Origin of the sequence: Aneurinibacillus terranovensis DSM 18919 (assembly GCF_000430625.1) — a bacterium.
Classification (GTDB): Bacteria; Bacillota; Bacilli; order Aneurinibacillales; family Aneurinibacillaceae; genus Aneurinibacillus_B; species Aneurinibacillus_B terranovensis.
Genome location: NZ_AUMJ01000053.1, coordinates 1 through 40,527, shown reverse-complemented (window position 1 = coordinate 40,527; position 40,527 = coordinate 1). Strand labels below are relative to the sequence as shown.

Genomic DNA, 40,527 nt, shown 5'->3' with positions numbered 1-40,527 from the left:
CAGTAGAGCGGACTACCCAAGAATCTCGTGGCTTTAGCCATGAGAGGTTCAATAAAGGAGTCTTTCAACGATGGTGGATTCTCAAATTTACCGCCTCTGTATGGAGTATACCGTGCTTACGGAACAGGACATTGATTGTCTAATCAAAAACAGCGAAATGATCCAGACAATCGCGGATCTTTCCCAGGCCAACGTATTTATCGATTGTCCGGTGAATGACGGAATCGGGGACACCGCTATCGTTGTTGCGGAAGCCATTCCCGCGACCACTCGTTCCCTTTACGAGAAGAGCTATGTGGGGAAGAAAATATTTGCGCCTTACGAACCGGCCGTTTTTCGCGCCTACCGGACAGGCAGACCGGCTATGATGAATCGTGCCGTTACCCAGGAAGGACAGCATGTGAAGCAAAATGTGCTGCCTATTAAAAACAGCGGCGGAGAGTCAATTGGGATGTTGATTTTGGAGCAGGATATTTCTCTTCAGGTGAAAAACGAGAATGAACTGGCTATCTTATCGGAAACAACGGAAGAATTCAGCCGTACATTCTGGGACTTAATTGCGAAGGAACAGGCCATTCCGGATGTGATTGAAGAGGCGCTTGTCCTGCTGCGGGAAGATGGAACCATTCTGTATGCCAATAATTTTGCAATCGGGATGATTGAGGCGTACAGCGGGCTTACCCGGGAAAACTACATCAACAAAAGAGTCAACGAAGTGATTCCATTCGTCATATCCAGCGATTACTCCCACAATAGTGTCATGCAGCGGGAGGTTCATTTTAAGGATATGGTTTATATCCTGCGCGGCATTTGTTTGCAGCAGAATCACGAAGCGCGGCGCATTCTGTTGTATATTCGGGATATCACGGATTTGCGTGAAAAAGAGCGCCAGTTGATGGTAAAATCGGCGGTGATTCAGGAAATTCACCACCGTGTCAAAAACAATTTGCAGACGGTGTCAAGCTTATTGCGGCTCCAGCTAAGACGCGGGGTACCGGACGAAGCAAAATCACTGTACCAGGAAAGCCTGAACCGGATTAACAGTATCGCCACGATTCATGAAGTCCTTTCTTACAGCGGGATTGAGAAGGTCAACATGAACCAGGTGATTGAAAAAATTGCAAAAATGTTGATTTATAATATGCAGGGTGAAGATTGCCGGGTCGATATTGAAGTTGACATTGAGGATATTGAGCTTTCCTCTAAACAGGCAGTTTCGCTCGCTCTGATTCTCACTGAATTGATTCAGAACAGCATCAAACACGGCTTCACCGGGCGGACAGAAGGGAGCATCGTCGTCATGTTTCATATGGATGAACAGAACAGGCTTTATTTATCTGTACAGGATGACGGCGTTGGTCTTCAGGAGCGGCCGAATACGGATCAGCTGGGTCTGGAAATCGTACGAAACCTAACCCATTACGATCTTTCCGGAAGATTTGAGATTGGTCAAAACGATGGAGGGGGCACAAAATCAAAGGTTACTTTTCCCCTTGCCCAGGAGTGATGAGGATGAGTAAAGGCCGCATTATGGTGGTTGATGATGAGTCAATTTTACGGATGGATGTGAAAGAAATGCTGGTGGAAGCCGGCTACGACGTGGTGGCTGAGGCTAACAACGGTGACATGGCCATCGAACAGGCGGCGATTCATCGGCCTGATTTAATCGTGATGGATGTAAAAATGCCGAAAATGAACGGCATAAAGGCAAGCCGCATTATCCAAAAAACGTATGGAATACCGGTGCTGTTGTTGACAGCATACAGCGAACAAGAACTTGTTCAGGAAGCGCGGGAAGCGCAGAACATTGGATACCTTGTCAAACCGATAACGGAAAGGGACCTTATTCCCTCTGTGGAAATCGCCCTCGGGCAGGCAATGCGAATCAACTGTTTGCTGGACAGCATAAAAAAGCTGGAACACCAGCTTGAGATACGAAAAAAGATAGAAAAGGCCAAGGGAGTTTTGATGGCTGAGTACCATCTGGGCGAGGAAGAAGCCTACAGAAAGCTGAGAACATACTGCATGAACAACCGGATTTCCATGGATGAGGCGGCGGATCATGTGATTGCCCACCGCAGTTTGAAACTGGATTCGTTAACGTCGTAAATGACGCAAAAAAGAATAAAGAGGGCAAAGGCGCCTGTGCGATTCGTATAATGCAACGATCGCATACGGCGCCTTTTTGGCTTGGTGCTAGCCAAATTTTCCTTAACGTAAGGGGGGGTTGAAATGAAACCGCTGCGCCGTGAACAGGAAGAATTGATCAGTGCGGGTATCGATATCGGAACGAGTACAACCAAGCTGATTATCAGCCGCCTTTCACTCGCGAATACAGCAGGGCTAAGCCATGTGCCGCGGATTGAGATTATCGATAAACAGGTTTTATATAAAAGCCCGATTTACCGCACGCCCCTTGAATCGGACAGTCGGATTGACATGGGGGCCGTGCTGGAGCTGGTAGAACAGGAATACCGGAGGGCGGGTATTCATCCCCGGGATATCGCTACCGGCGCGGTAATTATTACAGGTGAAACTGCAACAAAGCAGAACGCCGAGGAAATGGTTCACCAATTGTCCGAACGAGCCGGGGAATTTCTCGTGGCCACGGCGGGCCCGGATCTGGAAGGAATTATCGCGGCGAAAGGTTCCGGCGCCTATGAGTATTCGAGGCAAACCGGCAGAACAGTCGCCAATATTGATATCGGTGGTGGAACCGCGAACATCGCTGTCTATCGGTCCGGTCATTTACTCGGTACGTGCACCCTCCATATCGGCGGAAGGCTGATTGAATTTCACGCGGGTCAGGTCGCCCACGGTGAAAAGGTCGTGAAACGAATCTCTTCTCCAGTGCGGGATTTGCTGCACAGATTAGGGCTGCGGCTGATCGAGGGAGAGCCTGCTCCCCGGGGAGTGGTTGAAGAGATTGTGCAGGCCATGGTCCGCACCCTCTCCCATATCCTCGACGGGAGGGTCGAGCCGGGGGATGAAATCCTCCTGCTCGGGCATCCGCCGGACTGGACGGCCCCTGTGGAGGCAATTATGTTCTCAGGCGGCGTGAGCGAATGTCTGTACGGATTGGAACAAAACGGCAGGGAGTCTCTGCTAAACGACAGCTATGCAGATATTGGGCTCATACTTGCCAGAGTGCTTGCAGAGTCGGCCGAACTTACCAGGTGGGAATGGATCAAGCCGCTGGAAACGGTCAGGGCAACCGTGCTTGGCGCAGGTATGCAGACAACGGAAATTAGCGGGGCAACGATTCACGTGGATCGTTCCTGCCTGCCGATTAAAAACCTGCCGGTGTATCACGTGGACATGAACGGGAGCCTGGCCGACGGCAGGCAAAAGATACATACTGCTATCGAAAAAGCGATCCGGATTTACGATCCGGCGGGAGAAGGGCGTAGCTTTGCACTCTATCTAACCGGGCTTCCTGTCCTCAGGTTCCGCGAGGTGCGGGAACTGGCAGACTGGCTGCTTTCATCCTATCGTCAGCCGCGGAATCATAAGGAGCCTATCGTAATTATCGTTTCGAGTGATATGGCCAAAGTGTTGGGGCAAACGCTGCAGTCGATGAATCCCGGACACCGCATCCTCTGTATTGACCAGGTTCAGGTGGAACAGGGTGATTATGTGGATATCGGCCATATGCTGCAGACGGAAGTTGTTCCCGTTGTTGTCAAAACGCTTACTTTTCATTCTTCAGAAAGGATGGCCCTGCAATGAACCTTAAAACGAAACTGCTGGATAAAGTCTATCAGTTTACTGATATAAAAGAAGTATTTGCTAAAGCAAATGAAGAGAAGTCCGGCGACCGTTTGGCAGGGATCGCAGCCGGGACGGTGCAGGAACGGATTGCTGCCAAGCGGGTACTGGCTGATTTGACCCTGGGGGACATACGAGCCCACCCGCTTTTGCCTCCGGAAGAAGACGAAGTGTCACGGATTATCGAGGAACAGGTCAACGAAGCGATTTTTAAAGAAATGGCGAATTGGACGGTTGCCGAGTTAAGAGAGAAGATTCTCGATGATAAAACAACGGGAGAACAGATGAAGCGAATTAGCAGAGGTTTAACGAGTGAAATGATTGCCGCCGTGGCAAAACTGATGTCCAATCTGGATTTGATACACTGTGCAAGCAAAATTGAGATTATTTCCATGTGCAATACGGCGATCGGCCAGCAGGGATCCCTCGCTTCCCGGCTTCAACCTAACCATCCTACGGATAGTGTAGAAGGAATGCTCGCTTCCTTACAGGAAGGTCTCGCTTATGGAATCGGTGATGCCGTGATCGGGATTAATCCGGTCGACGATTCCGTTGAAAGTGTCAAGCGCCTGCTGCACGCCACGCATGATTTTATCGAGAAATGGGAAGTGCCTACCCAGAATTGCGTGCTGGCGCATGTCACAACCCAGATGAAAGCCATTGCCCAGGGGGCTCCCGCCGATATGATTTTCCAGAGTATTGCCGGTACGGAAGCGGCCAACCGATCGTTTGGCATCACGGCGGCTATGCTGGATGAAGCGAGAGATATGATTCGTGCGCTCGGAACGAGCAGCGGGCCGCAGCGGCTTTATTTTGAAACAGGACAGGGTTCGGAGCTGTCCGCCGAAGCGCATCACGGCATTGACCAGATGACCCTGGAATCGCGGAACTACGGGTTCGCACGCCGTTATGATCCGTATATCCTCAATACGGTTGTCGGATTTATCGGGCCGGAATATTTGTACGATAGCAAACAGGTGATCCGGGCGGGACTGGAAGACCACTTTATGGGGAAAATGCACGGAATTTCGATGGGGGTTGACATCTGCTACACGAACCATATCCGGGCAGACCAAAACGACATGGAAAACCTCGGGGTTCTGCTCACGGCAGCGGGAGTGAACTTTATCATTGCCGCTCCGATGGGGGACGATTGTATGCTGAATTACCAATCGATGAGCTATCATGATGTGGCAACACTGCGGCAGACGATGAACCGCCGGCCGGCTCCCCGCTTTCAGGAGTGGTTAGAGAAGATGGGTATTATGGAGGCGGGAAAATTAAGCGCGCGTGCCGGGGATCCTACCATTTTTGTACGTTAAGGAGGTGCAAACATGAACGAGCAATTGGTTGAGACGATAACGAAACTTGTTCTGGAGAAAATCAAAAACAGCCGGGAGGAAGGCGGCCAAGCGGCGGATACTTCGCCTTCTCCCGAAGAAGAGTCCCCGTTACATCGGTATGGATCGGTGAAAGTGTGGAATCATATCCAGCCCGCTTCCGACTCGTTTGCTGTTAACCGGAACCGTTCTCCTGCCTTATCCGAACCTGTCGTATCCGAACATGCCGTATCGGGTGGAAAGCCGGCGGTGCCGTCGCATGCGAGTAAATCCGAGGCGATCCAGCCGCAGAGCGGCATTGTTAAGCCCCGTCATCAGGAATTGCTGCTGGAGATGATGAGCAAGACTCCGGCACGTATCGGGGTAGGGCGCGCGGGTCTTCGCCCACGGACGGAAACGTGGCTGCGCTTCCGGTATGACCATGCGGCTGCCGTTGATGCGGTATACGGCGAGGCGAACCCGAAAGTACTGGAAACTCATCAATTATTCAGCGTGCAAACCATGGTCAGGGATAAAGAGGAATATATCCTCCGGCCAGACCTGGGGAGAAGGCTCACGGAAGACGCTAAAAAAAAGATTCGCGAACGATGTGCGGCGGCGCCAAAAGTTCAGATTGTCGTCTCGGACGGTTTGAGTTCCCAGGCAATCGACCGGAATTTCGAGGATGCTTTTCTTTCCCTGCAGCAATCCCTGCGTCAGCTTGGCATCCAGCAGGGGACTCCGTTTTTTGTGGAAAAAGGCCGCGTCGCTGTGATGGATGAAATCGGGGAACTGCTCCAGCCGGAAGTCATTGTGCTATTTATCGGTGAACGCCCTGGACTGGTCAGCGCCGAATCACTCAGCGCTTATTTATGCTATAAACCACACAAAGGTACGCTGGAATCCGACCGTATGGTGATTTCAAATATTCACGCAGGCGGAATTCCGCCGGTAGAAGCAGGGGCTTACCTTGGCAATGTCGTGCAAAAAATTCTTAAATACAAAGCGAGCGGGGTGGCGCTTGTTCAGAAGGAAGGATAGGGAGGGCTGCAGACGTGAAACTGGCTCCGGTAAAAGCAAAGGTCCTTGCCGTTCGCGTCATCCCGAATGTGGATGAAGCACTGGCACGCGAGTTTAATTTGCGGCCTGGACAGCGAAGTTTGGGCATGGTTACAACCACCATTGATGATGTGGGATATACAGCTCTTGATGAAGCAACGAAAAGAGCGGAAGTGGAAGTGGTTTATGCGCGTTCCTTCTATGCGGGTGCTGCCCACGCATCCGGCCCGCTTTCCGGTGAGTTTATCGGCATAATCGTCGGGCCGAATCCGGATGAAATCGCGAGCGGCATCGAGGCGGTGGAGAATACGATTCGCTATGATGCGCATTTTGAAGCGCTCAATGAAGACGGAAGCCACGCACTGTATGCCCATGTGATCGCGAGAACGGGCAGCTATCTTTCCAAAACGGCCGGGATTCAGGAGGGTGAACCTCTGGCTTATTTAATCGCCCCGCCTCTGGAAGCGATGTACGGGATGGACGCTGCACTGAAGGCGGCTGATGTAAGACTCGTTTCTTTTTTCGGCCCCCCTTCCCAAACAAACTACGGGGGAGGCTTACTGACGGGAACACAGTCGGCCTGCCAGGCGGCAGCGGATGCTTTTCGCGACAGCATCATCGATATTGCCAGACATCCCATCTCATATTAGGAAACGAAACAATCAACGACACTGACAGGTGACAGGGAAAGGAAGTGATTGCCATGCAGCCGATTGATCAGGATTTACAGACTCTGCAGGATATGCGAAATGCGGTTCGGCGGGCAAAAGAAGCCCAGCAGGCATTTCAGGATTTTTCTCAGCAGCAAGTGGACCGGGTTGTGAAAGCGATGGCTGAGGCTGCGTATGAAAAATCATACGAATTGGCCCGGCTGGCGGTGGAAGAAACAGGGCTGGGCGTTGTTGAACATAAAGTGGTCAAAAATCAGATTGGCTCACGCGGTGTGTTTGAATCCATTGCGACCACTAAAACGGTTGGTGTCATCAGGGAAATTCCGGACAGGAAAATAATCGAGGTCGCTGCGCCGTTCGGGGTGATTGCCGGAATTGTGCCTGTTACCAACCCGACTTCGACCGCTATTTTTAAAAGTTTAATTGCTGTTAAGGCGCGCAATGCGATTGTGTTCAGCCCCCATCCTTCGGCTGCTCGCTGTACGGTCGAAGCCGCAAAAATTTGCCTGGAGGCAGCGGTTGAGGCCGGGGCGCCGGGAGGACTTATCGGCTGGATGGACCGCCCGACCATGGAGGCAACGGAAGGGTTAATGAAGCACCGGGATGTTAATCTGATTCTGGCAACCGGGGGCAGTGGCCTTGTGCGGGCGGCGTACAGTTCGGGAAAACCTGCCTATGGTGTGGGCCCGGGCAACGTACCTGTATTTATTGAAAAAACGGCCGATGTGCCCTCCGCCGTTCGAAAAATTATTGAAAGTAAGACGTTTGACAACGGGACGATTTGCGCTTCCGAACAGGCGATCATCGTCGATCGGAATATTCGGGAAATGGTTATCCGTGAATGTAAAAATAACGGTGCTTATTTCTTGCATGAAGAAGAAAAACGGAAAATGGAGCGTTTGATTTCTCCGGTTCCCGGAAAACTGAACCCGAAAATTGTCGGGAAAAGTGCGGTGGTACTCGCGCAGATGGCCGGCGTTTCAGTGCCGCCGGATACGCGGTTGCTTATCGCGGAAGAATCCAAAATCGGCAAGGATGTTCCATTTTCACTTGAGAAGTTATCCCCTATTTTTGCTTTTTATACGGTTAACGGGGTAGAGGAAGCGCTGGGCACCTGTGAAAGGCTGCTGGAACTTGGTGGAAGAGGACATACGCTGGCGCTGCATACGAGAGATGATGAGATTGCCCGCACATTTGCCCTTCGCATGCCGGTATCGCGGCTCGTCGTCAATACGCCTTCATCGCTTGGAGCGGTAGGTGGAACGACTGGTTTGCAGGCGTCCATGACGCTTGGCTGCGGTACGTTCGGCGGCAACATTACGTCCGATAATATTACCGTCCACCATCTCATGAACATTAAGCGTCTTGCTTTTGAAACAAAAACGGTGGAGATTCCGAAATCGGGGCAGTTATTCTCCGCTCCCCAGGCTGGCCACGCATACGCACAACCGGCGGAACAACCGACGCAGGAGGAACAGATTCAAACGGTGATTGACAGGGTGCTGGCACAGGTGGGAGCGACGCCGGCGGTTGACAGGGAAACGGTGGCCTCCCTGGTCAGTGAAGTTATAGCACGATTATAGAATTTATTTACTATAAGGAGGAAGGTAAAATGGCAAGAGAACTTACAGCTTTAGGAATGATTGAAACAAAAGGTCTGGTAGCGTCTGTTGAGGCGGCTGATGCCATGGTGAAGGCAGCCAATGTTCATTTGATTGGTAAAGTCCACGTTGGCGGCGGGATTGTAACCGTCCTCGTCCGCGGGGATGTAGGCGCGGTGAAAGCTGCTACGGATGCGGGAGCAGCCGCCGCGCAGCGCGTCGGAGAATTATTGTCCGTCCACGTCATTCCACGCCCGCATAATGAACTGGAGAGCATCTTACCGCAGCTAGACGCGGAATAACTAACATGCACGTTGATTTAGACGAAGCGAATGCGGCGCTCCTGTCAAGCGGAGAGATGGGAACGCCGCAAAAAATAACGGGTAACCGGAGCTAAAAGGGGTGATAGCCATTGAACGCGAGGCGATTGAAATCATTGTAAGAGAAGTTCTCTCCCGTGTCCTGGAAAAATCGTCGGAGGGTGTAAAGCCGGTTTTGCTGCTTCTTGGCGGCCGGAACACCACGAAAGAGGACCTTGATAGGGCCTGTACGCAATTACAGGCTAAATGGAGAGTTATCGAGGGTTCGGCTTTCGAACAAGACTCCCTCCCGCTCCTGAATGGAACCGACCATGTTCTTTTTTTAGACGCAGGTCAGGATTTGATGATTCGCGGGGCTCTCGGGTTAACCGATACCGGGGAGAGCCAGGTTCTGGCGGATGCGCTCCTGCGCGGTATTTCTGTAACGATGGTTCCCTGCTGTTTCCTGCAGTGGCTCTGTGGAAAGCCGGAAGCCAGCTTATTTGAAAAAGGGAGCCGCTACCGGAATCATATATACAAGCACAAAGAGCAGCTCGTTTCCTTCGGGGTTCATTTTGTTGAAGACATAGGTGACTTGCTTAATATAGAAAGGGAAGAGAAGCAGGAAAAGGCAGCAGAATCGCAGCTGACGGCGGAGAAAACCGTTCGTTTTGCAGAGAGGCTGCTCACCCAGCGCGATGTACAATTGGCCGAGGCTGTGGGAATTATCGTTTCCCATACCACGATTATTACGCCGCTGGCGCGTGATACGGCGAGGGAACGAGGGATAACCATACATGTCGAAGAATCGTGAGGCGGTGAGAAGATGCGCATTGGAACAGTAATCGGGAACATATGGGCGACCCGTAAAGAAGATGGTCTCATTGGTCTGAAATTCTTATTTATTCAACTGGAGGATACAAACGGGACGCCTGTTGATGTTCCTGTTATTGCAGCCGATCGTATTGGTGCCGGTATCGGAGACCGTGTCATGATTACACAGGGGAGCGCCGCCAGATTTGTCGTTGACAATAAAGATGTGCCGATCGATGCCGTGGTGATTGGTATTGTGGATTCTATCGATGTAGAAAGCGGGTGATCGCAATGGCAAAAGCATTAGGGATGATCGAAACAAGAGGCTTGATTGGCTCCATTGAAGCGGCAGATGCGATGGTTAAATCGGCCGATGTCCGGCTTGTCGGCCAGGAAAAAATCGATGCGGCTCTCGTTACAGTCATGATAGAGGGAGATGTAGGAGCCGTACAGGCGGCTCTGGAAGCGGGAAAAGAGGCGGCAAAGCGGGTCGGTGAACTTGTCGCCTTTCATTTGATTCCGCGCCCCGACGACGAGGTGCGCGGCATTTTAAAAAAGGACGGTAAGTCAACAGACAGCGCAAAGCAGCGTCCTCCTGCCGATTCTTCCAATTCTACTGTTTCTTCCAATTCTACCGTTTCTTCTAATTCCGCTGCTTCTCTTGCAAAATCGGGCGGTGCACAGGTTGAAGTTCAACCGCACAATCAAGCGCCTGGCGGGGCGCTGGCGGGAGAACAACAGGATACACAGGATACGCAGGATTCACAGGATGTGATAGCGACAGATAGCGCTCAGGAATCTGACTCTCCAGCTCCAGGTGCCGACGCGGGACCGTTGAATTTGGACGGAGGGGAGGCAGGGCGTGGACGGAGGAAAAACAATAGAGGCTCTCAATAAGGAATGGAGGCAGAAAATGCGATGAGGCTGTCCTGCGTGATGAGAAAGAAATATTACCAATTTTCTTCTCTTGCTGAGGTTCTGGCCAAGGCAAGCGAAGAAAAAACCGGGGATAAACTGGCTAAAATCGCTGCCGATTCTTCGCTTGAACGGATGGCTGCCAAGGTTGTGCTGAGCGAAATCCGGCTGGCGGATATCTACGAGAATCCGGTTATTCCTTATGAGGATGATGAGGTAACCCGGGTCATCTATGATGACGTAAATCTCTCTATTTATAAGGAAATAAAAGATTGGCCTGTTGGCGAGCTCAGAAATTACATTCTTTTACACGAAACCGGCTCGCACGAACTCTCACGCCTTGCAAGGGGATTAACAAGCGAAATGATTTCAGCGGTGGCCAAACTAATGTCTACCATCGATCTGGTCATGGCTTCCCAAAAAATGAGATACAAGGCACACTGCAATACATGGATTGGGGAGCCGGGCCGGCTGGCGTTCCGCTGCCAGCCTAACCACCCGACCGATGACCCCGAAGGCATTTTGTTTTCGATTAAAGAAGGGCTTTCCTATGGATCGGGGGACGCTGTGATCGGCATTAACCCCAATATCGATACCGTTGAATCAGTTTCCCGGCTTCTGCACATGAGTGATGAATTTATCAGACGATGGGAAATTCCCACGCAAAATTGTGTGCTTGCCCATATCACCACCCAGATGGAAGCGCTGGATAAGGGAGCGCCTATCGCTCTCATGTTTCAAAGTCTGGCGGGGACACAGAAAGGGAATGAAGCCTTCGGTGTTTCTAAACAATTGCTGGATCAGGGGTTGGAAATGATGAAGCGGTATGGAACGTCAGCCGGGCCGAATGTAATGTATTTTGAAACCGGGCAAGGTTCTGAGGTGTCGCTAAACGCCCACAGAGGGGTCGATATGCAGACGCTCGAAGCGCGTACCTACGGCTTCGCGAGACACTGGAAACCGTTTATGGTAAACAATGTCTCCGGGTTTATCGGGCCGGAAACCCTCTTCGACGGCCGCCAGATGATTCGGGCGGATCTGGAAGATCTCTTTATGGGAAAAATGCACCAGCTGCCGATGGGCATCGCGCCAACGTATACGAATCATATGCATGCGGATCAGAATGACCAGGAGATTGCCGGTATTCTCACCGCCCTGGCGGGAGCCAATTTCTATATGGGCGTTCCGGGCGGCGATGATGTCATGCTGAACTATCAGGATACGAGTTACCACGATGATGCCAGCCTGCGAGAAATGCTGGGATATCGACCGCTTCGGGAATTTGAGAAATGGCTTGAGAAAATGGGGATCATGGAAAACGGCAGATTGACGGAGCGCGCAGGGGATCTCTCTATTTTTGCGTAGATAAGAGGAAGGATAATTTTCTTATCTATGCAAGTGCAACGAGGCAGATCGCCTGCCGCCCGCGGCCTGGCGTTAGCCAGGTCTTCTTGAACGAGGGTAGGAGGTGAATTGTTTGGAAACACATAAAGGAAACGGGTTGGAAACGGATAAATTGGAAGCCATTGTATCGGATGTTTTGCAGGAATTTGCGAAAAAGCTGCATCCGTGCAGACAACAGAATGAAACGGTTAAACAGGACATCGGCGGTTCTCCTGTCCTTTTTCCGGAAGGGAAGGAATTTGGCGTCGGGCATCCGAACAATCGGGAAGCGATTGAGCGGGCCCGGCAGATCACACCCGCCCGCATTGGGATTGGCCGTGCCGGTACGAGGATGAGGACGACCAGCTACCTGCAGTTTCGCATCGATCATGCGGCTGCCCAGGATGCCGTTCTACAAGACGTAAGCCCGGAATTTTTAACGGAATTACAGCTGCCGGTGCTGGAAACGAGAACGGATGACCTGCAGGCTTACCTGATGGATCCTGATCTGGGAAGACGGCTGAAACCGGAGTCGGCCGAGTGGCTGGATAAACATGCAGAAAAGGGCAAGAACGTGCAGGTTATTGTATGTGACGGGTTGAGTTCGTCGGCCGTGGAGGCTAACATAAACGATTTACTTCCGTCACTAATGCAGGGGCTGAAGCTAAAAAACATCAGCACAGGCAGACCTGTCTTTATCAGGCGGGCACGCGTGTGGGTTCAGGACCATGTGGCCGCCATTGTTGACTGCGACGTCGTTGTCTCTTTGATTGGGGAGCGGCCCGGATTGGCTACCGCGGAAAGCATCAGCGCCTATATGATTTACCGGCCAGGAGAGCATACGGTCGAGGCCGATCGGACGGTCATTTCCAATATTCACAGAGGCGGACTGTCGCCGGTCGAAGCAGGGGCGCATCTTGCCGACATTATAGCTGAGATGCTCAAGCGGAAGGCAAGCGGTGTGGCATTTGCCAAGCAGAGGGGAACGTAGGTTGTAAAGTTACAAGGGTGTAGAATTGAAGAGTGTGGAATTGAAGGATGTAGGTTTGAAGGATATAGGTTTGAAGGATGGCAGGTTTATAAGTGAAGTAGAGCTGCCGAATATATTTACTGAATATTTATATATTTTTGTTAAATGTCTACCTTTTCGTTGTTTTATTACATGTCAAGAAAGAAGCTTGCTGAGGGGGATTGGTGATGGTATTAGGTATCTGTTTAATTATTGTCACGCTGCTGGTTATGGTCGGCCTTTTTATGAAAGCCAATCAGGGTATTAAGCTCGCCCGCACAAAAGAAAATTCCGGCGATGATTTAAATGCGTTCGGTTATAAGCAGGAATTACTGCGGGATATGGGCGGTTTCTCCAATTTTGCAATCTCTTTTTCGATTATTTCTATTTTAACCGGAGCTGTTACACTCTATGGCTTTGGCTTTAATCAGGGAGGGCCGGCGGTCATGGGGATCGGCTGGCCGTTTGTTACGCTTTTTGTCCTCTTTCTTGCAGCGGCTCTCGCTGAGTTAACGTCGGCTATTCCAACCTCTGGCGCCATCTATCACTGGGCGTCTATTCTTGGCGGGCCCGGATGGGGATGGTTTTCTGCATGGCTTAATATGGTCGGCCAGGTAGCTACCGTCGCCGGAATTGACTTCGGGTGTGCCGGCTTTGCGTCTTCCTTACTTTTTGACCACCCGACCAAGGGTCAGACGCTGCTGGTGTACGCGGTGATTTTAGCCAGCCATGCGTTACTGAACCATGTAGGGATCCGAATTGTTGCCAAGCTGAATGATGTATCCGCCATCTATCATATGGTTGGGGTTGGTATCATTATCGGGTCGCTTGTTTACTTTGGACCTTCCAAAGATGTGAGCTATTTATTTGATATGAGTTTCTCCACCGTAGCCAACAGTTCCACACCGTACTGGTTTGCCTTCCTGGTCGGGCTGCTGCAGGCGCAGTGGACCATTACGGGTTATGATGCGTCCGCGCATACGAGTGAAGAAACAGTAGACGCTAAAATCCGGGCGCCATGGGGCGTTTACTTGTCTGTTGCCCTTTCCGGTATTTTTGGATTTATGATGCTCGCCTTAGTAACGTTATCCATTAAAGACCCGGCAGCTGTGGCTGCTGGCGGCGGGAACGCCTTTATTGTGGTCATTGAACAGGCAATGGGCGGCGTGTTTGGCCGGGCTACACTTTGGATGGTAACGATTGCAATGTGGTTTTGTGGACTGTCTTCTATCACATCCGCGTCAAGAATGATCTATGCCTTTGCCCGCGATAAAGGATTGCCTTTATCCAATATTTGGGGGAAAGTATCGTCGAAATTCCGTACCCCTTTTAATGCTATCTGGCTCACCGGAGCGCTGGCGTTCGCATGCGGGCTTTTTGATAATGTGTATGCAGTAGTGACTTCACTAAGCGTTATCGGTTTGCACAGCTCCTACGCAGTTCCTCTGTTTTTAAAAATGCGGGCCCAGTATAAAGGGGTGTGGACGGCCGGAGATAATGGCCCGTGGTCCCTGGGAAGCTGGAGCGTTATTGTCAATGTCATCGCTGTGGCCTGGATTTGTTTTATTACCATTTTGTTTGTAACCGCGCCGAGCGATATTCCTCTTACGGCAACATTTACGCTCCATTATGCAACCGGCAAAGCGTTTGGCACGGTTCTTATTCTTTTATTCCTGCTATACAGAATACGGGCACGGAAGCATTTTAAGGGACCGCATTTAGGATCGTACCGTGAAGTAAATGAACGTATGGGCGCTGCGGGCTGATGCGTGCGCAAATGGTTAGTAGAGCAGCAGGCAGTTTTATAGAGTAGACTGATTGTTTTTAGCAGGCCCATTGCTTATAAAATAATAGATAAAGTACCGGGGAGGAATGAACATGTTCAAGAAAATTGCTGTCGCGGTAGACGGTTCCGATTTCAGTAAAAAGGCGTTGAATGCCGCCATTGTGCTCGGAAAAGAACAGAAGGCTGCGCTAAGCGTCATCCATGTTGTGCACAGCGTGCAAACCCGCTATACGGCGGGAGAAGTGGCGCTGTCTGTCGCCGAATTCAATCGGGCGATCCGGCAGGAAGGGGAGGAACTGCTCAGCCGGTCGAAAACGAACGCAGAAGACGCAGGCATCCATTGTACAACACAGCTTTTAACCGGTGATGTGGCACAGTCCATTGTTCAGTATGCCGCGGAAAACGGGGTCAACCTTATCGTAGTTGGCAGCCACGGCCGCGGCATGGCAAAAGAAATCCTGCTCGGCAGCGTCAGCCACAAAGTAGCCCAGCTAGCTAAATGCCCGGTTCTCATCGTTAAATAAGTCGCAGAAAGTTGAAACAAAGCGGTTTCTTTCATCCAGTGTGAAAAGAGGCCGTTTTTTTTGTACATAAAAAGTAAGTGGATAAAGATGGAACGGTATTTTGTTGGGTGCGTATTAATATTGGGGGATGTAATTACGTTTTTCTCAAGGGGGATGCAAGGGAGGTTTGACATGATTTTACCTCAAGCGCCGATTTATATTGACGGTCAACCCGTAATCACCACATATTATCTGCAAAATGGCTATTTAATGGTACCAGCCCTATTCTTTAAATACACTGGTGTTTTCGTGGATTGGAATGTTGAGAACCAATCTGTGGTCTTAAAGAGAAATAATATGATACTTACTTTACCATCAGGAAAAAAATATGCCGATTACTATGTGAAAGATATGTGGCAGCGTGATCTTCTTCCGACAATCACCACTAATTTTCCTGACGGTACATATATCCCGCTGCAATATGTATCTGAAAAACTAGGGATGACCGTATCATATCATTTTAAACAATCCAGAACCTATATCGTTACGAATACTCCACCATCCAGCATACCCAGGATTTATTATAATGGAGATCCAAGTAAGAAAAGGGTTGCTCTAACATTTGATGATGGCCCGGATAATTTTTATACTCCTCAGATTTTGGACATTCTCAACGACAATGGAGTTACGGCTACATTCTTTGTTGTGGGAAAACAGGTAAAGCTATTTCCCCAAGTATTAAAACGGATTCTACAGGAAGGGCATGAGATAGGTAACCATAGTTGGAGCCATCCTGAATTACCTAAGCTTACAACTACTCAAGTCATACAAGAAGTCCAAAAGGCAGAGTTGGAGATTGATTCAATTACAGGACGTAAAACGGTTCTATTTCGGCCGCCTTTTGGTTTGTTTACGAATGCAGATCTTCGCACAATTGATGATTTAGGTCATCAAATCATCATGTGGTCAGTTGATACACTTGATTGGCAGGGAATATCAGAGGAGGAGATTTTATCGATCGTAAAAAGAGATGTGTCGCCGGGAGCCATCATTCTACAGCATGCACTCTTAACCGCACCACGTATATTAGATGGAACGGTAAAGGCACTGCCTGGTATCATTGATTATTTGCGTAAGAGAGGATACACATTTGTAACGGTTCATACGCTTATAGAAGGGGATTGACATATTGTGGGTGGGTAATATGAATTTGAAAGGCATCTAAGATTCAATCGAAAAAAATGATTATGCATCCCGTACGAGTCTGCTTTTTCCTTTATCACCCATACTCCATTTCTTGTCAACGTATCGCGTTACTGATACAATAAAAATTTAGAGAGTAGCTTCGCCCAATTTACGGGCGGCAATTGGAAGGAGAATTCCGATGCTGGGATTAATCAAAAAAATGATTGGAGACACTAACGAGCGCGATGTGAAGAAATACGCGAAGCGCGTTGAGAAAATTAACGTATTAGAGCCTTCAATCCAGGCGTTAAGCGATGACGAACTGCGCAATAAGACGGATGAGTTTAAAGAAAGACTGGCAAAGGGTGAAACCCTTGACGATATTTTGCATGAAGCATTTGCTGTATGCCGTGAAGCTTCGCGGCGTGTAACGGGAATGCGTCACTATGATGTACAACTCATTGGGGGCATGGCTCTTCATGATGGGAGAATTGCGGAAATGCGGACAGGGGAAGGGAAAACGCTTGTTGCCACTCTGCCTGTATACCTGAATGCTCTTGCCGGTCAAGGCGTGCATGTGATTACCGTCAACGAATACCTGGCGGCTCGTGACGCGGAAGAAATGGGGCAAATCTATAATTTCCTCGGCCTCAGCTGTGCCGTGAATTTAAACCGGATGTCCCCGGATGAAAAACGTGAGGCTTATGCAGCCGACATCACGTATGGAACAAACAATGAATTTGGCTTTGACTACCTGCGCGATAACATGGTTCTCTACAAAGAGCAGATGGTGCAGCGCGACCTGAATTACTGTATTGTCGACGAGGTCGATAGTATTTTAATCGACGAAGCGCGTACTCCTCTCATTATATCCGGTGAGGCGGAGAAATCAACCGAACTCTATTATGTAGCGGCCCGTTTCGTTACGCGTTTGAAAGAAGAGGAAGATTATACGATTGACCTGAAAGCCAACTCGGTTGCTTTGACCGAAGAAGGGGTTAACAAGGTCGAACAAGCATTTAATATTGATAACCTGTATGATTCAGAACATATCCTGTTGAACCATCACATTAACACGGCGTTAAAAGCCCGCGTGCTCATGAAAATTGATGTGGATTATGTCGTGGACAACGGGGAAATCATTATCGTCGATGAATTCACCGGCCGCCTAATGCAGGGACGCCGTTACAGCGATGGCCTTCACCAGGCGATTGAAGCGAAAGAAGGGCTTGTCGTTCAGAATGAAAGCATGACGCTCGCCACCATTACGCTGCAGAACTACTTCCGGATGTATAAGAAACTGGGCGGGATGACCGGTACAGCCAAGACGGAAGAAGAAGAATTTAAGAAAATATACGGCCTCGAAGTCGTCGCCATTCCGACGAACAAACCCGTCATCCGGGAAGACAAGCCGGATGCGATCTATAAATCCGAAAAAGGAAAATATAACGCGGTTGTCGAGGATATTATCAAGCACCATAAAGAAGGCCGGCCTGTCCTTGTCGGTACGACTTCTATTGAAAAATCAGAATTGATTTCAAACATGCTGCGTAAAAAAGGCATTCCACATCACGTGCTGAATGCGAAGCATCATGCCCGTGAAGCGGAAATTGTTGCAGCAGCCGGACAAAAAGGGGCCGTAACGATTGCGACCAACATGGCCGGCCGTGGGACGGATATTAAACTTGGTGAAGGTGTTGCCGAACTCGGCGGACTTCATATTATAGGTACAGAGCGCCACGAAAGCCGACGGATTGATAACCAGCTTCGCGGACGTGCCGGACGCCAGGGGGACCCGGGTTCTTCCCAGTTCTTTATTTCCCTGCAGGATGAACTGATGCGCAAGTTCGGTTCGGAAAACATCATGGGAATGCTGGACAGGCTGGGGATGGAAGAAGATGTGCCGATTGAAAGCAAAATGGTATCGCGAGCGATTGAATCTTCCCAAAAACGCGTGGAAGGCGCCAACTTTGACATGCGCCGCGTTGTCCTCCAGTATGATGACGTGATGAACCAGCAGCGTACCGTGATTTACAAGCAGCGCCGTGAAGTGCTGGAAACGGAATCCCTGCGTGATGCGGTAATCGGCATGATTATGTCACACGTTGAACGCCTGGTTACTATTCATTGTCCGGATGAAGTTGTACAGGAAGAGTGGGATTTGGAATCCCTGATCGATCACTGCAACGGATCGTTCCTGTACGAGGGGCAGCTTACCACGAAGGACATCTGGGGTAAAGACCGCGAAGAAATCATGGAGATTTTCCGTGAGCTTGTGGAACGCCTGTACGCCGAGCGTGAACAGGAGATTGGCGAGGAGAACATCCGCGAATTTGAAAAGGTCGTTGTGCTGCGTGCTGTAGACAGCAAGTGGATGGATCACATTGATGCCATGGATCAATTCCGTCAGGGGATTCACCTGCGTGCGTACGGTCAAACCGATCCGCTCCGTGAGTACCAGATGGAAGGCTTTGAAATGTTTAACGAAATGATCGCCACGATTGAAGAAGAAGTCGCAACGTACATTATGAAAGCTCAGGTTGGCAATAATCTCGAACGTCAGGAAGTGGCGAAAGGCCAGGCGGTCATGCCGGCTTCGGATGAGCCTGCGCCGAAAAAACCCGTTCGCCGCAGCGAGCCGAAGATGGGCCGCAATGATCCGTGTTACTGCGGAAGCGGTAAAAAATATAAGAACTGCCATGGACTACAGGAGGGATAATCATGTCTGTTACGTCTTTGACAGAAGTAAAGCAGCTTATGACGACAATCGGAACGCGATTGGATGAAATCAGGGGGTCTCTTTGACCTTCCTAATAAGGAAAAACAAATTGCGGCTTTAGAAGAGAAGATGGCCGCGCCGAATTTCTGGGATGACAATGATACAGCGCAGAAAGTGATCGCCGAAGTGAACGCTTTGAAGCAGGCGGTGGACACTTTCAGTGGGCTTCATTCTTCCTATGAAGATATTCAGGTTCTCATGGAACTGGCTGCGGAAGAAGGCGATGAATCGCTTGTTCCCGACATTATGGAGTCCACACAGAATCTTAACAGGCAGCTGTCGGAATACGAACTGCAGCTTCTGCTCAGCCAGCCGTATGACCGGCGCAACGCGATTCTTGAGCTGCACCCGGGCGCGGGCGGCACGGAATCGCAGGACTGGGCGGAAATGCTTTTACGCATGTATACCCGCTGGGCGGAAAAACAGGGTTTTAAAGTGGAGACCCTTGATTATTTGCCGGGCGATGAGGCGGGCGTTAAAAGTGTAACGCTGCTGATTAAGGGGCATAATGCGTATGGATATCTTAAAGCGGAAAAAGGGGTGCACCGCCTTGTGCGAATTTCTCCTTTTGATGCGTCAGGCCGCCGTCACACGTCGTTTGTGTCGTGCGATGTCATGCCAGAGATTGACGATGACATTGAAATCGAAATTCGCCCCGACGAATTAAAAATCGATACGTACCGATCCAGCGGAGCGGGCGGCCAGCATATTAATACAACCGACTCGGCTGTCCGTATCACCCATGTGCCGACAGGGGTTGTTGTTACGTGCCAGACGGAGCGGTCCCAGATTCAAAACCGGGAGCGGGCGATGAAGATGCTAAAATCAAAGCTCTATGAGAGAAAAATTAAAGAGCAAGAAGAAGAGGCGGCGAAACTGCGCGGGGAACAAAAAGAAATTGGCTGGGGCAGCCAGATTCGTTCCTATGTATTCCACCCGTACAGCATGGTGAAGGATCACCGGACAGGTGAAGAAACCGGAAATGTTCAGGCTGTAATGGACGGAGACATCACGCCCTTTATCGACGCGTATTTGCGTCAGCAGTTAAACGACTAACTTGCAGCTGAGTTGAGTTGATTACCGGGGCTGACCGTGTTGAGCCAGCTACGCCTCTGTATAAACCAGCCAGAAAACACACTATATTACAAGAAATTGGGTAAAATGTATGCAGCAGAGAAGAACGGAGTCCTCCGCTATCCCTTCCTCTCAAACGGATAAATGGATAGAATTCATTCGGCAGTATGTACCGACCAGGAACGGGCGATGCTTATGTGTGTTGTAAACCAAAATCAGATTGCCCGCTTAAAGAACGTCTTGAAGCGAATAGATCCCGAAGCGTTTGTCATTGTAAGCGATACGAACGAGGTGCTTGGGGAAGGCTTTAGGCGCTATTAGCCGCATAAAAATTTTAGATAAAATGTTATAAAGTTCCCTTCTCTGTTCATACTAAGTGCGAATACGCAGAGGAGGTTTTTTTATGAAAAAGTGGATAATTTACATATCATCCCTGCTGCTTACACTTGCGCTTGCAGCCGGGTGTGGAACGGCCAATAAAAATGCTCAACAAGGGAACACCACAGGCGGGGCCGGTGGTGGAACAACCGGTGGGACTTCAGGTGCTAACAAAGGAACGGCCGGGGGCAATACTGCCGGTGGCACAACGGCTGCGGCGAACGCGCAGAAGATGTATCAGGCCCATTGTATCGTTTGCCACGGGCAAAACCTTGAAGGCGGCGTAGGGCCAGCCCTCGCAAAAATTGGTAGCCAGTTGTCACGAGATCAAATCCGGAACCGAATCATTAATGGCGGCGGCGGAATGCCGGCCCACCTCGTCAGTGATGCGGATGCAAAGGTGCTCGCCGATTGGCTAGTAACGAAAAAATAAAAAGGCAAGGGCTGACAAAAGTCACCCTTGCCTTTTTATTTTTTAAAAGATTCGCTTACCTTAAGTCTTCGATTTCTTTAAGCCATCCTTCTATAATTTCGTAGGTTCCATCCTTGGTTGCCTTTTCGTTTAGATATTGGATATCAATACGCTCCTTATGTGAGTAAAACAAACGGAATGCCCATTCACAGTCGTTTTCCGATTTCCAAAACTTACAGGCGCGTAGCCGGTCACAAATAATATCTTCGATTCCTATGACATTTACATACCGCCCGTTCCCGATATTTAGTTTTGTAATACGGTTGTAGTCACCGTCTAGCCAGTTATCGGGAATTTCAACCACAAGCCCAAGTTCACCGTTAAGCCAGTCTTTCCCTTGCTGCTTAAATCCTAGTTGCAATAAGACACTATTTGCTTTATCCCGGCCGTCCATAACAAAGTCAATGTCTTCGGTTACATAGCTGTTACGGGTGTACAGCTCGACAGAGAAACCGCCTACAATAATTAGATCAATATTGTCCTGCTTTAGAATTTCGGTAAGAATTGCAGAGAACAAAAGCATTTTCTCAGTTTTGGCCTTTCCTTTTAATCCCTCAACCTCTTTTTTATACTTCTCCATCGATAACATAATCCATCTCCCTGTCGCTGATATATTTTACCTTACCTTCTCTTACCGCTCGCAGCCACTTCTCCCGGCAAATAATGTCCAAACATCTCTTTTCATCTTCATCCCGTGGGCGAATCCTTACTTTACGCGTACCGCTTCTAAAGCGTGTATACGCCAATTCATTGACTTCTTTCTGCTTTCGATCGATATCTCTAAAAAAGTCTTCCATCTGAAATTCCCGCACAATAACCACCTTCCCTATTACTAGGTTTTGTATTTATTGTACTCAACCGAATTGATTCTTTAAACCAATTTCCATTCAATTTTAGTAGTACGTGTCGTCATTCAAAAAAAGTAATTGAATTAATATACTATACAATGTATAATAATTCATAAATTACAAGGTCGCTTACAAGCAGGAGGAAACACGGTGAACATTTCAATCATAGGAGCCACCGGTTACAGCGGGGTCGAACTGATTCGCCTGTTATTGCAGCACCCCGAGGCTCGTATTTCAGCCGTTTATTCAAATTCACAGGCCGGGAATTCCATGCAGGCTATTTATCCGCATCTGCAGTATGTTTTTACGGAGGATCTTCATGAAATCAATGTTGAGGAAATTCAGTGCACTGCAGACGTTGTATTTATTGCTACACCATCGGGCGTAAGCGGTCAGCTTATCCCGAAATTAATGAATGATTCATTAAAAGTCATTGACTTATCTGGAGATTTGCGATTGGCAACTACTGATGTATACAAAACATGGTACCGAAAAGAACCCGCTCCGCAGGAATATCTGGATCAAGCGGTTTATGGCTTGTCCGAATGGATGGCCGATGCGATTCAACAGGCGCAGGTCATTGCAAACCCGGGATGTTTTCCGACGGCAGCGCTGCTGAGTTTGCTTCCGCTTTTGCAGGCGGGGATCATCGAGGAAACGTCCATTATTATCGACGCCAAATCAGGGGTAACGGGTGCGGGTCGCTCGGTCACACTCGGCAGTCACTTTTGCGAAGTGAACGAAAGTATCTCCGCTTACAAAGTGGCAATACACCAGCATACACCGGAGATTGAACAAATTCTGACGAAGCTCACCGGCAAAGAAGCAATCATTTCGTTTACGCCGCACTTGGTGCCGATGAATCGTGGGATTCTCACGACAAGCTACGCAGCTCTGACAGCGGGGGCAACAGAAGGCCGGGTGGCGGATGCTTTCAATCAGGCGTACGAAGGAAAGCCGTTTGTGCGCCTGCGCCAGCCAGGTTCTTACCCGAAAACAAAAGAAGTGTACGGGTCGAATTACTGCGATATCGCCTGGCATATCGATCAGCGAACGGGCCGCATTATTGTACTGTCGGTCATCGATAATGTGGTGAAAGGGGCTGCCGGCCAGGCGGTTCAGAATATGAATCTTATGTTTGGATTACCGGAAACAACGGGTCTGAATTTCACCCCTGTTTTCCCGTAAAACTTGGCAAGCGCCAAGCTGAAGGCACAGGCGATTGCCTTAGGTGCCTTTTGAAGATAAGAAAGCCGAAGAAGGTGGAACGGTGGGAAAAAAAGTAGTCATTAAATGCGGGGGCAGTACACTCGACCAACTGCCTGACTCGTTTTATCAGGATATTGCGGCTCTTAAGCAGAGCGGTATTGACCCCGTCATTGTCCACGGTGGGGGGCCGGCGATTTCCGGTACGCTTAAGCAAATGGGAATCGAACCCCATTTTATCGACGGGCTCCGCGTGACAGATGCCGAAACACTGAAAGTCGCCCAGATGGTGTTGATCGGCCAGACAAACAAACAGGTTGTCGGCCGCATCCAGCAAGCCGGCGGCTGTGCGGTCGGCATAAGCGGAATTGACGGAGCGACGATGGTGGTAAAGCAGGGACCGGAACACCTTGGGTTTGTCGGGGTGATAGAAACCATTCAGCCCCATGTGATTCAAGCGCTTAGCGAAGCGGGATGCATCCCTGTGTTAGCCCCGATCGGCATCGACACAGCCGGCCAGTTCTACAATGTGAACGCGGATACGATGGCCGGTGCGGTGGCGGGAGCTCTCGGTGTTCAGCAGCTTGTGATGGTCACGGATGTTCCCGGTGTTATGAAGGAAGCGGATGGAAGGCCGCAGGTGCTTCCCGAGTTAACCAAAACGCAAATTGAAGCTTTCATCGCCGACGGGGTTATCTACGGCGGCATGATACCAAAAGTAAAGGCTGCGCTTGATGCGCTCGGCCAAGATGTGGAAGAAGTTTTAATCGTCGATGGATATGAGCCCGGAATTCTCCTTAAAGCTGCGGGCGGGGAGCCTGCCGGGACAAAAATTATAAAAGAAAGAAAGGCGATGTTCGGATGAGCAGCTTATTTCCAAATTACGGGCGCTGGCCGATTCGCATTGTACGCGGGGAAGGCAATTACCTGTATGACGAATCCGGTAAAAAATATCTTGATCTGATTGCGGGTATTGCGGTCACTTCGCTCGGTAACGTTCCTCCTAAAGTGAAAGAAAAAGTACAGGAACAGCTCAACACGCTCTGGCACTGCTCGAACCTGTTTGAAATTCCGGTGCAGGAGAAGCTGGCGGAAAAGCTTGTTTCCTTAACCTGCGGCGATCGCGCCTTTTTCTGTAACAGCGGTGCGGAAGCGAATGAGGCAGCCATTAAGCTCGCGCGAAAATATACGCAAAAGATACTGAATGAACCGCGGTATGAGGTGATTACCTTTACGCAATCGTTTCACGGCCGGACGCTGGCCACTCTTACCGCCACAGGCCAGGCGAAAGTGAAAGAGGGATTTGACCCGCTGCCCGAAGGATTTGTTACTGTCCCTTATAACGACAGCCGCGCGTTACAAGACGCGATATCGGATAAAACGTGCGCGATTATGCTGGAGATGATTCAGGGGGAAGGCGGTGTCAATCCGGCTGACCCGGAATTTGTCGAGCAGATAAAAACACTCTGTGCGAAACACAATCTGCTGCTTATTGTCGATGAAGTCCAGACAGGCATCGGCCGCACCGGTAAATGGTTTGCCTACCAGCATTACGATATAGAGCCTGATATCATTACGATGGCGAAAGGATTGGGGAGCGGGTTCCCGATCGGCGCTATTGTCGGAAAAGAAAAACTTGTTGAAGCATTCGGGCCTGGCAGTCATGGTACCACATTCGGAGGCAATCCGCTGGCCTCATCCGCTGCGCTTGCTACCCTCGAAACGTTGGAAGAAGACGGATACGTGGCACAGGTTCACGGCTTGGGTGTTTATTTTAAAGAAAAGCTTGAAGCGCTTGCCGCTGCAAACCCGACTATCGTTAAGGTGCGCGGCAAAGGGCTGATGATTGGAATGGAAATGACGGGAGAAGTGGCAGGCATCATTGAGCAGATGAGAGCGGAAAGTATTTTGATGCTGCAGGCAGGTCCGAACGTGCTGCGGATTCTTCCGCCTTTTACGATAAAAAAAGAAGAAATTGACCGTGCGGTTGACGTACTCGAAAATGTGCTCAACCGGATGAAAGAGCCGGTTGCGAACGAATAAAGAGTCCGGCACCAGCTGCTCCCGAAGCAGCAGCGGCCGACCGGTATCGGCTGTGTGCCGAAAAGCCGGCGAAGAATCAGCGAGATAGGAAAAGGAGTGGCTGAGATGAAAGGATATCTTGTGTTAAGTACGGGCGATATTTTCGAGGGAGAATGGTTTGGCGATACACGTATCTGTACGGGAGAGGTCGTATTTAATACAGGAATGACCGGTTATCAAGAGGTTCTCTCCGATCCCTCTTACGCTGGACAGATTGTTACGTTTACGTATCCGCTCATCGGAAACTATGGCATTAATGATATGGATTATGAAAGCATCAAACCGGCGTGCAGAGCGCTGATTGTAGGCACACTGTGCCAGGAACCGAGCCATTATCAGGCGGACCGTTCACTGGCGGATATCGCCCGCCAGTTCGGCATCGGAGGGTTGTCCGGTGTGGATACGCGCGCGATTACTCAAATTGTGCGTACCCGGGGTGAAGTCTACGGACTGTTAACGACGGACAAACAGGCGGCATGCCCGGCGCAGCCGCTTCGTGGTCTTGTCCGGGAGGTATCCGTAAAGGAGAAGCAGGAGTATGGAAAAGACGCATCGGGTCCGCATATTATGCTGATTGATTACGGCTATAAGAAAAATATTCTTCTTCAATTGCTTGCACTCGGTTGCCGGGTAACGGTTGTTCCTTATCATGTAACGAGCAGTGAAGCAGCCGCACTGAACCCGGACGGGGTTTTTCTCTCAAATGGACCGGGGGACCCCAAAGAGCTGCAGCCTCACTTAAAAGAGTTGCAAATGATTATTGAAAGGTACCCGACGATGGGCATTTGCCTCGGCCACCAGCTGATTTCACTGATTTACGGCTGCGATACCGAGCGCCTTCCATACGGCCATCGCGGAAGCAACCATCCGGTGAAAAATCTTGAAACAGGTAAGGTTTATATCACTTCACAAAACCATGGGTATGTTGTTAAAACGAATGAATTGGAAAATACCCCATTAATTCAGACGTTTCGCAATGTCAACGACGGATCGTGTGAAGGCGTGCGCCATAAGTATTTGCCGATTTCATCCGTGCAGTTTCACCCGGAAGCCCATCCGGGACCGGAGGATACGCATTATTTGTTTGAACAATTCGTACAACAATGTGAGTTAACAGGAGAGAAAAGCTATGCCTAAACGACCAGAGATAAAAAAAGTGCTTGTACTCGGTTCCGGTCCGATCGTGATTGGCCAGGCCGCCGAATTCGATTACGCAGGGGCACAAGCGTGCCTTGCCCTTCGTGAAGAGGGAGTCGAGGTCATTCTCGTCAACAACAACCCGGCCACAATTATGACGGATGAGGAAGTGGCGGATCGCATCTATATGGAGCCGCTGACGCTAGCGTCGGTCGAAAAAATTATCGACAAAGAGCGTCCGGATGGCGTACTTCCCACGCTGGGCGGCCAGACAGGGCTCAATCTTGCGGTGGAACTCTCCGAGGCAGGCGTTCTCTCCAAATATGGTGTGGAACTGCTGGGAACACCGCTGGATACGATCATCAAAGGCGAGGATCGCGAACAGTTCAAACAAATGATGAAAGAAATCGGTGAGCCCGTTGCGGAAAGCAAAACCGTTCAGACAGTGGAAGATGCGGTTGAATTTGCGGCAAGCATCGGGTATCCGGTTATCGTTCGTCCGGCCTATACGCTTGGCGGTGCCGGGGGTGGCATCGCCAATACGGAGGAAGAACTGCAGGCGGTTGCCCGGAGAGGACTGGCTGCCAGTCCGATTCAGCAGGTTCTCATTGAACGCAGTGTCAAAGGGTGGAAAGAAATTGAGTATGAAGTGATGCGCGACGCGAATGATACGTGCATTATCGTCTGTAATATGGAGAACTTCGATCCGGTGGGCATCCATACCGGGGATTCCATCGTGTTTGCCCCTTCCCAGACGTTAACGGACCGCCAGTATCAAATGCTGCGTTCGGTTTCCTGCAAGGTGATTCGCTCGCTCGGTGTTGTCGGCGGCTGTAACATTCAGTTTGCGCTTGATCCGCAGAGTGAACAGTATTATTTGATTGAGGTCAATCCACGGGTGAGCCGTTCCTCCGCGCTGGCTTCGAAAGCGACGGGTTATCCAATTGCACGAACGGCGGCTAAGCTGGCGCTCGGCTACCATCTCGATGAAGTGATTAATCCGATCACAGGGTATACGTACGCGAGTTTTGAGCCCGCGATCGATTACATTGTGGCGAAAATTCCGCGCTGGCCGTTTGATAAATTTCCTCACGCCGACCGGATGCTTGGCACACAGATGAAAGCAACGGGGGAAGTCATGTCGATTGACCGCACGCTCGAAGGCGCGCTCCTGAAAGGCATTCGTTCGCTTGAAATCGGCGTGCATCATGTGGAGCTTTCGTATGTAAAAGAGGCAAGCGCACAAGAGATAGATGAGGCGCTGACGGACGCAACGGATCTTCGGATTTTTTACATTGCTGAAGCGCTGCGCCGCGGAATGGACATCGAAGAACTCCATGAGAAAACGCAGGTAGACCGCTTTTTCCTCCGTGCCCTGCAGCGTATCGTCAAACTTGAAAATCAGCTGAAGGAAGCCCGCTGGCGCAATCTGGACCGCGAACTCCTGCAGGAAGCCAAGCTGTACGGTTTTGCGGACAGTACGATTGCCAGCCTGTGCGGGGTAAGTTTTGAAGAAGTGCGGGCGCGCTTGAAAGAATGGCAGCTGCGTCCGGCATATAAGCTGGTTGATACATGCGCCGCCGAGTTTGTTGCCGCCACGCCGTATTATTACTCAACCTGGCAGGGGAGCGATGAAGTGCCGGTAGAGGAAAAAACGCAGAAAGTTCTCGTTTTAGGTTCCGGCCCGATCCGGATCGGGCAGGGGATTGAATTTGATTATTGTTCCGTCCATGCCGCGAAAGCGTTACGCAAACAGGGTGTATCTGCGGTCGTTATCAACAACAATCCGGAAACGGTATCCACCGATTACAATACAGCCGACCAGCTTTATTTTGAGCCGCTCGCGCTTGAGGACGTACTCAATGTCATCGAGAAAGAACAAGTCGATGGCGTGATGGTCCAGTTCGGGGGTCAGACAGCGGTGAACCTTGCGGAAAAACTGAAAAAAGCTGGCGTACGAATCTATGGTACGTCTGTAGAAGCGATTGATATGGTGGAAGACCGTGAACTTTTCTACCAAATGCTGCGTAAGCTTAACATCCCGCATATCCCGGGTGAGGGGGTCAACAGCCAGCAGGGGGCACACCTTGTCGCAGAAGAAATCGGGTATCCGGTACTCATTCGCCCGTCTTATGTCATCGGCGGCCGCGGAATGGTTGTATTAAACAACCCGGAAGAACTCGACCAATATTTTGCTGACTGGAATCGTTACACTTCATCGGGCGCGTTATTCCCGCTGCTTATCGATAAATACGTTTCAGGAATGGAAGTTGAAGTCGACGCGATATGCGACGGGGAAGACATCCTTATCCCGGGCATTTTCCAGCATATCGAACGAGCCGGGGTCCACTCCGGTGACAGCATGGCCATTTTCCCGTCGCCAAATCTGAACGAGGCGCAGTGTGAAGAGATTGCCCGATACGCGGCCCTCATTGCTAACGAAATGAAAGCGTGCGGGCTGATTAATATCCAGCTTGTGATCGACAAGCAGGGAACGATTTACGTGCTGGAAGTCAATCCGCGCGCGTCCCGGACTGTACCGATCGTCAGCAAAGTAACCGGTGTGCCGATGGTAGCCCTCGCAACACGCGCCCAGCTTGGGGGAAAACTCGCGGATATGGGATTCGGCACTGGCCTTATGCCGCGCATTGATTTCTACGCGGTAAAAGGTCCGGTCTTTTCCACGATTAAACTCAATGGAGTCGACCCGGCGTTAGGGCCGGAAATGAAGTCGACAGGGGAAGTTATCGGCCTTTCCTATTCAGTAGAGGAAGCTATCGGCAAAGCGATTGGCTGGAAGGAAGGTGTTTGCGACTGGCTTGCGCCGGGCGATGCAATCTTGCTGTCGCTATCCGAACAGGATAAGCAGGATTTTATTCCGTATCTTCCCGCCCTGAAAGAATTAAAGCTGCAGATTATTGCTACGCCCGGAACAGCAGCCCTGCTGCAGTCGAGCGGTGTAGAAGTAAAGGAAATCGTAGAGACGGAAGAAATGGTTAAGCAGCTTTGCGCAAAATATCCGGTTAAAGCGTTTGTGAACACGCCGACCCTTGGCAATAAACGCGGGCGCTTAGGTTTTGCCCTCCGGCAGCTTGCGCTTACACTTGCCATCCCTTGCTTTACATTTCTCGATACGTTTGCTTCGTATTTGGCCGTACATGGACATCAAGCAGGAGATGCCATAGATTTAGGGGAGTACCTTGCAGGAGAGAAAAGGAAGGAGTTAGTCCAATGATTGCTACACAACCTTTAAAGGAAAGAGACTTTCTTTGTCTCTCTGATTATACAAAAGAAGAATTGCTTTATTTATTAGATCTTGCCGCCAAGCTTAAGAGTGAACAGAAGCAGGGAATTCCCCATCCGCACCTGGCAGGGAAAACGCTTGGGCTGATTTTTGAGAAAGCATCCACGAGAACGAGGGTTTCTTTTGAAGTGGGAATGTACCAGCTGGGAGGATCAGCGCTTTTCCTGAGCGGTAAGGATCTGCAAATCGGCCGCGGCGAGCCGGTGCCTGACACAGCCCGTGTGCTGTCCCGCTACCTGGATGGCATCATGATCCGGACATTTTCCCATGAGATGGTGGAAGAGCTGGCAGAGTATGCCTCGATTCCAATCATTAACGGCCTGACCGACAAGCAGCATCCATGCCAGGTGATGGCCGATTTCCAGACGATTATCGAGCAGAAGGGCAAGCTGGAGGGCCTGAAGATCGCTTACATCGGGGACGGCAACAACATGGCCCACTCTCTTATGATCGGTGCCGCTAAAGTAGGCATGCATGTAGCGGTCGGTGCGCCGGAAGGTTACCTGCCGGCAGACGATGTTACAGAGATGACACGCCGGTTTGCGGCGGAGAGCGGAAGCGAAGTCCTTGTGACAACCGACCCGTATGAAGCGGTGGTGGATGCCGACATTATCTATACCGATGTATGGGCCAGTATGGGGCAAGAAGAAGAACAGCAGGAGCGAGTGGCTAAATTTGCCGGCTTCCAGGTGAACGAAGACCTTGTGCGGGCGGCTAAGCCAGACTATCTATTCTTCCACTGCCTCCCGGCGCACCGTGGGGAAGAAGTTTCCGCCGGGGTGATCGACGGCGCGCACTCCTTTATCTTTGACCAGGCGGAAAATCGGCTGCACGCGCAGAAAGCGATTCTTGTAGCGACAATGGCATAGAAAGATATCGAAAAGTATAGAAAGACAATGGAATAAAAAGACGCCGGCTTAAGAATATGATGTCATAGAAAAACGAAATCCCCGTCTACAGCAGACGCGGGATTTTTTTTTGTCTCCAGTTTCTTAGCCTAAAGTTGTTTCCCTTTTTGTGCAATGATATAATCAGTCTTAGATAAATGAAAGGCTGTTATATCAACGAATTTAGACAATAATAATCATTCGATATTCTCATTGTATTATCATCTTGTTTTGGTCGTCAAATTCGTAGAAAAGCAATGGATGACACCCTATCTGACTAGGCAAAAGATATGTTTGTTCGGAGAAGTTGTCTCTTTCCGAACGAGTATTTCAATGCGAATGCGGGATTGTGATAGACAGGGATTGGAATGCTTCGATCAATAAAACCGGTTGAAATGAGGAGAGTTGAAGGAGAATTGAGGCATCCAATACCAGATATCGGGCTTGACATATTCCGGACACATTCCTGCGCTACAATATCAAATGCTGCAAAACAATTCCATTTTCCAAGGAGGAAATAACCAATGAATAAGAAACTCGCTGCCTTTGCAGTCGTTGCTTCTTTATCTGTATTTTCATCCGCTGTATATGCAGCTTCCAATGATTCGTCGGCAACGGCTGCACCTGCCGCACCTGCCGCAAGCACAACCACAACAGTGAAAGCCCAGGATCCGGCTGTCCAGAGTTTAAAGGACCAGCTTAAAAATTTCCAACAACAGAAAAAAACGTTGAATGCTCAATTGAAAGATGAAACGTCCCAGATTAAAGCGAAGGTGAAATCGCTTCGGTCCGCCGCTAATCCGCAGTATAAAGCGCTGACGCAAAGCGTAAAAACGCTGCGCGACCAGCATAAGAACATTACGGCTGAAATGAAAAAGCTCAACCAGAGCCAGAAAGAACAGGTTCAAGCCTTCCGTACGGCGAAAAAGAATAAGGATGTTCCCGGCGAAACCGCTGCGCTTACCAAACTGATTACGATTAAGCAAGATATGATCACCCAAAAGCAGGCGCTTTTGCAGGTGAAAAAAAATATTCTGGATGCACTGAATCAGGGAAATCCGTCTGTACAAAAATAAATATTGACAGGCAAAAATAAAATTCAACTGCACGATTTCACAAATCCTCGGCGTTTAAGCCGGGGATTTGCTATAGTATCAGTATCGCAGAGAAAAGTTAATTTGTTCGTTAGCAAAGGAGCGTCCGTATGTCGCGTATTCTTGTTGTAGAAGATGAGTTTCCGATCGCCCGCCTTCTGGAAGTGTATTTAAAAAATGCCGGGTATAGTGTTTTCCTCGCCTCCAACGGGGAAGATGCGATCCGGGCTTTTCAGGAGTGCAAGCCTGACCTCGTGCTGCTTGATCTTATGCTTCCTGACAAAGAGGGGTGGGAGATCCTTGACGTCATTCGCAAACAAAGCAGCTGTCCCGTCATTATTTTAACCGCCCGCGGTGAGGTAAAAGACCGTCTTTACGGTTTTAAGCACGGCGCCGATGATTACATAGCCAAACCGTTTGACCCGGAAGAAGTGGTGGCCAGAGTCCAGGCTGTACTTCGCCGGCCGATCCACCTTGTAGAATCCGAGCAGGTTCAGCTTGGCAGTCTAGTTATTGATTTTACGGCGCGCCAGGCGCTGTGCGGGGGACAAGCCGTCTCCATTACACCGCGCGATTGGGAGCTCCTCTCTTTTTTGGCACGCCATCCTAATCAGGGTTTTAGCCGGGAACAGCTACTTGACCGCGTGTGGGGGATGGATTATGAAGGGGGAGACCGTGCGGTAGATGTCGCGATTAAGCGATTGCGTAAATGTCTGCGTAATTGGCCTGCCGAAGAAGGCGAGATTGTCACACTTCGTGGAGTGGGGTATATGCTGCGTGTGGTATAAAAAATTTAAAAAACAATCGGCAAATTCGGCCCCTCTGCTGCGCGTTTGGACGATGCAGTATGCTGTTATGCTGCTTGCCGCCATCGTTATTATTGTTTTATTTATCGGTATGTGGGTGCGCACGAATGCATATGAACAAAGTTTTCAGCTTTTGCAGCTGCGTGCGGAACAGCAGTCTGAGACATATGAGCGGTTGTTTGAGGAAAACAAACCCTTTACTGGACTTCACGGAATTAAATCAATTAGAATTCCCCACCTCGTTATTATGCAGGTAGTGGGTGTATCGGGCGCCACGGAGATGATTATTTCCAAGATTGCAGTGCCTTTTGAATTGGAGAACATTCCTGCGTCTTACAAAAAAGTGCTGGCCGGTAAGAACGTCCGGGAAAAAATTAATGTGGGAGGGCAAACGTGGCTGCGTGTGGGCGTGCCTATTTATCATAATAACACCGTCCAAAAAGCCCTTTACTTAAGCATGCCTGCGATGAGTACGTCGCTCCAGCTGCGCCGCCAATTCTCTTTATTAGGCGTATTTAGCGCGATCATTGCGCTGCTTGGCTGGCTAGTCATTTATTTTCTTTCCCGCCGCCTCACCCGTCCGCTGCGCGAGCTTGCCCAGGCCGCCCGTCAGGTGGCCGAGGGTGAATATCATCCATCGCTTCCGGAAGGGCCTTTAAAAGAGGAGGAACTGCAGCAGGTTGTCCATTCGTTTCGCGATATGGCTTCCCGCCTTGAACAGCTTGAACGACTGCGCAGTGATTTACTGGCCGGGGTTTCCCATGAACTGCGAACGCCTGTGACCTCGATTCGCGGAATGATTCAGGCGGTCCAGAGCGGGGTCGTGGCCGATAAGGAGGCGGATGAATTTCTTGCGATTTCGCTTGACGAAGCGAAACGGTTGCAGCGTATGGTCGAAGATTTACTGGAATTCTCCTCGCTTGAAGCTGGAGCGGCAGCCACATCGGCTGAATACAAGCCTGTTAATATTACCGAACTTATCTCTGGTGTCATCCGCCAGCTTAAATCGCTCGACGATTTCTCCGATATACATTTCCAGATGAATGCTAACCATGATGAGGGACATCAAGTGGAGAATGAAGATATATGGGTAATGGGCGACGCAGGGCGCCTCCGGCAAATTCTTATGAATTTGCTTACAAACAGCCGGGATGCCGGAGCTGAACAGATTACTATTAATACCCAAATAAACGAAGAGAAAAGGCAGATTATCATAGACGTGTTCGATAACGGAAAGGGCATATCGGAACACGAAAAGCCGTATATTTTCGAACGGTTTTATCGGGGCCATAAGGATCGGATAAGCGGGCACGGATTAGGATTGGGCCTGCCGCTCAGCCGCCTGCTTGCCCGGGCGCACGGAGGGGATTTGCTGCTGCTTCACACATCAAGTAAAGGAACCGTTTTCAGACTAATCCTGCCCTCTTAAAAATTCCTTTGTCCATCTTTTCCTTTGCTTCTATAATGGAAGTAATGATTCGAAATAATCTTCGAATAATTTTTGCTACTCCAATAGGGAGAGGATGGGCGGAATGGTGAAAAGAGTATCACAGCAAACAATGGATGCAAGGAAAGTACCGGTTCATCTGCTGCGGCTGATGACGCAGCCCGAGGAATTCGCGTGTGAGACCACCCGGGAGGTTGAGCCGCTGCGGGAAGGGATTATCGGGCAGGACCGCGCCGTGAAAGCGATGGATTTCGGATTGAAGGTCCGGCAGTCTGGCTATAATTTATTTCTGGTTGGGCCTTCGGGCACCGGCAAAACCACATATGCCCGGACGAAAATCAGGGAGATAGCCAATAGTAAGCCGGTGCCGCTTGACTGGTGCTACGTTTATAATTTTGACCGGCCTGACTGCCCAAATGTACTATCCTTTCCAGCCGGGACGGTTCGTATCTTTGAAGGTCAGATAGATGAACTTCTGCGCGATGTGGAACGGGAAGTGCGCAAAGTGTTCGCAGGAGACGACTATGAAAAACACCGCCGCTTTGTTATTCAAAACTATGAAAATAAAGCAAAGGACATATGGAAGCAAGTAGAGGATCACGCGAGAGAATTGAATTTTTCACTCGAACGGATGCCCCAGGGTGAAATTGTAACCGTTCCTCTGCAATTCGGCAAACCGCTCAGCAAGGAAGAATACAACCAGCTTTCCGAATCGCTAAAAAAAGAGATTGCCGAGAAAGGCAAGCAGATTGAGAATGAAGTCAGCGAGATCAGTCGGCAGATACAGCTTATTGAAAAGGAAATGGAGCAGGAGATTGCCCAATTGAATAAAGATTCGGCCCGTTATGCCGTTCACCACCTTTTCCTGCCGCTGCTCGAGAACTATACGGATGAAAAAATTCAGCGTTATTTATATGCGTATGAAACAGATTTAATAGAGAATTATCACTTCTTTAAGGAAGCAGAAGATAATGAAAAGAGCCAGATGGCACAATTGCTGCAGGGAACTCCTAATAATCTGACCCGGTATAAAGTAAATGTGTTTGTTGATAATAAGGAGCTGCGCGGCGCCCCCGCGATTATTGAAAATAACCCAACGTATTACAATATGTTTGGCAAAATCGAGTACAAAGGATCTTTCGGGACGATGATGACCGATTTTACCATGATTAAGCCGGGCGCTTTGCATCTTGCCAATGGCGGGTATTTGATTCTGCAGGCCGGTGAACTTCTCAGCAATCCGCTGTCCTGGAATGTTTTAAAGCGAACGTTAAAAACAGGGCGCATACGCATCGAAAATATTCCGGAAGAACGCGGACTTGTCGCTTCGGCAGGGCTAAAGCCTGAGCCGATTCCGCTCAATATAAAGGTTGTCCTGATTGGAACGCCGGACTTGTATGAATTGTTATCAGAATTGGATGAAGACTTTCACAAGCTATTTAAAGTGAAAGTAGAATTTGATACAGAAATGAACAAGAATTCGGCCCACTATCAGAAATTCGCCGCGTTTGTCCGCAATTACTGCGATGAACAAGGCTTGCTTCCCTTCAGCCGTTCCGCGCTCGCTGCGCTGATTGACTATAGTTCGCGGCTTGTCGGGGATCAGCGTAAACTTTCTACAAGATTTCATGAAATGACCCGCCTGTTAGTAGAAGCAAGCTATTGGGCGGAAGAAGCCGGTGTGGCTATCGTTGATGCCGGGCATGTAAGGCAGGCGCTTGATGAACAGGAATATAGATCAAATCGTGTGGATGAAAAACTCCGTTCGCTCATTGAAGAGGGAACGATTATGGTAGATGTAACCGGAGAAAAAGTCGGGCAAATTAATGGGCTTGCTGTGCTACAGATTGGCAATTACGCTTTCGGCCAGCCCCACCGGATCACGGCACAGACGTTTACAGGCCGCCAGGGGATTATCAACATTGAGCGTGAAACAGCACTCAGCGGCCAGATCCACCACAAAGGTTTGCTCATTTTAAGCGGATATCTTGCCGGTCTGTTTGCGCAGGATAAGCCATTGCCCCTATCGGCAAGCCTTACGTTTGAGCAGACGTACAGCATGATCGATGGAGATAGCGCGTCAAGCACGGAATTATACGCTTTGCTTTCCTCGCTTTCTGACATTCCGATTAAACAGGCGATTGCCGTTACCGGTTCGGTGAACCAGTGGGGTGAAATCCAACCAATCGGGGGCGTGAACGAAAAAATAGAGGGCTTTTTCGCTGTTTGTGAGGCCGTCGGGCTAACAGGCGAACAGGGGGTTATCATTCCCCGCCAGAATGTGAAGAACTTAATGCTGCGCCAGGAAGTGGTCGACGCGGTTAAACAGGGCTTTTTCCATATCTGGCAGGTGAGCACCATCGAAGAAGGTATCGAAATTCTAACGGGGGTAGTTGCGGGAGACCGGGATGAATTCGGAGGTTTTCCCGACGATACGCTGTTTGGTCGGGTGAATGCGCGACTTGAACGGATGTCTGATGGCGCGAACAAAATCGAAGAAGTAATTGATGCCAAAAGGTAGTGAATCGTTTGACAATAAAGAACTAAATAAATTTGTATTGCATTTTTATAAATCTGAGTGCATAATATTGCATAAAGGTTATCGTATTTAACGAAGGGAAGGGTTCTACTAATGGCAAAAGAAAAAATTATTCTGGCATATTCCGGTGGTTTAGATACATCTGTAGCTATCAAATGGTTGCAGGAGAAATACAATTATGATGTGATTGCGGTTGCGCTTGATGTGGGGGAAGGTAAGGATCTTGACTTCATTCGTGATAAAGCGCTGCAGGTTGGAGCCGTTAAGTCCTATGTTGTGGATGCGAAGGAATTGTTCGCGAATGAATTTGTGCTTCCGGCCCTGAAAGCAAATGCCATGTATGAAGGAAAATATCCGCTTGTCTCCGCGCTTTCCCGCCCGCTTATCTCTAAAGTTCTTGTGGACATTGCGGCGGAAGAAGGTGCTGTAGCCATTGCGCATGGCTGCACCGGAAAAGGGAATGACCAGGTTCGTTTCGATGTTTCCATCACCGCACTTAACCCTGATTTAAAAATCGTGGCGCCTGTACGTGAATGGGGAATGAGCCGCGATGAAGAAATTCAATATGCTGCCGAACATAATATTCCGATTCCGATTGATTTGGATAATCCATACAGCATTGACATGAATCTGTGGGGCCGTTCCTGCGAGTGCGGGGTACTGGAAAATCCGTGGAACGAGCCGCCGGCCGGCGCTTATCACCTGACGGCTGAACTGGCCGATACACCGGATACACCGGAAGAAATCGAAATTGAATTCATTCAGGGAAAACCGGTCGCGTTAAACGGAACGACCATGGCGTTGAGCGAACTTATTCTTGAGCTCAATAAAATTGCCGGCAAACATGGGGTAGGCCGCATCGACCACGTAGAAAACCGCCTTGTTGGAATTAAATCACGTGAAGTGTATGAAGCCCCGGGTGCGATGACATTAATCCTTGCCCACCGCGAGCTTGAATTCTTAACACAGCCGCGCGAAGTTGCCCAGTTTAAACCGATTATTGAGCATAAAGTATCCCAGGTTATCTACGAAGCTCTGTGGTTCTCGCCGATTATGGACGCATTGAAAGCCTTTGTTGAAGAGACCCAGAAGTTCGTAACCGGTACGGTGCGCGTTAAGCTGTTCAAAGGCCATGCGATCGTAGTCGGCAGAAAATCGGCATCATCTCTATACGATGAAAAGCTTGCCACATACAGCACAGAGGACACATTTGACCATAATGCGGCCCTTGGCTTCATCAAGCTGTACGGTATGCCAACGAAAGTGTTTGTTCAGGTCAATAAAGACCAACTGGATAACACTCCGAAAGCCGTGGTGATCGATAAGAAAGAAGCTGTGACCCAATGAAACTGTGGGGCGGTAGATTTACGAAAGCAACAGATAAGCTTGTAGAGGAATACACAGCATCCATTTCCTTTGATCAGCAGCTTTGGAAAGAAGATATTATCGGCAGCCTCGCCCATGTTGCTATGCTCGGAAAATGCGGAATTATTAAGGAAGAAGAAGCCTCAGCCATTACAGAAGGTCTGAAAAAAGTAGCGGCCGTTATTGAAGCGGGGGAAGCTGAGTTTACCATTTCCAATGAAGATGTTCATATGAACATCGAAAAAATGCTGATCGAACAAATCGGACCGGTCGGCGGCAAACTGCATACAGGCAGAAGCCGTAATGACCAGGTTGCCCTTGATATGCACCTGTATCTGCGGGCGCGGGTCGTAGAGCTGATTGATTTAACCGTGAAGGTACAGGAAGCGCTGCTTGAGCAGGCAAAAGACAATACGGACACGATTCTTCCGGGGTATACCCACCTGCAGCGTGCCCAGCCAGTCCTGTTTGCCCACCATTTGATGGCGTACTACTCGATGCTGCAGCGGGATGTTGAACGCCTGATGGACAGCTGGAAACGCATCAACATTTTTCCGCTCGGCGCGGGTGCGCTAGCTGGTACCACGTTTCCGATTGACCGGGAGTACGTCGCGGAACGCCTTGCATTTGATGCAGTTTACACAAACAGCATGGATGCGGTGAGCGACCGTGATTTCATTATTGAATTTTTATCGAATGCGTCTCTTTTAATGGCCCATTTGTCACGCCTCTGTGAAGAATTTATACTGTGGATGAGCAACGAGTTTGGCTTTGTTGAATTGGACGACGCTTTCTGTACGGGGTCCAGTATTATGCCGCAGAAGAAAAACCCGGATGTAGCGGAACTTGTGCGCGGAAAAACGGGACGGGTCTACGGAAACCTGATGGGAATGCTGACAGTACTTAAAGGTCTGCCTCTTGCTTATAACAAAGATATGCAGGAAGATAAAGAAGGGATGTTCGACACGGTGGCGACGCTCCATGGCGCCCTGTCCCTGTTTGCGCCGATGATTCGCACGATGAAGGTACGAAAAGAAAAAATGCGCCAGGCCGTGGCTGAGGATTTTTCCAATGCTACCGACCTTGCGGACTACCTTGTTAATAAGGGAATGCCATTCCGCCAGGCGCATGAAGTGGTCGGCAAGACGGTTCTCTATTGTATTGAGTGGGGGAAATACCTGCTGGATTTGACGCTGGAAGAATATAAGCAGTTCTCTGAACTCTTCGGTGATGATATCTATGCCGCCCTTGACCCGCAGCAGGTGGTCAACGCCCGTAACGTTCTCGGTGGAACGGCGAAAAATCAGGTAGAAAAGCAAATCGCCTCTGCGTTTGATGCCGTCCAGCAAAACCAGGAATGGGTGCAGGCACATTATAAGAGAATAGACGTTTCTTTACGCTAAAAATAAGATAGCCATTTAATCATCTTCGCCAATAGGCGGGGATGTTTTTTTTGTTCCAACGTAAAACTGTAGAAGTGATGTGGCGATGAGTGGTGTGGCGATGGAATGGACCAACTGACTCGATTTTTACATTGGGGTCAAACCGCCTATTTTTTGAATTAGAGTATTTAACAAAATTAAGCCCAGCGGTGATATGTCAAGGGGATGATTTATGCAAATTGGAAAATGATTATGTGATCGTCTTGTTTTTCTCTAAATAAGACAACATCAAAGAAGACCTACACAATATCAAAATTTTCTAAACAAACTTTGATAAGGTAGGTTTACATTTCTGGGAAAAGGTTGAAGGCGGGTTTTTACTCTCTCCTTTCAGGGGGTGTGTACAGTTGCTTGGTATGCAGTAGTGTGTATGCCAGCCGTACCAGTTTTCTTGCGGTAAGGACGAGAGCTCCTTTGTGTTGATGCTTAGGAACTTCACTATACTTCTTTTGGTAAAACGCTTTGTATTCGGAATGCTTCCTTACGGAATCAGCTGCCTGAACGAGATAGTACCGAAGGTACTTATTTCCTGTACGTATTCGGCTGGTCTCTTCGGCCTCAAATTCACCTGACTGGTGCTGGTTCCAAACCAGACCGGCATATTTTGCTAATGCGTGATGACTCTTGAATCTTTTGATGTCTCCGATTTCGGCAATGATGCCTGCTGCATAAACAGGCCCAATTCCTTTTACTGATTCAAGAGTCTGAGGAATTGTTTTTAACAACTTGTCAATGGCTTTATCTAACTTTTTGACTTCGGATTCCATATACTTAATCACGTTAAGCGTGGTAGCCAAGGATAAATTGACAGGTTCCACCATCGCTTTATTTAGGCGATAGGAAGAGCGGGCGATTTTCTGTAGAAACTTTGCTCTTTCTTCTGGATTTTCAAATCGATTCTTTCCTTTTTCATTCAGAAAAGAAATGAGCTCTTCTAAAGGCATCGCTGTGATTTGTTCTGGTTCCAATTCCTGAATCACAGCCAGGCCTGTATTTCCAAACGGATTAGAGAAAGGATTATCCTGCCGCAATCCGTTTCTTAGGAAGAGAATCGTATCCTTTTTTAAAACGAGCCACTTTGCTTGCATTTATGACGTAAATTTTGACTTTATAGTTTGGGTGAACGACATCCAGTTGCTCTTTTAGGTAATGAGCCAAATGCCAACCTAAATTCGAAGTAGCCTCCATCCCGATTTGAAGGAGTTGGCTATTTATTTTCTCAGCTTGCTCGATCATCTTTTGAATGAGGGTATCGGCCCCTTGCTGATCGTTAGAAACCGAGAATGAAGCGATTGAAGTTCCATCCTCAGCCATGAATTGTACATGGTGAGAACGAAGACTTACGTCAATACCAAT

General features: G+C 49.4%; 33 protein-coding genes and 4 pseudogenes. 34 read left to right on the top strand and 3 right to left on the bottom strand.

The features are described from left to right. The first annotated feature begins 70 nt into the window (after positions 1–70). From H525_RS0110105 to H525_RS0110010, 20 genes and pseudogenes are all read left to right on the top strand, one after another. On the top strand, positions 71–1,507 hold the full coding sequence (locus tag H525_RS0110105; protein ID WP_027416110.1) for a sensor histidine kinase: 1,437 nt from the start codon (positions 71–73) through the stop codon (positions 1,505–1,507). Between the two features lie 5 nt (positions 1,508–1,512). Further along, positions 1,513–2,109 carry an ANTAR domain-containing response regulator gene (locus H525_RS0110100; protein WP_027416109.1) on the top strand — a complete coding sequence of 199 codons (597 nt, stop codon included), beginning with the start codon at positions 1,513–1,515 and terminating at the stop codon, positions 2,107–2,109. Positions 2,110–2,232: 123 nt separating this feature from the next. Further along, positions 2,233–3,729, top strand: a complete 1,497-nt coding sequence (locus H525_RS0110095) for an ethanolamine ammonia-lyase reactivating factor EutA (RefSeq protein WP_027416108.1) — start codon at positions 2,233–2,235, stop codon at positions 3,727–3,729. Beyond that, positions 3,726–5,090: an ethanolamine ammonia-lyase subunit EutB gene (locus H525_RS0110090; protein ID WP_027416107.1), complete on the top strand. Its 1,365-nt coding sequence runs from the start codon at positions 3,726–3,728 to the stop codon at positions 5,088–5,090. The genes H525_RS0110095 and H525_RS0110090 overlap by 4 nt, the downstream gene beginning before the upstream one ends. Positions 5,091–5,102: 12 nt before the next feature. Continuing rightward, the gene (gene eutC, locus H525_RS0110085) at positions 5,103–6,128 is read left to right on the top strand and encodes an ethanolamine ammonia-lyase subunit EutC (RefSeq protein ID WP_027416106.1); all 1,026 of its coding nucleotides are present in this window, start codon (positions 5,103–5,105) and stop codon (positions 6,126–6,128) included. Between the two features lie 14 nt (positions 6,129–6,142). Then, positions 6,143–6,796, top strand: a complete 654-nt coding sequence (gene eutL / locus H525_RS0110080; protein WP_027416105.1) for an ethanolamine utilization microcompartment protein EutL — start codon at positions 6,143–6,145, stop codon at positions 6,794–6,796. Between the two features lie 53 nt (positions 6,797–6,849). Continuing rightward, complete coding sequence (locus H525_RS23580; RefSeq protein WP_051330950.1) at positions 6,850–8,400, top strand: acetaldehyde dehydrogenase (acetylating); 1,551 nt, start codon at positions 6,850–6,852, stop codon at positions 8,398–8,400. Positions 8,401–8,429: 29 nt separating this feature from the next. Continuing rightward, entirely contained in the window at positions 8,430–8,720 is a 291-nt protein-coding gene (gene eutM, locus H525_RS0110070) for an ethanolamine utilization microcompartment protein EutM (protein WP_027416104.1), read from the top strand. 100 nt (positions 8,721–8,820) lie between these two features. After that, entirely contained in the window at positions 8,821–9,531 is a 711-nt protein-coding gene (locus H525_RS0110065; RefSeq protein WP_027416103.1) for a hypothetical protein, read from the top strand. Between the two features lie 12 nt (positions 9,532–9,543). After that, on the top strand, positions 9,544–9,816 hold the full coding sequence (locus tag H525_RS0110060) for a EutN/CcmL family microcompartment protein (RefSeq protein WP_027416102.1): 273 nt from the start codon (positions 9,544–9,546) through the stop codon (positions 9,814–9,816). A 5-nt stretch (positions 9,817–9,821) separates the two neighbouring features. Then, a pseudogene (locus tag H525_RS28530) lies at positions 9,822–10,071 on the top strand (BMC domain-containing protein); the annotation flags it as partial. Positions 10,072–10,448: 377 nt separating this feature from the next. Beyond that, entirely contained in the window at positions 10,449–11,810 is a 1,362-nt protein-coding gene (locus tag H525_RS0110050; protein WP_027416101.1) for an ethanolamine ammonia-lyase subunit EutB, read from the top strand. A gap of 112 nt (positions 11,811–11,922) precedes the next feature. Beyond that, positions 11,923–12,819, top strand: a complete 897-nt coding sequence (eutC, locus tag H525_RS0110045) for an ethanolamine ammonia-lyase subunit EutC (RefSeq protein WP_245590450.1) — start codon at positions 11,923–11,925, stop codon at positions 12,817–12,819. 206 nt (positions 12,820–13,025) lie between these two features. Beyond that, on the top strand, positions 13,026–14,603 hold the full coding sequence (locus tag H525_RS23570) for an amino acid permease (protein ID WP_051330949.1): 1,578 nt from the start codon (positions 13,026–13,028) through the stop codon (positions 14,601–14,603). A 112-nt stretch (positions 14,604–14,715) separates the two neighbouring features. Continuing rightward, a complete protein-coding gene (locus tag H525_RS0110035; RefSeq protein WP_027416099.1) occupies positions 14,716–15,147 on the top strand; it encodes a universal stress protein in 432 nt (143 codons plus the stop codon). A gap of 171 nt (positions 15,148–15,318) precedes the next feature. Continuing rightward, on the top strand, positions 15,319–16,311 hold the full coding sequence (locus H525_RS0110030; protein WP_027416098.1) for a polysaccharide deacetylase family protein: 993 nt from the start codon (positions 15,319–15,321) through the stop codon (positions 16,309–16,311). Between the two features lie 199 nt (positions 16,312–16,510). Continuing rightward, entirely contained in the window at positions 16,511–19,030 is a 2,520-nt protein-coding gene (gene secA, locus H525_RS0110025) for a preprotein translocase subunit SecA (RefSeq protein ID WP_027416097.1), read from the top strand. A 2-nt stretch (positions 19,031–19,032) separates the two neighbouring features. Then, positions 19,033–20,146 (top strand): peptide chain release factor 2 gene (gene prfB / locus H525_RS0110020; RefSeq protein ID WP_155837224.1). Its coding sequence is split into 2 segments (ribosomal slippage): positions 19,033–19,113 and positions 19,115–20,146, totalling 1,113 coding nucleotides; the frame shifts between segments, so codons are not numbered across the junction. Between the two features lie 189 nt (positions 20,147–20,335). Beyond that, a pseudogene (locus H525_RS26245) lies at positions 20,336–20,485 on the top strand (YitT family protein); the annotation flags it as partial. An 82-nt stretch (positions 20,486–20,567) separates the two neighbouring features. Further along, positions 20,568–20,975 carry a c-type cytochrome gene (locus H525_RS0110010; protein ID WP_027416095.1) on the top strand — a complete coding sequence of 136 codons (408 nt, stop codon included), beginning with the start codon at positions 20,568–20,570 and terminating at the stop codon, positions 20,973–20,975. A 55-nt stretch (positions 20,976–21,030) separates the two neighbouring features. Here the strand turns inward: H525_RS0110010 and H525_RS0110005 are convergent, their stop codons facing one another. Continuing rightward, positions 21,031–21,603: a DUF6036 family nucleotidyltransferase gene (locus H525_RS0110005; RefSeq protein WP_027416094.1), complete on the bottom strand. Its 573-nt coding sequence runs from the start codon at positions 21,601–21,603 to the stop codon at positions 21,031–21,033. Beyond that, a complete protein-coding gene (locus H525_RS0110000; RefSeq protein WP_051330948.1) occupies positions 21,581–21,826 on the bottom strand; it encodes a hypothetical protein in 246 nt (81 codons plus the stop codon). The genes H525_RS0110005 and H525_RS0110000 overlap by 23 nt, the downstream gene beginning before the upstream one ends. A gap of 186 nt (positions 21,827–22,012) precedes the next feature. On the opposite strand from H525_RS0110000, the gene argC reads away from it, so the two are divergent. From argC to argH, 14 genes and pseudogenes are all read left to right on the top strand, one after another. Continuing rightward, positions 22,013–23,050, top strand: a complete 1,038-nt coding sequence (gene argC, locus H525_RS0109995) for an N-acetyl-gamma-glutamyl-phosphate reductase (RefSeq protein WP_027416092.1) — start codon at positions 22,013–22,015, stop codon at positions 23,048–23,050. 43 nt (positions 23,051–23,093) lie between these two features. Then, positions 23,094–23,933 (top strand): acetylglutamate kinase, encoded by an 840-nt coding sequence (gene argB / locus H525_RS23565; RefSeq protein ID WP_245590449.1) that lies wholly within the window; start codon positions 23,094–23,096, stop codon positions 23,931–23,933. After that, entirely contained in the window at positions 23,930–25,111 is a 1,182-nt protein-coding gene (locus H525_RS0109985) for an acetylornithine transaminase (RefSeq protein ID WP_027416091.1), read from the top strand. Before argB ends, H525_RS0109985 begins: the two co-directional genes overlap by 4 nt. A 105-nt stretch (positions 25,112–25,216) precedes the next feature. After that, positions 25,217–26,287 (top strand): carbamoyl phosphate synthase small subunit, encoded by a 1,071-nt coding sequence (locus H525_RS0109980; protein WP_035100597.1) that lies wholly within the window; start codon positions 25,217–25,219, stop codon positions 26,285–26,287. Next, entirely contained in the window at positions 26,280–29,522 is a 3,243-nt protein-coding gene (carB, locus tag H525_RS0109975; RefSeq protein WP_027416089.1) for a carbamoyl-phosphate synthase (glutamine-hydrolyzing) large subunit, read from the top strand. Before H525_RS0109980 ends, carB begins: the two co-directional genes overlap by 8 nt. Beyond that, positions 29,519–30,460 (top strand): ornithine carbamoyltransferase, encoded by a 942-nt coding sequence (argF, locus tag H525_RS0109970; protein WP_027416088.1) that lies wholly within the window; start codon positions 29,519–29,521, stop codon positions 30,458–30,460. Before carB ends, argF begins: the two co-directional genes overlap by 4 nt. 189 nt (positions 30,461–30,649) lie before the next feature. After that, a pseudogene (locus H525_RS26240) lies at positions 30,650–30,756 on the top strand (IS200/IS605 family transposase); the annotation flags it as partial. 29 nt (positions 30,757–30,785) lie between these two features. Further along, entirely contained in the window at positions 30,786–30,872 is an 87-nt protein-coding gene (locus H525_RS26235) for a transposase (RefSeq protein ID WP_245590451.1), read from the top strand. A 130-nt stretch (positions 30,873–31,002) separates the two neighbouring features. Next, positions 31,003–31,554, top strand: a complete 552-nt coding sequence (locus tag H525_RS0109965; protein WP_027416087.1) for a hypothetical protein — start codon at positions 31,003–31,005, stop codon at positions 31,552–31,554. Positions 31,555–31,682: 128 nt separating this feature from the next. Then, positions 31,683–32,360 carry a response regulator transcription factor gene (locus tag H525_RS0109960; RefSeq protein WP_027416086.1) on the top strand — a complete coding sequence of 226 codons (678 nt, stop codon included), beginning with the start codon at positions 31,683–31,685 and terminating at the stop codon, positions 32,358–32,360. Continuing rightward, positions 32,350–33,807: a sensor histidine kinase gene (locus H525_RS0109955; protein ID WP_051330947.1), complete on the top strand. Its 1,458-nt coding sequence runs from the start codon at positions 32,350–32,352 to the stop codon at positions 33,805–33,807. The genes H525_RS0109960 and H525_RS0109955 overlap by 11 nt, the downstream gene beginning before the upstream one ends. A gap of 103 nt (positions 33,808–33,910) precedes the next feature. Beyond that, positions 33,911–36,346 (top strand): ATP-binding protein, encoded by a 2,436-nt coding sequence (locus tag H525_RS0109950; RefSeq protein WP_027416084.1) that lies wholly within the window; start codon positions 33,911–33,913, stop codon positions 36,344–36,346. 111 nt (positions 36,347–36,457) lie between these two features. After that, the gene (locus H525_RS0109945) at positions 36,458–37,711 is read left to right on the top strand and encodes an argininosuccinate synthase (protein WP_027416083.1); all 1,254 of its coding nucleotides are present in this window, start codon (positions 36,458–36,460) and stop codon (positions 37,709–37,711) included. Beyond that, entirely contained in the window at positions 37,708–39,132 is a 1,425-nt protein-coding gene (gene argH / locus H525_RS0109940) for an argininosuccinate lyase (RefSeq protein ID WP_027416082.1), read from the top strand. The genes H525_RS0109945 and argH overlap by 4 nt, the downstream gene beginning before the upstream one ends. A gap of 356 nt (positions 39,133–39,488) precedes the next feature. On the opposite strand, the pseudogene H525_RS23560 reads toward argH, so the two are convergent. Continuing rightward, a pseudogene (locus tag H525_RS23560) lies at positions 39,489–40,527 on the bottom strand (IS110 family RNA-guided transposase).

Excerpts from the sequence above, each read along its gene's own strand:
- H525_RS0109950 (WP_027416084.1), top strand. The coding sequence starts at position 33,911 with ATGGTGAAAAGAGTATCACAGCAAACAATGGATGCAAGGAAAGTACCG.
- secA (WP_027416097.1), top strand. The coding sequence starts at position 16,511 with ATGCTGGGATTAATCAAAAAAATGATTGGAGACACTAACGAGCGCGAT.
- H525_RS0109965 (WP_027416087.1), top strand. The coding sequence starts at position 31,003 with ATGAATAAGAAACTCGCTGCCTTTGCAGTCGTTGCTTCTTTATCTGTA.
- H525_RS23570 (WP_051330949.1), top strand. The coding sequence starts at position 13,026 with ATGGTATTAGGTATCTGTTTAATTATTGTCACGCTGCTGGTTATGGTC.
- H525_RS0110100 (WP_027416109.1), top strand. The coding sequence starts at position 1,513 with ATGAGTAAAGGCCGCATTATGGTGGTTGATGATGAGTCAATTTTACGG.
- H525_RS0109945 (WP_027416083.1), top strand. The coding sequence starts at position 36,458 with ATGGCAAAAGAAAAAATTATTCTGGCATATTCCGGTGGTTTAGATACA.
- H525_RS0109980 (WP_035100597.1), top strand. The coding sequence starts at position 25,217 with ATGAAAGGATATCTTGTGTTAAGTACGGGCGATATTTTCGAGGGAGAA.
- eutM (WP_027416104.1), top strand. The coding sequence starts at position 8,430 with ATGGCAAGAGAACTTACAGCTTTAGGAATGATTGAAACAAAAGGTCTG.
- H525_RS0110105 (WP_027416110.1), top strand. The coding sequence starts at position 71 with ATGGTGGATTCTCAAATTTACCGCCTCTGTATGGAGTATACCGTGCTT.
- H525_RS23580 (WP_051330950.1), top strand. The coding sequence starts at position 6,850 with ATGCAGCCGATTGATCAGGATTTACAGACTCTGCAGGATATGCGAAAT.
- H525_RS0110060 (WP_027416102.1), top strand. The coding sequence starts at position 9,544 with ATGCGCATTGGAACAGTAATCGGGAACATATGGGCGACCCGTAAAGAA.
- eutC (WP_027416106.1), top strand. The coding sequence starts at position 5,103 with ATGAACGAGCAATTGGTTGAGACGATAACGAAACTTGTTCTGGAGAAA.
- carB (WP_027416089.1), top strand. The coding sequence starts at position 26,280 with ATGCCTAAACGACCAGAGATAAAAAAAGTGCTTGTACTCGGTTCCGGT.
- argF (WP_027416088.1), top strand. The coding sequence starts at position 29,519 with ATGATTGCTACACAACCTTTAAAGGAAAGAGACTTTCTTTGTCTCTCT.
- H525_RS0110005 (WP_027416094.1), bottom strand. The coding sequence starts at position 21,603 with ATGTTATCGATGGAGAAGTATAAAAAAGAGGTTGAGGGATTAAAAGGA.
- argH (WP_027416082.1), top strand. The coding sequence starts at position 37,708 with ATGAAACTGTGGGGCGGTAGATTTACGAAAGCAACAGATAAGCTTGTA.
- H525_RS0110050 (WP_027416101.1), top strand. The coding sequence starts at position 10,449 with ATGAGGCTGTCCTGCGTGATGAGAAAGAAATATTACCAATTTTCTTCT.
- H525_RS0110035 (WP_027416099.1), top strand. The coding sequence starts at position 14,716 with ATGTTCAAGAAAATTGCTGTCGCGGTAGACGGTTCCGATTTCAGTAAA.
- H525_RS0110030 (WP_027416098.1), top strand. The coding sequence starts at position 15,319 with ATGATTTTACCTCAAGCGCCGATTTATATTGACGGTCAACCCGTAATC.
- H525_RS0110090 (WP_027416107.1), top strand. The coding sequence starts at position 3,726 with ATGAACCTTAAAACGAAACTGCTGGATAAAGTCTATCAGTTTACTGAT.
- H525_RS0110095 (WP_027416108.1), top strand. The coding sequence starts at position 2,233 with ATGAAACCGCTGCGCCGTGAACAGGAAGAATTGATCAGTGCGGGTATC.
- H525_RS0109985 (WP_027416091.1), top strand. The coding sequence starts at position 23,930 with ATGAGCAGCTTATTTCCAAATTACGGGCGCTGGCCGATTCGCATTGTA.
- H525_RS0109960 (WP_027416086.1), top strand. The coding sequence starts at position 31,683 with ATGTCGCGTATTCTTGTTGTAGAAGATGAGTTTCCGATCGCCCGCCTT.
- H525_RS0110010 (WP_027416095.1), top strand. The coding sequence starts at position 20,568 with ATGAAAAAGTGGATAATTTACATATCATCCCTGCTGCTTACACTTGCG.